Origin of the sequence: Cellulosimicrobium sp. SH8 (assembly GCF_025818875.1) — a bacterium.
Taxonomy (GTDB): Bacteria; Actinomycetota; Actinomycetes; order Actinomycetales; family Cellulomonadaceae; genus Cellulosimicrobium; species Cellulosimicrobium cellulans_D.
Window position 1 is genome coordinate 56,644 of record NZ_JAMXMH010000006.1, and the last position, 57,671, is coordinate 114,314.

The 57,671-nt window shown below is 74.4% G+C and carries 50 protein-coding genes (2 of these 50 only partly in view); 23 read left to right on the top strand and 27 right to left on the bottom strand.

The features are described 5' to 3' along the window. A protein-coding gene (locus tag NF338_RS09790) for a DUF3097 domain-containing protein (RefSeq protein ID WP_204542337.1) crosses the window boundary here: on the top strand, positions 1–232 show its final stretch. It extends 632 nt beyond the left edge of the window; only the last 232 of its 864 coding nucleotides appear in the window; the start codon falls outside the window, past its left edge; its stop codon occupies positions 230–232. 108 nt (positions 233–340) lie between these two features. Here NF338_RS09790 and NF338_RS09795 read toward each other — a convergent pair whose 3' ends face one another. The 5 genes from NF338_RS09795 to lepA all read right to left on the bottom strand — a co-directional run bounded on the left by NF338_RS09795 (position 341) and on the right by lepA (position 8,180). Next, positions 341–1,459 carry a hypothetical protein gene (locus NF338_RS09795; RefSeq protein ID WP_264030592.1) on the bottom strand — a complete coding sequence of 373 codons (1,119 nt, stop codon included), beginning with the start codon at positions 1,457–1,459 and terminating at the stop codon, positions 341–343. A 116-nt stretch (positions 1,460–1,575) separates the two neighbouring features. Next, positions 1,576–2,637 (bottom strand): hypothetical protein, encoded by a 1,062-nt coding sequence (locus NF338_RS09800; protein WP_264030593.1) that lies wholly within the window; start codon positions 2,635–2,637, stop codon positions 1,576–1,578. A 211-nt stretch (positions 2,638–2,848) separates the two neighbouring features. Continuing rightward, the gene (locus tag NF338_RS09805; protein WP_264030594.1) at positions 2,849–4,933 is read right to left on the bottom strand and encodes an acyltransferase family protein; all 2,085 of its coding nucleotides are present in this window, start codon (positions 4,931–4,933) and stop codon (positions 2,849–2,851) included. Further along, positions 4,930–6,291: a radical SAM family heme chaperone HemW gene (hemW, locus tag NF338_RS09810; RefSeq protein ID WP_264030595.1), complete on the bottom strand. Its 1,362-nt coding sequence runs from the start codon at positions 6,289–6,291 to the stop codon at positions 4,930–4,932. Before hemW ends, NF338_RS09805 begins: the two co-directional genes overlap by 4 nt. Next, positions 6,288–8,180 (bottom strand): translation elongation factor 4, encoded by a 1,893-nt coding sequence (lepA, locus tag NF338_RS09815; protein WP_318783023.1) that lies wholly within the window; start codon positions 8,178–8,180, stop codon positions 6,288–6,290. The genes hemW and lepA overlap by 4 nt, the downstream gene beginning before the upstream one ends. A 205-nt stretch (positions 8,181–8,385) precedes the next feature. Here lepA and NF338_RS09820 point away from each other — a divergent pair, with 205 nt between their 5' ends. Together NF338_RS09820 and NF338_RS09825 are read left to right on the top strand one after the other, a co-directional pair. Further along, complete coding sequence (locus tag NF338_RS09820; RefSeq protein WP_264030596.1) at positions 8,386–8,964, top strand: DJ-1/PfpI/YhbO family deglycase/protease; 579 nt, start codon at positions 8,386–8,388, stop codon at positions 8,962–8,964. Between the two features lie 51 nt (positions 8,965–9,015). Next, positions 9,016–9,720, top strand: a complete 705-nt coding sequence (locus NF338_RS09825; RefSeq protein WP_264030597.1) for a maleylpyruvate isomerase family mycothiol-dependent enzyme — start codon at positions 9,016–9,018, stop codon at positions 9,718–9,720. Positions 9,721–9,736: 16 nt separating this feature from the next. On the opposite strand, the gene NF338_RS09830 is transcribed toward NF338_RS09825, so the two are convergent. The 3 genes from NF338_RS09830 to NF338_RS09840 are packed head-to-tail and all read right to left on the bottom strand — an operon-like array spanning position 9,737 to position 13,166. Beyond that, positions 9,737–10,579: a transglutaminase family protein gene (locus NF338_RS09830; protein WP_264030598.1), complete on the bottom strand. Its 843-nt coding sequence runs from the start codon at positions 10,577–10,579 to the stop codon at positions 9,737–9,739. Next, positions 10,576–11,508, bottom strand: coding sequence for an alpha-E domain-containing protein (locus tag NF338_RS09835; protein ID WP_264030599.1), 933 nt, complete (start codon positions 11,506–11,508; stop codon positions 10,576–10,578). The genes NF338_RS09830 and NF338_RS09835 overlap by 4 nt, the downstream gene beginning before the upstream one ends. Continuing rightward, positions 11,502–13,166, bottom strand: a complete 1,665-nt coding sequence (locus NF338_RS09840; protein WP_264030600.1) for a circularly permuted type 2 ATP-grasp protein — start codon at positions 13,164–13,166, stop codon at positions 11,502–11,504. The genes NF338_RS09835 and NF338_RS09840 overlap by 7 nt, the downstream gene beginning before the upstream one ends. Before the next feature lie 141 nt (positions 13,167–13,307). Between NF338_RS09840 and NF338_RS09845 the strand changes: the two genes are divergently transcribed. Both NF338_RS09845 and rpsT read left to right on the top strand, forming a co-directional pair. Continuing rightward, entirely contained in the window at positions 13,308–13,934 is a 627-nt protein-coding gene (locus NF338_RS09845) for a type II toxin-antitoxin system PemK/MazF family toxin (RefSeq protein WP_264030601.1), read from the top strand. 241 nt (positions 13,935–14,175) lie between these two features. After that, a complete protein-coding gene (gene rpsT, locus NF338_RS09850; RefSeq protein WP_087469296.1) occupies positions 14,176–14,436 on the top strand; it encodes a 30S ribosomal protein S20 in 261 nt (86 codons plus the stop codon). A gap of 201 nt (positions 14,437–14,637) precedes the next feature. Here the strand turns inward: rpsT and holA are convergent, their stop codons facing one another. The 4 genes from holA to NF338_RS09870 all read right to left on the bottom strand — a co-directional run bounded on the left by holA (position 14,638) and on the right by NF338_RS09870 (position 20,718). Beyond that, entirely contained in the window at positions 14,638–15,648 is a 1,011-nt protein-coding gene (gene holA / locus NF338_RS09855) for a DNA polymerase III subunit delta (protein WP_264030602.1), read from the bottom strand. Between the two features lie 141 nt (positions 15,649–15,789). Beyond that, positions 15,790–18,435, bottom strand: coding sequence for a ComEC/Rec2 family competence protein (locus tag NF338_RS09860; protein ID WP_264030603.1), 2,646 nt, complete (start codon positions 18,433–18,435; stop codon positions 15,790–15,792). Beyond that, entirely contained in the window at positions 18,432–19,703 is a 1,272-nt protein-coding gene (locus NF338_RS09865) for a ComEA family DNA-binding protein (RefSeq protein ID WP_264030604.1), read from the bottom strand. Before NF338_RS09865 ends, NF338_RS09860 begins: the two co-directional genes overlap by 4 nt. Positions 19,704–19,836: 133 nt before the next feature. After that, positions 19,837–20,718, bottom strand: a complete 882-nt coding sequence (locus NF338_RS09870; RefSeq protein WP_264030605.1) for a DegV family protein — start codon at positions 20,716–20,718, stop codon at positions 19,837–19,839. An 84-nt stretch (positions 20,719–20,802) separates the two neighbouring features. On the opposite strand from NF338_RS09870, the gene NF338_RS09875 reads away from it, so the two are divergent. Beyond that, positions 20,803–22,665: a DUF853 domain-containing protein gene (locus tag NF338_RS09875; RefSeq protein WP_264030606.1), complete on the top strand. Its 1,863-nt coding sequence runs from the start codon at positions 20,803–20,805 to the stop codon at positions 22,663–22,665. Between the two features lie 57 nt (positions 22,666–22,722). On the opposite strand, the gene NF338_RS09880 is transcribed toward NF338_RS09875, so the two are convergent. Both NF338_RS09880 and leuS read right to left on the bottom strand, forming a co-directional pair. Continuing rightward, positions 22,723–23,550: an endonuclease domain-containing protein gene (locus NF338_RS09880; protein WP_264030607.1), complete on the bottom strand. Its 828-nt coding sequence runs from the start codon at positions 23,548–23,550 to the stop codon at positions 22,723–22,725. 223 nt (positions 23,551–23,773) lie between these two features. Next, the gene (gene leuS, locus NF338_RS09885) at positions 23,774–26,773 is read right to left on the bottom strand and encodes a leucine--tRNA ligase (protein ID WP_412846537.1); all 3,000 of its coding nucleotides are present in this window, start codon (positions 26,771–26,773) and stop codon (positions 23,774–23,776) included. 67 nt (positions 26,774–26,840) lie between these two features. Here leuS and NF338_RS09890 point away from each other — a divergent pair, with 67 nt between their 5' ends. Then, positions 26,841–27,287, top strand: coding sequence for a YbjQ family protein (locus NF338_RS09890; RefSeq protein ID WP_264030608.1), 447 nt, complete (start codon positions 26,841–26,843; stop codon positions 27,285–27,287). Positions 27,288–27,336: 49 nt separating this feature from the next. Here the strand turns inward: NF338_RS09890 and NF338_RS09895 are convergent, their stop codons facing one another. The 6 genes from NF338_RS09895 to NF338_RS09920 all read right to left on the bottom strand — a co-directional run bounded on the left by NF338_RS09895 (position 27,337) and on the right by NF338_RS09920 (position 34,583). Continuing rightward, complete coding sequence (locus NF338_RS09895; RefSeq protein WP_264030609.1) at positions 27,337–27,993, bottom strand: vitamin K epoxide reductase family protein; 657 nt, start codon at positions 27,991–27,993, stop codon at positions 27,337–27,339. Positions 27,994–28,127: 134 nt separating this feature from the next. After that, positions 28,128–29,408, bottom strand: coding sequence for an MFS transporter (locus NF338_RS09900; protein WP_264030610.1), 1,281 nt, complete (start codon positions 29,406–29,408; stop codon positions 28,128–28,130). Between the two features lie 123 nt (positions 29,409–29,531). After that, positions 29,532–30,266, bottom strand: a complete 735-nt coding sequence (locus NF338_RS09905) for a metal-dependent transcriptional regulator (protein ID WP_264030611.1) — start codon at positions 30,264–30,266, stop codon at positions 29,532–29,534. A gap of 35 nt (positions 30,267–30,301) precedes the next feature. Continuing rightward, positions 30,302–31,006: a YceI family protein gene (locus NF338_RS09910; RefSeq protein ID WP_264030612.1), complete on the bottom strand. Its 705-nt coding sequence runs from the start codon at positions 31,004–31,006 to the stop codon at positions 30,302–30,304. A 54-nt stretch (positions 31,007–31,060) separates the two neighbouring features. Continuing rightward, a complete protein-coding gene (locus tag NF338_RS09915; RefSeq protein WP_264030613.1) occupies positions 31,061–32,917 on the bottom strand; it encodes a metallophosphoesterase family protein in 1,857 nt (618 codons plus the stop codon). A gap of 97 nt (positions 32,918–33,014) precedes the next feature. Beyond that, positions 33,015–34,583, bottom strand: a complete 1,569-nt coding sequence (locus NF338_RS09920) for an MFS transporter (RefSeq protein ID WP_264030614.1) — start codon at positions 34,581–34,583, stop codon at positions 33,015–33,017. A gap of 212 nt (positions 34,584–34,795) precedes the next feature. On the opposite strand from NF338_RS09920, the gene NF338_RS09925 reads away from it, so the two are divergent. Continuing rightward, the gene (locus NF338_RS09925) at positions 34,796–35,425 is read left to right on the top strand and encodes a TetR/AcrR family transcriptional regulator (protein ID WP_264030615.1); all 630 of its coding nucleotides are present in this window, start codon (positions 34,796–34,798) and stop codon (positions 35,423–35,425) included. Positions 35,426–35,510: 85 nt separating this feature from the next. On the opposite strand, the gene NF338_RS09930 is transcribed toward NF338_RS09925, so the two are convergent. The 3 genes from NF338_RS09930 to NF338_RS09940 all read right to left on the bottom strand — a co-directional run bounded on the left by NF338_RS09930 (position 35,511) and on the right by NF338_RS09940 (position 38,729). Continuing rightward, complete coding sequence (locus tag NF338_RS09930) at positions 35,511–36,989, bottom strand: hypothetical protein (protein WP_264030616.1); 1,479 nt, start codon at positions 36,987–36,989, stop codon at positions 35,511–35,513. Positions 36,990–37,124: 135 nt separating this feature from the next. Next, positions 37,125–37,577 (bottom strand): VOC family protein, encoded by a 453-nt coding sequence (locus NF338_RS09935; protein WP_264030617.1) that lies wholly within the window; start codon positions 37,575–37,577, stop codon positions 37,125–37,127. A 144-nt stretch (positions 37,578–37,721) separates the two neighbouring features. Beyond that, a complete protein-coding gene (locus tag NF338_RS09940) occupies positions 37,722–38,729 on the bottom strand; it encodes a Ku protein (protein WP_264030618.1) in 1,008 nt (335 codons plus the stop codon). Between the two features lie 125 nt (positions 38,730–38,854). Between NF338_RS09940 and NF338_RS09945 the strand changes: the two genes are divergently transcribed. Beyond that, positions 38,855–39,157, top strand: a complete 303-nt coding sequence (locus NF338_RS09945) for a DUF1905 domain-containing protein (protein WP_253050372.1) — start codon at positions 38,855–38,857, stop codon at positions 39,155–39,157. A 44-nt stretch (positions 39,158–39,201) separates the two neighbouring features. Here NF338_RS09945 and NF338_RS09950 read toward each other — a convergent pair whose 3' ends face one another. Then, positions 39,202–39,900 (bottom strand): GTP pyrophosphokinase family protein, encoded by a 699-nt coding sequence (locus tag NF338_RS09950; RefSeq protein WP_264030782.1) that lies wholly within the window; start codon positions 39,898–39,900, stop codon positions 39,202–39,204. A gap of 254 nt (positions 39,901–40,154) precedes the next feature. Here NF338_RS09950 and NF338_RS09955 point away from each other — a divergent pair, with 254 nt between their 5' ends. From NF338_RS09955 to NF338_RS09980, 6 genes are all read left to right on the top strand, one after another. Further along, a complete protein-coding gene (locus tag NF338_RS09955) occupies positions 40,155–42,839 on the top strand; it encodes an ATP-dependent DNA ligase (protein ID WP_264030619.1) in 2,685 nt (894 codons plus the stop codon). Positions 42,840–42,933: 94 nt separating this feature from the next. Further along, positions 42,934–43,443, top strand: coding sequence for a nitroreductase family deazaflavin-dependent oxidoreductase (locus NF338_RS09960; RefSeq protein WP_264030620.1), 510 nt, complete (start codon positions 42,934–42,936; stop codon positions 43,441–43,443). Positions 43,444–43,564: 121 nt separating this feature from the next. Then, positions 43,565–44,821 carry a YncE family protein gene (locus tag NF338_RS09965; RefSeq protein ID WP_264030621.1) on the top strand — a complete coding sequence of 419 codons (1,257 nt, stop codon included), beginning with the start codon at positions 43,565–43,567 and terminating at the stop codon, positions 44,819–44,821. Continuing rightward, positions 44,818–46,065: an amidohydrolase gene (locus tag NF338_RS09970; protein WP_264030623.1), complete on the top strand. Its 1,248-nt coding sequence runs from the start codon at positions 44,818–44,820 to the stop codon at positions 46,063–46,065. The genes NF338_RS09965 and NF338_RS09970 overlap by 4 nt, the downstream gene beginning before the upstream one ends. 132 nt (positions 46,066–46,197) lie before the next feature. Further along, the gene (locus NF338_RS09975; protein ID WP_264030624.1) at positions 46,198–46,605 is read left to right on the top strand and encodes a VOC family protein; all 408 of its coding nucleotides are present in this window, start codon (positions 46,198–46,200) and stop codon (positions 46,603–46,605) included. 128 nt (positions 46,606–46,733) lie between these two features. Continuing rightward, positions 46,734–47,669 carry an NADP-dependent oxidoreductase gene (locus NF338_RS09980; protein WP_204542387.1) on the top strand — a complete coding sequence of 312 codons (936 nt, stop codon included), beginning with the start codon at positions 46,734–46,736 and terminating at the stop codon, positions 47,667–47,669. A 79-nt stretch (positions 47,670–47,748) separates the two neighbouring features. Here NF338_RS09980 and NF338_RS09985 read toward each other — a convergent pair whose 3' ends face one another. Further along, positions 47,749–48,129, bottom strand: coding sequence for a cupin domain-containing protein (locus tag NF338_RS09985; protein WP_264030625.1), 381 nt, complete (start codon positions 48,127–48,129; stop codon positions 47,749–47,751). A gap of 125 nt (positions 48,130–48,254) precedes the next feature. Between NF338_RS09985 and NF338_RS09990 the strand changes: the two genes are divergently transcribed. Both NF338_RS09990 and NF338_RS09995 read left to right on the top strand, forming a co-directional pair. Continuing rightward, a complete protein-coding gene (locus tag NF338_RS09990) occupies positions 48,255–49,433 on the top strand; it encodes an aminopeptidase P family protein (RefSeq protein ID WP_264030626.1) in 1,179 nt (392 codons plus the stop codon). Next, positions 49,430–50,035 (top strand): class I SAM-dependent methyltransferase, encoded by a 606-nt coding sequence (locus NF338_RS09995; RefSeq protein ID WP_264030627.1) that lies wholly within the window; start codon positions 49,430–49,432, stop codon positions 50,033–50,035. Before NF338_RS09990 ends, NF338_RS09995 begins: the two co-directional genes overlap by 4 nt. A gap of 11 nt (positions 50,036–50,046) precedes the next feature. On the opposite strand, the gene NF338_RS10000 is transcribed toward NF338_RS09995, so the two are convergent. Beyond that, complete coding sequence (locus NF338_RS10000; protein WP_412846547.1) at positions 50,047–51,465, bottom strand: MFS transporter; 1,419 nt, start codon at positions 51,463–51,465, stop codon at positions 50,047–50,049. Positions 51,466–51,560: 95 nt separating this feature from the next. On the opposite strand from NF338_RS10000, the gene NF338_RS10005 reads away from it, so the two are divergent. The 4 genes from NF338_RS10005 to mqo all read left to right on the top strand — a co-directional run bounded on the left by NF338_RS10005 (position 51,561) and on the right by mqo (position 55,450). Then, positions 51,561–52,133, top strand: a complete 573-nt coding sequence (locus tag NF338_RS10005) for a TetR/AcrR family transcriptional regulator (protein ID WP_264030630.1) — start codon at positions 51,561–51,563, stop codon at positions 52,131–52,133. After that, a complete protein-coding gene (locus tag NF338_RS10010; protein WP_264030631.1) occupies positions 52,130–52,819 on the top strand; it encodes a pyridoxal 5'-phosphate synthase in 690 nt (229 codons plus the stop codon). The genes NF338_RS10005 and NF338_RS10010 overlap by 4 nt, the downstream gene beginning before the upstream one ends. After that, complete coding sequence (locus NF338_RS10015; protein ID WP_264030632.1) at positions 52,810–53,643, top strand: maleylpyruvate isomerase family mycothiol-dependent enzyme; 834 nt, start codon at positions 52,810–52,812, stop codon at positions 53,641–53,643. The genes NF338_RS10010 and NF338_RS10015 overlap by 10 nt, the downstream gene beginning before the upstream one ends. Positions 53,644–53,929: 286 nt before the next feature. Next, positions 53,930–55,450, top strand: a complete 1,521-nt coding sequence (mqo, locus tag NF338_RS10020; protein WP_264030633.1) for a malate dehydrogenase (quinone) — start codon at positions 53,930–53,932, stop codon at positions 55,448–55,450. Positions 55,451–55,579: 129 nt separating this feature from the next. Here the strand turns inward: mqo and NF338_RS10025 are convergent, their stop codons facing one another. Next, positions 55,580–55,975 carry a hypothetical protein gene (locus NF338_RS10025; protein ID WP_264030634.1) on the bottom strand — a complete coding sequence of 132 codons (396 nt, stop codon included), beginning with the start codon at positions 55,973–55,975 and terminating at the stop codon, positions 55,580–55,582. A 90-nt stretch (positions 55,976–56,065) separates the two neighbouring features. Between NF338_RS10025 and NF338_RS10030 the strand changes: the two genes are divergently transcribed. Continuing rightward, entirely contained in the window at positions 56,066–57,019 is a 954-nt protein-coding gene (locus NF338_RS10030; protein WP_264030635.1) for a helix-turn-helix domain-containing protein, read from the top strand. Positions 57,020–57,173: 154 nt separating this feature from the next. After that, positions 57,174–57,671, top strand: partial view of a fatty acid desaturase family protein gene (locus NF338_RS10035; RefSeq protein ID WP_264030636.1) — the 5' end (the start) only. 612 nt of this gene lie beyond the right edge of the window; the window shows 498 of its 1,110 coding nt (coding positions 1–498); it begins with the start codon at positions 57,174–57,176; its stop codon lies beyond the right edge, outside the window.

Sequence of the window (57,671 nt, forward strand, 5' to 3'; positions counted from 1 at the left end):
GTGGCAGGCCGTGAAGCCCGCGCGCGTGGGCCTGGACCGCTGGCCCGTGATCGAGCGGGGCACGGAGTGGAAGCGCGGCATCCTGCGCGAGCTCGGCTGGCCCGCGGAGTCCGCCGAGGACGTCGGCCGCGCGTGGCAGCGCATCCTCGGCACGGTGCGCACGTACGCGGACCTCGAGCCGTCCCTGCTCGGTCGCGTCGAGGAGCTCATCGACTTCGTCACGGCGCCCTGAGCGCCGCCCTGCCACGGCCGTCGCGACGCGCGACGGGTCGGTGGACGCACCTCGCCCCGGCACCGACGGGCGGCACCGGGGCGAGGCGACGGACGAGACGATCTGCCGTCAGGCGGCCGGGACGCCCCCGGTGAGGCGGCGGTACGCGAAGCCCACGGCCACGTAGCTCAGCGGGAGCGTGACGAACAGGCCGAGGCCGCACGGGATCGCGCCCAGGATGTTGATGCCGAAGAGCGCGAGCATCAGCAGGAACACCTGGCCGAAGTTCTTGGCGACGAGCGAGAAGCTCGTCCGGATCGCCGTGATCGCGTCGACGCCCTGGTCGAGCGCGGCGTAGTACACGAACGTGGAGAAGAGCAGGACCGCGAGACCGGGCAGGATGCAGAGCACGAGCCCGATCCCGGTGAGGATGCCGACGATCAGCGCCGCGAGCAGCACGTTGACGACGTTGCCGATGCGGAAGAACGCCGCGACGTCGGGGCGCCGACCGTCTACCTCGTCGAGCGCGCCGCGCGTGAAGAACGCCGTGATGAGGTAGCCGATGACGGTGCCCACGATCCCGAGCAGGATGCTCGTGAAGGTGATCCCGCTGACGGCGGCGAAGTTCGTGTCGGTGAAGTCGTACTGGTCCTGGAACTGGTCGAACCCGCCCGTGATCCAGCTCCACGCCACGTTCACCGCGATGAAGATCAGCGCGACGAGGATCCAGGGTCCGAGGTTCGAGGTGACCTTGCGCCAGCCGTAGGAGATCGCCTCACCCACCGCGAACGCCGGCCCGGTGTACCCCGGCTGGGCGCCGTAGGCGCCCTGCGGGTACGTCCCCGGCGGCGGCGGGTAGGCGCCGGACGGGGGCGGGTAGGCGCCCGACGGCGGGGTGGACGGACCCGGGGCCGTGGGGTCGCCCGGTGCGCCCGCGGGAGCGCCGTAGGCACCGGGCGCGCCGTACGCGGGCGGGCCCGACGGAGGGACGGCCGGGTCCTGCGGCGCACCCCACGCGGGCGGGCCCGACGGCGGAGCGGCGGGGTCCTGCGGAGCGCCGCCGCCCGGGCCGTACGGCGAGGCCGGCGGGACGTCGGCGTCAGGGGCCGACGTCGGCGGGCCGGCGGGCTGGTCGGGGTCCGGACCGGTCGGCGGTTCGGCCGGCTGCTGCGGGGTGCCGGAACCGTCCGTCGGCGTCGGCTCGTCGTCGCGGGGCGGCTGACCGCCCGGGTTCGTGGGGTCCGTCATCGTGCACCTCGTTCCTCGTCGTCACGTGCTGCGGGCAGCACGCGTCATCGACGTGCTCGGTCCTATCCTGGCTGCTCAGAGGCCTGCGCGCGCGGCGAGCCGCGCCGTCGTCCGGCTCAGACGGGCTGCTCGGCGTTGAGGCGGCGGTACACGTACGCCGTCGCGATCTGGGCGACGGGCAGCGCGACGAGCAGCCCGACGTAGCACAGGAGCGTCCCCACGAGCTGGGCCAGGTACACGCCCAGGAACAGCAGGACGACCGTGCCGAGGTTCTTGCTCACGACCGAGAAGCTCGCCTTGAACGCGTCGAAGACGCCGAGCCTCTTGTCGATGACGTAGAACAGCGTGAACTGGGCGAAGAACACGAACACGATCGGTCCCACGATCGTGATGGCCAGCACGCCCGTCGCGAGACCGATGAGCAGCGCCACGAGGATGACGGTGCCGAGGTTCGGGTACCGGAAGAAGTCCGCGTACTCGAGCTTCTTGCCCCGCGTGACCAGGAGCGACACGTTGACCACCGCGGCCTGGACGAGGAAGCCGAGCACGACGAAGACCGCGACGAACAGGAACGTCCCGAACCCGAACGCGAACCCGCCCGCGGTGCTGACCTCGCCCGTCTCGGGGTCGATCGTGGTCGTCGCCGTCCCGACGAGGAGCGCCCAGAAGGCGACCGACAGGCCGGCGAGCACCGCGACGTAGGTGAGGACGCCGCCGATGATGACCCCGGCGTTCTGCGTGAACCGGTTCCAGCCGTAGGCGAACGCGTCCTGGACCTGGATCTGCTGGCCCGGGTACCCCGGCTGCCCGTACGGCGCGGCCGGCGGCGGGTAGCCGGGCTGCCCGCCGTAGGGCGGCTGCCCCGGGGGTTGCTGGCCGTACGGCTGTGCCGGCGGCGGACCGGCCGGAGGGTACGCGCCGGTCGGCGGGGCTCCGTACGGCTGCGCCGGCGGCGGACCGCCCGGAGGCGGGTACCCGCCCGCGGGCGGAGCGCCGTCGGGCGAGGCCGGGGGCGGGGACGCGGGCTGCGCCGGTGCGGGCGGCTCCTGCGCGACGGGCTCCTGGGGCGGGACCGGTGGCTCGGCCGCCGCGTACGGGTTCTCGGGCGCCGGCGCGTCCGACGGGAGCTGCGGTTCGTTCTCGTCGCGCGGCGGGCCGCCGGCGGTGCTCTCGCTCATGGGTCTCCTCGGTCGGTCGACGGGCCGCGGTGGAACCGCAGCCACGCACCCGGATGTGGACGTCGTGTGTCGGTCGCACATTTCGCGGACGCCACACAGCCTCTCGGGATTCCGACGCCGGCGCTAGAGGAAACGCCGGGCGGGCCGGACCGCACGGCAGAAGTCACCCGGCGCCCCCGGGCGGGACGCGGCACGACGGCCGCGTGCGGGGTCAGCTCGTCGCGGAGCCCAGCGCCGCCGCACGGACCAGGCCGTCGACGACGACCGTCGTGTACGTCGTCGCGCCGGCGGCCGTGGGGTGCACGCCGTCCGGGCCGAGCACGGACGGGTCCGCGGCCACCGCGGCCGACCAGTCCGCCACGACCACGCCAGGGTGTCGGCTCGCGGCGGCGACGATCTCGGCGTTGGTCCCCGGGACCCACGGCCGGTCGGCGTACCCGGTGACGAGCACGACGCGGTGGCCGGGGCCGACCGCCGCGAGCAGCTCGTCCATCGCCGCGGCGCTCGCGGTGCTGTTCGTCCCGAGGGAGACGACGACGTAGGGCCGCAGCGCACCCGCGTCGCGCGCGGCGGCGAGCGCCGCCGGTCCGTCCTTGACCTGGCGCGAGACCGCGCCGTCGACGTACGCGCCCGGGAGGGCCGCAGCGAGCGCGGGCGCGCTCGCGAGCGTCACCGAGTCCCCGACGACGGTCACCTGGTCGCCGGTCGGTGGCGCGACCGGCGCCGCCTCCTCGTCGGGCGCCGCCTCGGGGCTCGGGGCGGGCGGGACGACCGGGTCCTGCTCGGCGCCGTCGGCCGGAGCCGCCGCCTCCGGTGCGGCCTGCGTCGCCCGCGCGACCTGCTCCCCCGCCGCGATCTGCTGCTCGACGCTCGTCGTGGTGGGTGCGTTGACGACCCCGGCGGCCGAGAGGCCGACGACGAGCGCGCACGACGACGCCAGGGCCCAGCCCCGGCGGGTGAGGACGCGCGGACCTGCCTCGCCCGGCGTCGGCTGGAGGCGACGCGCGAGGTCGCGCGCCGCGCCGCGGAGCCCCCGGCGCAGGACGGGCCGCTCGACGTACCGGAAGGACAGCGCCGCCGCGACGGCCGTCACGGCGAGCGTCACGACGACGACGAGCGGGTGCACCGTGCCCGGGGTCACGGGGCCGACCACGGTCCCGAGCGCGGCCGCGGCGAGCACGAGCACGGGCCAGTGCCACAGGTAGAGCCCGTACGACCGCCGTCCGACCCAGCCGAGCGGGCCGCGGTCGAGCTGCGTGCCGATGCCGGGCAGGCACACGACGGCGTTGAGCACCGCGGTCGCGGCGACGGCGCACACGAGCAGCCCGCCCCGGTAGGCGAGCGCGCCGTCCCAGCGCATCGTCGCGACGGCGGCCCCGAGCACGACGGCGCCGACCGCCCCGGCGACGAGGACGGCGAGCCGGCCGCGCGCCGTGCGCACGCGCGGCCCGCCCGGCAGGAGGGCGTGCGCGTCGGCGCCGGCCCGCGCGTCGCCGTCGGTCCGCTGGGCCGGTCGCACGTGCCAGAGCGCGAGCGCCGCCCCGGCCATGAGCGCGAAGAGGTGGGTGTCCGTGCCGACGTAGACGCGCGTCGGGTCGGTGCCCGGCGTGTACAGCAGCGCCATGAGGGCCGCGGACGCCAGCCCCAGGCCGGCGACGATCCACGGCGCCCGGCGGCGCAGGGGCCGCACGACGCACAGGAGCACGACGACGAGCGGCCACAGGAGGTAGAACTGTTCCTCGACCGCGAGCGACCACAGGTTGCCGAAGAGGTGCGGGAGCAGGGCCCCCGAGTACGTGGCGCCGCTCGCGACGTCGACCCAGTTGCTCGTGAAGGTCGCGGCGCCGAGGAGCTGGGGGCCGATGCCGACCAGGACGTCGCCGCCCACGACCGCCGCGGCCGCCGTGCACACCGCGACGACCAGCCCGAGCGCGGGGAGCAGGCGGCGGGCACGGCGCGCCCAGAAGGAGCGCAGCCCCACGTGGTGCCGGTCGCGGTGCTCGCGCACGAGGAGGGTCGTGATGAGGAAGCCCGAGAGCACGAAGAAGACGTCGACCCCGACGTACCCGCCGGGGAACGTGGCCGGGGCGAGGTGGAACGCGACCACCACGACGACGGCCAGCGCCCGCAGCCCGTCCAGCCCGGGCATCCGGCGGTAGCGCACCGTCGGGCGGCCAGGCCGTCGGCCGGCGCCGGGCGCGCGCACGTGCCCGACGACGCGAGGCTCCTCGAGCGTCGGGCGACCGGCCCCCGCAGGGGTCGTCCCGGGTCGAGGTGCCTCGTAGGTCGTCGTCACTCGTCCGTGATCTCCCGTACCACCGTGTCCGCCAGCAACCGCCCCCGCAGGGTGAGCACCGCACGCCCGGCGACCGCCGCGCGGCCGTCGAGCAGCCCGTTCGCGACGAGCCCGGCGACGGCGCGCCGTCCGGCCGGGGACAGGACCGCGAGGTCGAGACCCTCGTGCAGCCGCACGCCGAGCATGGCCTGCTCGAGCCGTCCCTCGCCCCGCGTGAGGAGCTCGCGCCCCGCCGCGGGGCTCGTGCCCGCCTCGAGCAGCGCCGCGTAGCGGCGCGGGTGCTTCACGTTCCACCATCGCACGCCGACCCGCGGGTCCCGGACCGACGCGCCCGTGTCGTCGGTCACGGACGTCGGGGCCGGCGTCGGACCCGACGTCGCGTGCGCGGGGGCGGCCGACGGCGCCGCGACGTACGAGTGCGCGCCGGGACCGATCCCCCACCAGTCGTCGCCCCGCCAGTACGCGAGGTTGTGGCGGCAGCGGTCGTCGTCGGTGCGGGCCCAGTTGCTCACCTCGTACCAGGTGAGCCCGGCGGCGGCGAGGAGCTCGTCGGCGAGCTCGTACTTCGTCGCCTGGTCGTCCTCGCTCGGCAGCGCGACCTCGCCCCGGCGCACCTGGGCGGCCATCTTGGTGCCTTGCTCGACGACGAGGGCGTAGGCCGACACGTGGTCGACGCCGGTCGCGAGGGCCGCGTCGAGGCTCGCCCTCCAGTCGTCGAGGCTCTCCCCCGGCGTGCCGTAGATGAGGTCGAGGGAGACCTTGAGCCCGGCGTCGCGAGCCCAGCGCACGACGTCGGGGATGCGGCGCGGGTCGTGCGTGCGCTCGAGGGTGGCGAGGACGTGCGGGACGGCCGACTGCATGCCGAACGAGACGCGCGTGAACCCGGCGGCCGCGAGCTCCGCGAGGGACTCCGGCGTCACGGAGTCGGGGTTCGCCTCGGTCGTGACCTCGGCGCCCGGCGCGAGCCCCCACGCGTCGCGCACGCCGTGGAGCAGGCGGGCGAGGTCGCCGACGGGCAGCAGCGTGGGCGTCCCGCCTCCGACGAACACGGTCGACACCGGTCGCTCGGGCAGGCCGCCGTCGCGCAGGACCCGGGCCGCGAGGTCGATCTCGAGGAGCGCCGTGCTCGCGTACGACGCCTGGCTCGCGCCCCCGCCGAGCTCGGACGCCGTGTACGTGTTGAAGTCGCAGTACCCGCACCGCACCGAGCAGAACGGCACGTGCAGGTAGACGCCGAACCCGCGCGGCGCCGTCGGGCCTGGCGGGGAGCCCGGCGCGGTCGGCCCGCCCCCGCCGACCCACGCGGGGAGCGAGCCGTCGGTCGGGACCGGCTCGCCGTCGGGCAGGGCCGGGCTCACTTCTTGGACTTGTCCTTGGCGTCCTTGCCGCCCGCGGCGTCGGAGGAGAGCGCGGCGATGAAGGCGTCCTTGGGAACCTCGACGGACCCGATGTTCTTCATGCGCTTCTTGCCCTCCTTCTGCTTCTCCAGCAGCTTGCGCTTGCGGCTGATGTCGCCGCCGTAGCACTTGGCGAGGACGTCCTTGCGCATGGCGCGCACGGTCTCGCGCGCGATGACGCGCGCGCCGACGGCCGCCTGGATCGGCACCTCGAACTGCTGGCGCGGGATGATCTCCTTGAGCTTCGCGGTCATCATCACGCCGTAGTCGTACGCCTTGTCCTTGTGCACGATCGCGCTGAACGCGTCGACCTGCTCGCCCTGGAGCAGGATGTCGACCTTGACGAGGTCGGCGACCTGGTCGCCCGAGGGCTCGTAGTCGAGCGACGCGTAGCCGCGCGTGCGCGACTTGAGCTGGTCGAAGAAGTCGAACACGATCTCGGCGAGCGGCAGCGTGAAGCGCAGCTCGACGCGGTCCTCGGACAGGTAGTCCATGCCGAGCATCTGGCCGCGGCGGTCGTTGCACAGGCCCATCACGGTGCCCACGAACTCGCTCGGCGCGAGGATCGTCGCACGCACGACCGGCTCGCTGACCTGCTTGATCTTGCCGCCCGGGAACTCCGAGGGGTTGGTCACCTTGATGACCGTGCCGTCCTCGAGCGTCACGTCGTAGACGACGTTCGGCGCGGTCGAGATGAGGTCGAGGTCGAACTCGCGCTCGAGGCGCTCACGCACGATCTCGAGGTGCAGCAGGCCGAGGAACCCGACGCGGAACCCGAAGCCGAGCGCGACCGACGTCTCGGGCTCGTAGTTGAGCGCCGCGTCGTTGAGCTTGAGCTTGTCGAGCGCGTCGCGCAGCACCGGGTAGTCGGTGCCGTCGATCGGGTACAGCCCCGAGAAGACCATGGGCTTGGGGTCGGAGTACCCGCCGAGGGCGTCCGCCGCGGGCTTGGCGGCGTTCGTCACCGTGTCGCCGACCTTGGACTGGCGCACGTCCTTCACGCCCGTGATGAGGTAGCCGACCTCGCCGACGCCCAGGCCCTTCGTGACGATCGGCTCGGGCGAGATGACGCCGATCTCGAGGAGCTCGTGCGTCGCGCGCGTCGACATCATGACGATGCGCTCGCGCGGGTTGAGGTTCCCGTCGATGACGCGCACGTACGTCACGACGCCGCGGTAGGTGTCGTAGACCGAGTCGAAGATCATCGCGCGCGCCGGGGCGTCCGCGTCGCCGACCGGGGCGGGCACGCGCTCGACGATGCGGTCGAGCAGCACCTCGACGCCCGCGCCCGTCTTGCCGGAGACCTTGAGCACGTCGTCCGGGTCGCCGCCGACGAGGTTCGCGAGCTCCTCCGCGTACTTCTCGGGCTGCGCGGCCGGCAGGTCGATCTTGTTGAGCACCGGGATGATCGCGAGCTCGTTCTCCATCGCGAGGTACAGGTTCGCGAGGGTCTGCGCCTCGATCCCCTGCGCCGCGTCGACGAGCAGCACCGCGCCCTCGCACGCCGCGAGCGAGCGCGAGACCTCGTACGTGAAGTCGACGTGCCCCGGGGTGTCGATCATGTTCAGCGCGTGCGGGGTCTCGACGCCGTCCTCGACGACCGCCCACGGCATGCGGACGGCCTGCGACTTGATCGTGATGCCGCGCTCGCGCTCGATGTCCATGCGGTCGAGGTACTGGGCACGCATGGCGCGCGGCTCGACGACACCGGTGAGCTGCAGCATGCGGTCGGCCAGGGTCGACTTGCCGTGGTCGATGTGCGCGATGATGCAGAAGTTCCGGATCAGCTCGGGCGGCGTGGCCGCGGGCTGGATGCGGGTGCTCAGCTGGGCGCTGGGGATCGGGGACAACGCGGGTGCGCTCCTGGGAGTGGCGTGCGGGTCGGGCCGCGCGCTCGGGGGCGGGCGCGCCGACGGTCGCTCTCGGGCGGGCGGGAGCCTCCATTGTCCCACGTCCGGCGTCGGGCACCCGCCCGCCCTGCGGGGCGCCGCGAGCCGACCTAGCGTGGAGGACCGGCCGGTCGCACCAGGCCGCCCGGTGACGAGAGGAGCGCTCATGACCCAGGACACCGCGCACCGGACCCCCGGCCGCCCCCGCGGCCGTCGCGTGCTGGCGATCGTGACGAACTACGGGGTCGAGCAGGACGAGCTCGTCGTCCCCCTCGAGCACCTGCGCGGCGAGGGGGTGGAGGTCGACGTCGCGGCCACGTCCGCCGACGACGTGCAGACCCTCGTGGGCGACAAGGACCCCGGCCGCACCGTGACTCCGAACCTCACGCTCGGCGACGCCGACCCCACCGGGTACGACCTGCTGCTCGTGCCGGGCGGGACGATCAACGCCGACGCGCTGCGCCTCCAGGACGACGCCGTGAGCCTCGTGCGCGCGTTCACGACCGCGGGCAAGCCCGTCGCGGCGATCTGCCACGGCCCGTGGGCGCTCGTCGAGGCAGCCGCCGTCGAGGGCAAGACCCTCACGAGCTACGCGTCGCTCGAGACCGACGTGCTCAACGCGGGCGGTGCGTGGGTCGACCGGTCCGTCGTGCGCGACGACGAGGGGTACACGCTCGTCACGTCGCGCGACCCCGGGGACCTCGACGACTTCCTGCGCGAGGTGGACGCCGTCCTGGCGGCCTGAGCCGCTCCCGATGCCGGCGCCAGGGCCCGACATCCGCCCCATACTGGGCACGTGACGCTCGACCTGGACCACCTCGCGCTGCTGCCCGACCTCCAGGGGTCGTTCCTGGCCGGGGCTCATGACGCCGATCCGGACGCACCCGTGCCGACGTGCGGGTCGTGGCGGGTGCGCGACCTCGTGCAGCACCTCGGGTACGTGCACCACTGGGCCGCCGCGCAGGCGCGCCGCGAGGAGGACACCCCCGTCGACCCCGCGCCGTCGGACCTGCCCGCCTTCTACGCGCAGCACGCGGCGGAGCTGCGCACGACGCTCGGCGGGCTCGACCCGGACGCCCGGGCGTGGACGCTGCTCGAGCCCGACGACCCCGGCTCGACCGTGCGCTTCTGGCACCGGCGTCAGGTGCACGAGACGCTCGTCCACCTGCACGACCTGCGCGCCGCCGTCGGCTCCACGGTGGACGACGTCGCACCCGCCGTCTGGGCGGACACCGTGGACGAGGTCGTCACGGTCGTGCAGCCTCGCCAGGTCCGGCTCGGGCGGACGGCGCCGCTGGCCCGACCCGTCGCGCTCCGGGCGAGCGACATCGGGCGCACGTGGTTCCTCGGCGGCACCGACCCGGTCGCGACGGCGTCCGCTCCCGCGCGCGAGCTCGCGCTCGTCGTGTGGGGGCGGCTCGGACCCGACGAGGCAGGGGTCGTGGTCGACGGCGACACGGACGCGCTGCGCGCGGCGCTCGCCGAGCACATCACGCCCTGAACCGTCTCCGGCGGGGTCAACCCAGCCGCGTCACCTCGACGGTCACGTCGAGCTCGCTGCCGCCCGTGCCCGCGTACACGCCCTTCAGCGGCGCGACGTCGAGGTACTCGCGCCCCCGCCCGAGCGCGACGTGGTCGCGGCCCGCGGGCCGCCGGTTCGTCGGGTCGAACCCGTACCAGCCCCCGACCCACCACTCGACCCACGCGTGCGACTCGCCCGCCACCGTCTCGCCCGTCTCGGCGTCCGGGCGCGGGTGCAGGTACCCGGACACGTACCGCGTGGGGATGCCGAGGCTGCGCAGCGCGCCCGCGCACAGGTGCGCCAGGTCCTGGCACACGCCCTGGCGCGTCTCCCACGCCTCGCGCGCCGGCGTGTGGGCGGTCGTCACGCCCGGGACGTACTCCAGACGGTCGCGCACCGCGAGGCAGATCTCCTCGGCCGCGGCCTGCGGGTCGCGGCCGCCGGCGACGTCGAGCGCAAGGGCTGCGACGTCGTCGGGCACCGCGGTCGTGGGCGTGTCCCCGAGGAACGCGGCGTAGGCGTCGAGCACGCGGTCGCCCCCGAGCTCCGTCCACGAGACGGCGGCGACGGCCGGGCCCCGACGCTCCTCGATCTCGACCGTGCTCTCCGCCCGGACGACGAGGTCGCGGTGCGGCTCCAGCACCTCGAGCGCCGTCACGGTCGTGCCCCAGTAGTCGACGTACTCGTGCGACCACGTCTCGGCACGCACGTCGACCGCGGCTGAGAGCACGCGCTGCCCCCGACCGGAGGACGGCGTGAGCCGGGCCTCGTTGTACGACGCCGTGACGTCGTCCGCGTACGAGAACCCGGTCGTGTGGACCACGTGCAGCACGCTCACAGCGCCTCCCCCACCCAGGTCGTCACGGCACCGGACGGGAAGTACCGGGCCCGCACCGCGTCGGACGCGCGCGAGCACGCCCGCTGCACCTGCTCCATCGCGTCGGGGAGCGTCGCGAGCAGGTCCGGGAGCCGCGCGTACTCGAGACCCGTGCGGACGAGCCCGAGCTCGCGCCGCGCCTCGTCCGCCACGCCGTGCCGTCCCTCGAACGGCCCGAGCTCGCGCAGGCACGCCTCCGCCGAGTCGAGCGCGTGCACGACCGAGCGGGGGAACAGCCGGTCGAGCAGCAAGAACCCGGCCGCGCGCTCGTCCGAGGCGAGCCCGCGGTTCGCCCGCAGGTACGACTCGTAGGCGCCGCACGAGCGCAGGAGCGTCGTCCAGCCCGGTCCGGCGGCGCCGAGCCGCGCCTGCGTCGTGACGAGGCGCGCGGTCATGTCGGCGCGCTCGATCGAGCGGCCGAGGATCATGAAGTGCCACGTCGCGTCCCGGCTCGTCGCCGAGTCCATGAGCCCCGCGACGATCGCCGCCCGCTCGCGCACCCACGAGAAGTACTCGTGCGGCGGCGCGGTGCGGATCGACCCGAAGAGCTGGTTGCGCGTCGTGTTGAGGCACTCCCACAGCTCGGTCGAGACGATCTCGCGAGCCCGCCGCGCGTTCTCGCGCGCCGCGACGAGCGCACCCGCGATCGACGACGGGTCGAGCTGGTCGTGCGCGAGCAGGCGCAGGACGTGGTCACGGTCGACGAGCGCGCCGTCGTCGGGCACGGGGTGGTCCATGACGGCGAGGAGCGAGCGGCACGCGAGGTCCTCCTCCGCCCACGGGTCCTCCGAGAGCATCTGGACGTGGACGTCGAGGATGCGCGCGGTGTCGTCGGCGCGCTCCACGTAGCGACCGATCCAGAACAGGGACTCCGCGATCCGGCTCAGCATCCGTCCGCCTCCGTACCGCTCGCTCCCGCACGCACCCGCTGCTGCTGTTGCTGCTGTTGCTGCTGCTGGTGGGCGCTGCCCCCGCCCTCGTCCTCGGGGTTGGCCGCGATCGGGACACCGGGCGCGGCGGCGCCCGACGCTGCGACGCCGGGGACGCCCGAGCTCGCCCCGGTCCGCGAGGCACCCGCCGCGCCGGGGGACGCCCCGACGTCGGACGGGCGACGCTCGTCGCGCGCGAGGACCCACGTGTCCTTGGAGCCGCCGCCCTGCGAGCTGTTGACGACGAGCTGGCCCTCCGGCAGCGCGACGCGTGTGAGCCCGCCCGGCAGGACCCAGACGTCGCGGCCGTCGTTCACCGCGAAAGGGCGCAGGTCGACGTGGCGCGGGCGGAACGCGCCGTCGACGAAGGTCGGAGCGGTCGAGAGCTGCACGACGGGCTGCGCGATCCAGCCGCGCGGGTCCGCCTGCAACCGTGCGCGCAGGGCGTCGAGCTCGGCGCGCGAGGCCGCCGGTCCGACGACGATCCCCTTGCCGCCCGACCCGTCGACCGGCTTGACCACGAGCTCGTCCAGCCGGTCGAGCACCTCCGCGAGCGCCTCGGGCTCCTGCAGCCGCCACGTGTCGACGTTCGCGAGGACGGGCTCCTCGCCCAGGTAGTAGCGGACCAGGTCCGGGACGTAGGTGTAGACGAGCTTGTCGTCGGCAACTCCGTTGCCGACGGCGTTGGCGATCGTGACGTTCCCGAGCCGGGCGCACGTCATGAGCCCCGGCACCCCGAGCACGGAGTCAGGCCGGAACTGGACCGGGTCGAGGAACTCGTCGTCCACCCGCCGGTAGACCACGTCCACGCGGCGGCGGCCCTCGGTCGTGCGCATGTAGACGCGACCGCCCGCGCAGAACAGGTCGCGGCCCTCGACCAGCTCGACCCCCATGAGCCGCGCGAGCAGCGAGTGCTCGAAGTACGCGGAGTTGAACACGCCCGGGGTGAGAACGACCACGGTCGGGTCCGGGACGCCGTCGGGCGCGGACGCGAGCAGCGCGGACAGGAGACGTTGCGGGTAGTCGACCACCGGGCGCACGCGCAGGCTCGAGAAGAGCTCGGGGAACGTGCGCACCATCGCGCGGCGGTTCGTGACGACGTAGCTCACGCCGCTCGGCACGCGCACGTTGTCCTCGAGGACGCGGAAGCCCCCGGCCTCGTCGCGGATCAGGTCGATCCCCGCGACGTGCACCCGCACGCCGTTCGCGGGCTCGATCCCCCACGCCTCGCGGTGGAACTCCGACGACGACAGGACGAGCCGCTGCGGCACCACGCCGTCCGCGACGGCCCGCTGCGGCCCGTACACGTCGGCGAGGAACGCCTCCAGCGCCCGGACCCGCTGCGCGACGCCGGCCGTCACGACGTCCCACTCGTCGGGCGCCACGACGCGCGGCACGACGTCGAGCGGGAACGGACGCTCCTCTCCTGCGAAGTCGAACGTCACCCCCTGTGCGAGGTACGCCCGCGCGAGCGCGTCGGCGCGCGACGCGACCTCCCCCGCGGTGAGACGCGTCATCGTCGCGTGCACCCGTTCGTAGCGCGGGCGCAGCGAGCCGTCGCGGTCGAGCATCTCGTCCCAGGCCCGCGAGACCGGGTAGTCGTCGAACAGGTCCGCCATGCGCGCACGCTAGGACGCCCCCGATGCCGGGGAGTCACGGGCGTGTGTCCGCGGGGTAACGAGGTCCCGTCCCGCGTGACCGGGGCGGACCGGGGCGGACCGGGATCTGGGGCTGCGTCCGGCCTTGGGTAGATTGCGCGCGTGGCGAGAAATCGATGGCTGGGACTGCTCGGCGACGCGGCGCGCGCGGTGGTCAAGGAGCTCACGCGCGGCTCGGGGGGGCGCGGCGGGACCGCGGCGACCCGCGCGCCGGGACGCGACCGGACGACGTCGGGCAGCACCCCGAGGCCGAGCCCGGGGCCGAGGCCGAGCCCGGGGCCGAGGCCGAGCCCGGGCTCTCGCCCGCCGGCGCGGCCCGCGACGTCCGGGTACCCCGGTGACTACGAGGGCCGGGTTCGCGCGCAGTACGCGCCGCGGCTCGACGGCGACCCGGACCCCGGGGAGATCGTCTGGACCTGGGTGCCCTTCGAGGAGGACTTCTCGCAGGGCAAGGACCGGCCCGTGCTGCTCGTCGGGTCGGACGGCGACTGGCTGCTGGGCGTCATGCTCACGAGCAAGGACCACTCGCGCGACGCGCACGACGAGGCCCGGTGGGGTCGCTACTGGCTCGACATCGGCTCGGGCCCGTGGGACGCCCAGGGCCGCGACAGCGAGGTCCGGCTCGACCGCGTGATCCGCGTCGAGCCGGGCGCGGTGCGGCGCGAGGGCGCCGTCGTGGGGCGCGACGTCTTCGACCGCGTGGTGGCGGGCATCTCGCAGCACCGCTGACCCCGCGGACCGCGGTCCACCAGGGACGCGGCGCCGACCTCACGGCACGGTCCGGCCGGGACTGGGGGCGGATTGGAGTTCGGGCCACGACCGCTGGTAGTCTTGGTGGTCGCGTGTCCGCCCAGGTCGGCGGGCACAGCCCCAGCACCTCTCCACGGGTTCCCCACCCCAGTCCCGGAGCTGGAGCCGCCCTCTACGACCTATCCGCTCGCTCCGGCGAACAGAACCAGAGAGTCCACACGTGGCAAACATCAAGTCCCAGATCAAGCGCATCCGTACGAACGAGAAGGCTCGCCTGCGCAACAAGGCGGTCAAGTCCGAGCTCAAGACGTACGTGCGCCGCGTGCGCGAGGCCGTCGCCGCGGGCGACAAGGACGCGGCGAACACCGCGCTCCAGGCTGCGTCGCGCAAGCTCGACAAGGCCGTCTCGAAGGGCGTCATCCACGCGAACCAGGCCGCGAACCGCAAGTCGGCCATCGCGAAGGCCGTCAACGCTCTCTGAGCGCACGGTTCGCCCGCGTCGCCGTGACACGCTGAACGTCACGACGGCCGCACAGGCTTCCCACGGAGGGGCGCCGACCCGCACGGGTCGGCGCCCCTCCGTGCGTGCGGCGGGAGAACGTCCTCGTCCGTCGAGGTAGAGCCGTGGACCGGCGACGGAGAACCGTGGACCGCCGCTGAAGCCCGCAGACGTCAAGCGCGCTCAGCGACCGTGGGCTCGGGCGATCGTGAGGACCGCACGCTCGACGGCGAACACCGGGTCCCGCCCCGCGCCCTTGACCTCGGCGTCGGCCTGCGCGACGGCGCTGATCGCCGTGGCGAGCCCTTCCGGGGTCCAGCCCGCGAGCTCGCGGCGCGCCCGGTCGACCTGCCAGGGGGCGAGGCCGAGGTCCTTGGCCGCGACCCCGCCGCGGCCGCGCATGGCGCCGACCTTCGCGAGCGCACGGAGCTTCATCGCGAGCGCCGCGACGAGGGGCACCGGGTCCGCGCCGGTGGCGAGCGCGTGCCGCAGGAGCGCGACGGCCTCCCCCGCGTTCCCGGCGACGGCGGCGTCGGCGACGCGGAACCCGGTCGCCTCGACCCGGCCTCCGTAGTACCGGTCCACGACGGCCTCGCTCACGGTCCCGTCCGTGTCCGTGACGAGCTGGCTGCAGGCCGCCGCGAGCTCGCGGAGGTCGTTGCCGACCGCCTCGACGAGGGCGCGCACCCCCGACGCGTCGATGCGTCGGCGGGCGCGGCGGAACTCGGCGGTGACGAAAGCCGTCTTGTCCGAGTCCTTCTTGATCGCCTCGACGGCGACCACGGGGGCCCCGCTCGCCTTGATCGCGTCGAGCATGCGCTTGCCCCGCACCCCGCCCCCGTGCACGACGACGACGGTCGTCTCCGGGTCCGCGGTCGGGACGTAGTCCACGACGTCGGCGACGAGCGCGTCCGTCGCCGCCTCCGCGCCCTCGACCACGACGACCTTCGCCTCGCCGAACAACGACGGGCTCGCCGCGACGGTGAGCATCCCCGACTGGTACGTGGCGCCCTCCATCGTGACCTTCTCGACCTCGGGGTCCCGCTCGCGCGCGAGCCCGACGATCGCGTCCACGGCCCGCTCGGCCAGGAGCGACTCGGGGCCCTGCACCAGCACGACCGGCGCGATCCTGACGTCGTCCCACGCGAGCGACGGGCCGGCGGACGGGCGGGCGGTGCGGGTCGGCGCGGGCATGGCACCAGCCTCCCACGAGCCACCCACCGCGTGTGCACACCGACGCGGCCTGGCTCCTCGGACGGCCCTGGGGAGCGTCCACGGCAGCCCCGGCGGGAAGCTTCCGTCGCCGGGACGCGCGTGCCGCGTCAGGCGCCCGCGTCAGGCGCAGCCCGCGGCGGCGAGGACGCCGTCGCGCACGACGAGCGCGAACGTCCCGCAGGTGTCGGTCCGCAGCACCGTCGCGCCGACGCCCCGGTAGAGGTCGAGTGCCCGGTCGGTCGGGTGCCCGTAGGTGTTCTCCCCCGAGCTGACGAGCGCGACCGTCGGGGAGAGCAGCCCGGCGAGGCGGTCGGACTGCGTCGCCGAGCCGTGGTGCGCGACCTTGACGACGTCGACCGGCCCGGAGCCGCGCTGCGCGAGGGTCCGCGCGAGGGCTGACTGGCCGGCGTCCTCGAGGTCGCCGAGCGCGACGACGTCCATCCCCGCCACGTGCAGGAGGAGCGCCACGCTCGCGTCGTTCGCGCCGCCGTCGGACTCCGTGGCGGCCGCGTCCGGTGACGCGGCACCGGACGCGGCGGACGACGCGCCCGGTCCTGGCCCGGCGCCCGACGGTCCGCCGCCCACCCCGGCCTGGAGCACCTCCCACCCGACGCCGGCGGCGGTGCCGTCACCGCCCTCGCTGCCGACGGTGCCTGCCGTCGCCACCTGGACCGGGACGCCCGCCTCCGCGAGCGTGGCGAGCGCCCGCTCGGCCTGCTCCGGAGGATCCGTCGTGGCGGTCACGAGGGCGCGCTCGACCGTCCGGCCGCGGAGGACGGCGTCGAGACCGCCCACGTGGTCGGCGTGGAAGTGGCTGAGGACGAGCAGGTCGACCCGGTCGACGCCGAGCCGGTCGAGGCAGCCGCCCGCCGCGGTCCCCGGTGGCCCCACGTCGACGACGACCGCCGACCGGGGCCCGGAGCGCAGCACGAGGGCGTCACCCTGTCCGACGTCGCACGCGACCACGGCCCAGTCCTGCGGCACCGACCCGGCCGTCACGACGAGCGGGCGCACGAGCACGACGACGAGTACGGCGAGCACCACCACGGCGAGCCCGGCGCCGACGACCTGCCCTGGTGTCCGACGAGGGCGTCTCGGCGCCCCGCCCGGCCACGGCGGGCGTCCGCGCTCGCCCGACATCCGCCGCCGGGCGGCGCGGACCCTCCGGACGACGCGGTCGCGCAGGGGTGGCGACGTCGCGCGTCGGACGACGCGGCGCTCCCCGGCCTCGCGCAGCGCGCGCGATCGGAGCACGACGGTGAGCACCACCACGGTCGCGAGCGCCAGCAGGACCAGCCCGCCGACGCCCCCGGCCCAGGGCAGCCGCGCGCCCGGCAGGCCCGCGAACGCCTCCGCGACGCCCGCGATCCACCCCGTGAACATCCCCGCGGCCCACCCGAGCGCCGTCGCCGCGCCGGGCCACCACGGCGCGACGAGGGTCGCGAGGACCCCCAGGACGGTCGCGGGTCCGAGCGCCGGGGCCGCGAGCAGGTTGGCGGGGACGGACCACGCGCTCACGCTCGGGTCGAGCAGGACGAGCACCGGGGCGCACGCGGCCTGGGCGGCGACGGGCACCGCGACCACGTGCGCGACGGTGCGCCCGCACCACGGCGCCATCCGGCGGGCGAGAGGCGTCGTGAGGAGCGCGAGCCCGGCCGTCGCCGCGACGGAGAGCACGAACCCGTACGAGCGGGCGAGCCCGGGGTCGAGGACGAGCAGCACGACGACGCCCGCCGCGAGCGCGGCGACGGCGCGCGACGGCCTGCCGAGCGCGATGCCGACCACCCCGACGGCGCCCATCGCCGCCGCCCGCAGGACGCTGGGCTCGGGGTGGACGAGCACGACGAAGCCCGCCATGGCCGTCCCGGTGACGACCACGCGCGCCCAGCGGGGCGCACGGGCGAGGACGCACAGCCCGGCGACGCAGGTCACGACGATCGCGAAGTGCCCGCCGGACACGGCCGTGACGTGCGTGAGCGACGTCGTCCGCATCGCCTCGTCCAGCGCGGGGTCGAGCCGCGAGGTGTCGCCGACCGCCACACCCGGGACGAGCCCGCGCGCCTGCGGACTCAGACCGTCCGTCGCGTCGAGGAGCCCCCGCCGCATGGCGTGCACGCCGCGCAGGAACGGACCCGCCGGCTCGACGGTGCGCGGCGCCCCCTCCGTCCGGAGCATCGTCCGGTCACCCTGGACGACGAGCCGGCCCGTCGCCACGACGGCGGCCCCGTACGCGAGGTCGTCCCAGCCGTCGCCGCTCCCCGTGACGACGACCGTGCCCGCCGCCGCGGTCGTCACGCCGCGCGCGGTGAGCTCGCGCAGGGAGACGCGCACCTCGTGACGGTCGGCGGCGCCCGACCACGGGTTCGTCCGCGGCACGACGGCGGAGCGCACGGTCGCGGTGACCGTCGCCGTCGCGCCCTTGCCTGCCAGGTCGGCGAGCGTCGCCCGGTCGGCGAGCTGCGCACCCGCGGACAGGAGGACCGCCGCCGCGCAGGCCAGCACGAGGGCGGCCTGGCCCACCCCGCGTGCGACCAGACCACGACGGCTCGTCCCATCACTTGTCGAACGTCTTCGCGCCGCGGCGCCGCCGCGCCGTCCGCGCCCTCCGAGCAGCAGTGCCCCGAGCACGACGCCCAGCAGCACGACGCCGAGCAGCACGACGGCGAGCGACGCGCCGCGCAGGGCCGCCGTCGGCGTCGTGCCGAGCGCGAGGAACGCCGTCCCCCAGGCCGCGAGCGCCGCCGGGACGAGCCGCAGGTCGGTCACACGCGGACGAGGTCGCGCACGTCCGCGAGCACGGCGGGCCCGATCCCGCTCACCTCGCCGAGCTCGTCGACCGTCGTGAACGGACCGTTCTCCTCCCGCCACGCGACGATGCGCTCGGCGAGCACGGGCCCGATCCCCGGCAGCGCGTCGAGCGCCGCGGCGTCGGCCGTGTTGAGGTCGACCGTGCCGTCCGCAGCGGTCCCGGCCGCCGGCGGTGCCGGTCCCGTGGCCGGCACCGCCTCGCCGGGGCGCGGGACGACGATCTGCTCGCCGTCGGTCACCGTCCGGGCGAGGTTCAGCGCGGCGAGGTCGGCGTCGGCGGTCGCCCCGCCGGCGGCATCGAGGGCGTCCGCGACGCGTGCGTCGGCGGCGACGGTCACGAGACCCGGGGTGACCACCTGACCCACGACGTGCACGACCACCCCGTCCGACGGCACGCCGTCGGCCCCGGTGCTCGCACCCACGTCGTCGGCGCCGGCCGCCTCCCTCGCGGCACCACCCACCGCCTCGTCGGCGTCCGACGATCTCGCGGGTTCCGCGTCGGGTCCCGTCGCCGCGCCCGCCGTGGGCGCGGCGTCGAGGGACGCGACGGGGGTGACGCCACCGGCCGGGTTCCGGACCAGCACGACCGCGGCGGCGAGGAGGAGCACGACGACCAGCGCCGCCACGGCAACCCGGGGCCGCAGCGCCCACCGGCGCCGCCCCTCCTCGCCGAGCCCGGCGAACCCTGCGTGCGACGTGGGGTGCCCGTACGCCGCCGTGTACGCCGTCGACGCGGTCTGTGCGGCGCGGGACCGCAGGCGGTCGACCGACTCGGCGTCCGCGCCCTCGAACGCGGTGGGCTCGTCGTCCCCCGTCCCGGGTTCTCCCGCGAGGTCGACACCCCGGCCCTCGTCCACGTCGGGACGCGGCGGGAGCCAACCGGCCGCCCGGTCGACCGAGCCCCGCGCCCGACCGCGTCCGTGTCGCTCAGCGCCGTCCGGCGCGACCGGCACTCCCGGGAGAGCGGGAGCCTCTCCGCCGGGCGCGGGTCCCGCGCCGTCGCCGGGGCCGAGCGCCGACGGCCTGAGACCGCCCGGCCACGGACCGACGTCGGGGTCGTCGGGCGGCCCTCCCTGCGGGAGGGCCGCGGTCGCCGGGTGCCACGCGAGCGCGGGCCGGCCGGTCCCGGTCACGGCGCGCAGACGCTGCCGGACGACCGCTCCCTCCCGGGCGGGGTCGCGACCGGGACGGGCGTGCTGACGCGGCTCGGGTCGTGGGGTGCTCACGCCGCGACCGTACGGAGTTCGGGCGGGGCGGGACCCGACGGCGAGCGTTCCTGTGGACGGGACCGTCCGCGGACGGTCCTGTGCACGGCCACGACCCGCAGGGCTCCGCCGGGAGACGGGGCCGGTGGGTCTCTCAGCGCGTGGTCGAACGGTCCTCGACGCCCGAGCCGCGGTCCGCGAGCTCCGCGACGACGACCGCCAGCACGCCCGGCCCGACGTGGGCACCCAGCACGGCGCTCACCGGGGTCACCACGACGTCGAGGCCCGTGCGGGTGGTCAGCTCGGACGCGAGCCGGTGCGCCCCGGCGTCGTCCCCGACGTGGTGGACCGCGAGTGCCGGCCGCGCGCGGCGCGCGACGGACTCCACGGCGACCGTCGTCAGGCGCTCGACCGCGGCGGCCTTGGTCCGGACCTTCTGCACGACCTCGATCTTCCCGTCCCGGACGGCCAGCAGCGGCCGCACGCCGAGCACCGTCCCCAGCGCCGCCGACGCGGCACTGAGGCGTCCGCCACGACGGAGGTGGTCGAGCGAGTCGACGAGGAACACGGCGCGGCTCGCGTCGGCGACCTCGATGGCGCGCCGGGCGACGACGTCCGTGCTCTCCCCCGCCGCCGCGGCCCGGGCGGCGGCCTGCGCCGCGAACCCCAGCCCCATCGCGACGGTCCGAGAGTCCACGACCCGCACCGGGACCGGCGCGTCCGCCGCCGCGAGCGCGGCCGCGTGCACCGTGCCCGACAGCGCGCCCGAGAGGTGGACGGAGACGATCTCCCTCGCGCCCGCGGCGGCGGCCGCGGCGTACGCCTCGGCGAACGCGCGCGGCGTCGGCTGCGAGGTCGTGACCCGGCGACCGGCCTGGAGGTGCGCCGCCACGTCCTCGGCGGTGAGGCCCACCCCCTCGAGCGAGGACTCGTCGTCAACGATCACGTGCAACGGGACGGAGCGGAGCCGCTCGTCGCGGACGGGCGGAAGGGAGGCCGTCGAGTCGGTGACGACGTGCACGTGGTGGTCGGTCATGGCCGCGCCACCTTACGGCGCGCGCGGGACGTGCCGCATCCCGGCCCGGCTGCGCCTGCGCGGTACCGCCCCTACGATCCGAGCATGGCCGACGACGCCGCACAGTCCCCGACCGAGCTCGCCGCCCTGCGCGCGGCGGCCGCACAGGCGGCCGCGGAGGCCGCCGAGGCCAAGGCCCGCGCCGCGCAAGCAGCCCTCGAGGCAGCCGAGGCCGCCGCTCGGGAGGACGCGGCGCCGTCGGGCACCGCACCGAGCGCGGAAGCGGACGCACCCGCCGAGGAGGCTGCGCCGTCGGGCACCGGGCCGGTCGAGGGCTACGCCGCCGAGGTGGCCGCAGGCTACGCCTACCGAGGCGGGACGCTCGCGCTCGGCGCGCTGCTCGAGGGCGAGCCGGGCGCCGAGCCGACGCCGCGCGCCGAGGTGCAGGTGGGGTTCGCGCTGAGCATGCTCAACCGGCACGGGCTCGTCGCGGGCGCGACCGGGACCGGCAAGACGAAGACGCTGCAGGGCATGGCGGAGGGGCTGTCGGCCGCGGGCGTGCCCGTGTTCCTCGCGGACGTCAAGGGGGACCTGTCCGGGCTCGCCGTGCCCGGCGAGTCGAACGAGAAGATCGTGGAGCGCTCCGCGTCGATCGGGCAGGACTGGAGCCCGACGACCTTCCCCGTCGAGTTCTACTCGCTCGGTGGTCTCGGGGCCGGCGTGCCGATCCGCACGACCGTCACGGACTTCGGCCCGTTGCTGCTCTCGAAGGTGCTCGGGCTCAACGAGACGCAGGAGTCGAGCCTCGGGCTGATCTTCCACTGGGCCGACTCCCAGGGGCTCGCGCTGCTCGACCTCAAGGACCTGCAGGCGACGATCGCCTACCTCACGTCGGACGAGGGCAAGGCGGAGCTCAAGGGCATCGGCGGGGTGTCGAGCGCGACCGCGGGCGTGATCCTGCGCGAGATCGTCGCGCTCCAGGCGCAGGGTGCGGACGTGTTCTTCGGCGAGCCCGCGTTCGCGACGTCGGACCTGCTGCGCACCGCCCCCGACGGCCGCGGCGTGATCTCCGCGCTCGAGCTGCCCGCCGTGCAGGACCGCCCCGCGCTGTTCTCGACGTTCCTCATGTGGCTGCTCGCCGACCTGTTCCAGGAGCTGCCCGAGGTCGGGGACGCCGAGAAGCCGCGGCTCGTGTTCTTCTTCGACGAGGCGCACCTGCTGTTCACGGGCGCGTCGAAGGAGTTCCTCCAGCAGGTCGTGCAGACGGTGCGGCTCGTGCGGTCGAAGGGCGTCGGCGTGTTCTTCGTGACGCAGAGCCCCAAGGACGTCCCCGCCGACGTGCTCGCCCAGCTCGGCAACCGCGTCCAGCACGCGTTGCGCGCGTTCACCCCCGACGACGCCGCTGCCCTCCGCGCGGCCGTACGCACCTACCCGACGTCCCCCTATGACCTGGAGCGGCTCCTGCAGTCGCTCGGGACCGGTGAGGCCGTCGTCACGGTGCTCACGGAGAAGGGCGCGCCGACCCCCGTCGCCTGGACCCGCGTGCGCGCACCGCAGTCGTCGATGGAGCCGGCACCCGCGACCGTGCTCGACGGGGTCGTGGCCGCGTCGCCCGGGTTCGCGCGCTACGGCACGGCGGTCGACAACGAGTCCGCCTTCGAGCTCCTGCAGGTCAGGGTGCAGGAGCAGGCCGCGGCCCGCGCCGCCGCCGAGGCGGCGGAGGTCGAGGCCGCAGCGCAGGAGAAAGCGGCGAAGGAGGCCGCCCAGGAGGCCGAGCGCGCGGCCAAGAAGGAGCAGGCAGAGCTGGAGAAGATGCGCGCGAAGCTCGAGCGCGACGCGGCCAAGCCCCGCTCGGGGTCGAGCGGGTCGTCGCGGTCGTCGAGCCCGCTCGACTCGTTCCTCCGCTCCGCCGGCACCCAGCTCGGCCGCGAGCTCACCCGCACCATCTTCGGCACCCGCCGCCGCTGACCCCAGCCGTTGTGGGCGTGAAATGGGCCCGATGTGGACCCCGAAACCCGGCCCATCTCATGCCCGCAACCGTCCCCGGGCGGTCAGGGCCTGGCGGCGGGCCTCCGCCACCCGGGCGACGAGGTCGTCCGGGAAGCGCAGGACGTCGTCCGCCGTCACGACGAGCACACGCCAGCCGAGAGCCTCCAACGCCTGCTTGCGTCGGATGTCGCGGCGCCAGGTGGCCGGGTCGGTGCGGTGGACGTCGCCGTCGTACTCGATGGCGATGCGGAGCCGTGGGTAGGACAGGTCGGGCAGCGCGACGAACCGCCCGACGTCGTCGTGGACCGGGCGGTTCACCTCCGGGCACGGAAGCCCCGACTGGACCAGGAGGAGCCGGGTCCGGCTCTCCATCGTGGAGTCCGTCCTCGGCCTGATGAGGTCGAGCGCCTCCCGGCACGCGACGATCCCCTTCGCCTTGCGCGTCGTGCGGGCGATCTCGCGCAGGGAGCCGACGTCGGTCACGGGCGCCTGGCGCCGCGTCATCGCGTCAGCGAGGACCACGAGCTCGTCGCGGCGCAGGACGCGGGCGAGGTGGACCCAGGTCTGCGGGGCCGTCGTCGTGAGGAGCCCGTCGACGTTCGTCGTGCGCAGACCGTTCCCCGCGGCATGGTGCGCGACGACGTCCCCGCGCTGCGGACGGGCGTCTCGTCCGGGGGACACGACGTGCACGCGGTCGTCGTCCGCGAGCCGCCACGGAACCTCCACGCCGAGCAGCCGGAGCGCCGTGACGTGCCCGAACGCGACGTCCGGGCCGAGGACCAGCGCCGCAGCTCGACACCGCTCGACGATGTCGTCCCGACCGGCCGGGGCCCGTACGCCGTGGTGAGGCGAGACCAGCTTCACGGATCGAAATCGGCGGCGGGAGGGCGTGTCCTGCCGATCCCGGACGCGAAAGGGCACAGCGGCGGGCGATCTGTTCGTCATGTGCGCCAGGCTCGCGGGGCCGGCGCAACCCCACCAGCCCTCGCTGACGATCTGTGGACAACCCCACGGTTGTGGGCATGAAATGGGCCCGGTTTCGGAGTCGAAACCGAGCCCCTTTCATGCCCACAACCGCGTCGGGGAATCAGACGACGATGTTGACCAGCTTCGGGGCGCGGACGACGACCTTGCGGACCTCGGCGCCGTCGATCGCTCGCACGACGTTCGGCTCCGAGAGCGCGGCGGCGGTGAGGTCCTCCTCCATGATCGACGGCGGCACCTCCAGGCGCGCGCGCACCTTGCCCTTCACCTGGACGACGCACGTCACGGTGTCCTCGACGAGGTAGCGCTCCTCGGCCGTCGGGAAGGGCTCGTGCGCGAGCGAGCGCTCGTGGCCCAGGCGCTGCCACAGCTCCTCGGCGATGTGCGGCGCGACGGGCGCCGTCATGAGCACGAGCGGCTCGACGGCCTCGCGCGGCACGCGGTCGAGCGACGTGAGGTGGTTGTTGAGCGTGATGAGCTTCGCGATCGCCGTGTTGGGGCGCATGTGCTCCATCTCGACGCGCACGTCGGCGATGGCGCGGTGCACGGCGCGCAGGGTCGCGGCGTCGGCGGGCTCGTCGACGACCGTCAGCTCGCCGGTCTCCTCCGAGACGACGTTGCGCCACAGCCGCTGCAGGAACCGCTGCGACCCGACGACGGCGCGCGTCTCCCACGGGCGCGACAGGTCGAGCGGACCCATCGACATCTCGTAGACGCGGAACGTGTCGGCGCCGTACTCGGCGTACATCTCGTCGGGCGTCACGACGTTCTTGAGCGACTTGCCCATCTTGCCGTACTCGCGCTGCACGACCTCGCCGTTCCAGCGGTACAGGACCTCGCCCGAGCCGTCGGACGCGGGCTCCTCGGTGACCTCGGCGGCGGGGACGTACTGGCCGCGCGCGTCGGTGAACGCGTACGCCTGGACGTAGCCCTGGTTGAAGAGCTTGTGGAACGGCTCGACGCTCGTCACGTGGCCCAGGTCGTAGAGGACCTTGTGCCAGAAGCGCGCGTAGAGCAGGTGCAGGACGGCGTGCTCGACGCCGCCGACGTACAGGTCCACTCCCCCGGCGCGGCCCGCGCTCGGGTTGTGCTCCGGGCCCATCCAGTAGCGCTCGAGGCCCCCGTCGACGACGACGTCGTCCGCGCCGCCGTCCCACCGCGGGTCGAGGTAGCGCAGGTAGTACCAGCACGACCCGGCCCAGTTGGGCATGGTGTTGGTGTCGCGGCGGTACTGCTTGGGCCCGTCGCCGAGGTCGAGGGTGACGTTGACCCACTCGTCGTTGCGGCCGAGGGGAGCCTCCGGCGACGAGTCCGCGTCGTCGGCGTCGAACGTGCGCGGAGCGTAGTCCGGGACGTCCGGCAGGTCGACGGGCAGCAGCGCGTCGGGGATCGCGACGGGCTGGTCGTTCTCGTCCCAGACGATCGGGAACGGCTCGCCCCAGTAGCGCTGGCGGCTGAACAGCCAGTCGCGCAGACGGTACGTCGTGGTCCCCTCGCCGAGGCCCTTGCCGACGAGCCACTCCGTGATGCGCCGCTTGGCCTCCGTCACGTCGAGACCGTCGAGCGACACCTCGTCGTTCGACGACCCGATCGCGACGCCGTCGCCCGTGTACGGGCCCGTGAAGTCCTCGGGGAGCCCGCCCTCGGGCTCCACCGTGCGCACGACCGGCAGCCCGAACGCCTCGGCGAACGCGAAGTCGCGCTCGTCTCCGCCAGGGACCGCCATGATCGCGCCCGTGCCGTAGCCCATGAGCACGTAGTCGGCGGTGAAGACCGGGATCGTCTGCCCGTTCACCGGGTTCACCGCGAGGTGCCCGGTGAACACGCCCGTCTTCTTGCCCGCGTCGGCCTGGCGCTCGACCGCCGTCTTCGCCGCGGCCTCGCGACGGTAGGCGGCGACCGCCTCGACCGGCGAACGGTGCCCGCCGGTCCACGCGCTCGACGTGCCGTCCGGCCAGTGCGCCGGGACCTCGTCGAGCAGCGGGTGCTCGGGCGAGACGACCATGAACGTCGCGCCGAACAGCGTGTCGGGGCGCGTCGTGAAGACCTCGATCTCGCCGCCGGACTCCGCCGCGGCGTCGTTCGCGCCGTCGGGCGTGCCGAGCACGGCGAACCGCACCAGCGCGCCCTCGCTGCGCCCGATCCAGTTGCGCTGCATCGCCGTGACCTTCTCGGGCCAGTCGATGAGGTCGAGGTCGTCGGCGAGGCGGTCGGCGTACGCCGTGATGCGCATCTTCCACTGGCGCAGGCTGCGCTGGAACACCGGGAAGTTGCCGCGCTCGGAGCGGCCGTCGGCCGTGACCTCCTCGTTCGCGAGGACGGTGCCCAGGCCCGGGGCCCAGTTCACCGGCGACTCGTCCACGTACGCGAGGCGCTGGGAGTCGACGACGGCGCGGCGCTGCTCCGGCGTGAGCGTCGCCCAGTCCGTGTCCTCCTCGACGCCCTCGACACCGGCCGGCACCGGGCGCGCGCCCGACGCGAGCTCCGCCTCGAGCTCCGCGATGCGACGAGCGCGGCCGCGCCCGCCGTCGGGGCGCAGCGCGTCCGCGTCGTACCAGGAGTCGAAGATCTGGAGGAAGATCCACTGCGTCCAGCGCACGTAGTCGGGGTCGATCGTCGCGAAGGTGCGGCGAGAGTCGTGCGCCAGGCCGAGGCGGCGCAGCTGCCGACGCATGTTCGCGATGTTCGCCTCGGTCGTCACGCGGGGGTGCTGGCCCGTCTGGACCGCGTACTGCTCGGCGGGCAGGCCGAACGCGTCGTAGCCGAGCGCGTGCAGCACGTTCTCCCCGCGCATGCGCCGGAAGCGCCCGACGACGTCCGTCGCGATGTACCCGAGGGGGTGCCCCACGTGCAGGCCCGCGCCCGACGGGTACGGGAACATGTCCATGATGAAGTACGGGCTCGCACCCTCGGGGCCCTGACCGTCGCCGTCCGTGAGCTCCCCCGTGGGGTTCGCGGCGAAGAACGTGCCGCGCTGCTCCCAGAGCTCCTGCCACTTGAGCTCGATCTGCTCCGCGAGCGCCGGCGTGTAGCGGTGGGCGGGGCCGCCCGCGGCGGGGGCGTCCGGGGCGTGCGGGATCGAGGTCGTGTCAGGCGTGGTCACCCGGCCGAGTTTACCGGCCGACGGGAGGCCCGACGGCGGCCCGTCCACCCGTGCGAGGATGTGCGCCGTGATCATCGTGACGACCAACGAGGTGCCCGGCTACCGCATCGACGCGGTGCTCGGCGAGGTGATGGGCATGACCGTGCGCAGCGCGAACATCGGCGCGAACTTCGTCGCGTCGTTCCGCTCGATCGGCGGCGGCGAGGTGACGGAGTACACGAAGCTCGTCTACGAGTCCCGCCAGGAGGTCATGCACCGCATGGTGCAGGAGGCGCAGCGCCGCGGCGGGAACGCCGTCGTCGGCATGCGCTTCGACACGGGCGAGATCGCGGCGTCGTTCTCGGAGGTGTGCGCGTACGGCACCGCCGTCGTCGTCACGCCGATCCCGGCGGGCCAGCCCGGCGCGACGGCACAGTCCGCCCACCAGGCCCAGGGTGCGCCGTCCGCTCCCCCGCAGGCGGGCGGACACGGCTACCCGCAGGACGCCGCGCCGGACCAGCCGGCCTGGCGCTGACGCCCGCGGCGGCGCGTGCCGCCGGACCCTCGCGGGACCGCGGCGCGCGTCAGAACAGCGTCATGATGATCGGGCCCTTGACCAGCAGGATCCACGCGACGAGCGCGACGTAGCCGATCGCCAGGAACAGGTGCCGGTTGCCCACGAGGGCGCGACGCACGCCGTCGCCCGCCGGCAGGTACCCCTCCTGGACCGCGTGCACGACCTGGTACCAGAACAGCGGGAGCATGGCGAACCACACGACCATGCAGTAGGGGCACATCGCCGAGATCGCGTACATCGTCGTCCAGATGAGGAAGACGATCAGGCCCATGCCGAGCGTCGTCCCGCCGAGCAGCGCGAGCCAGTACCAGCGCGGCAGCCGCGCGCCCGCGAGCAGCACGACGCCGGTCGTGATGACGACGGGGAACGCCGCGATGCCCAGCAGCGGGTTCGGGAACCCGAGGAGCGAGCCCTGCCAGGAGTCCATCGCGTCGCCGCAGTCCAGCAGCGCGTTCAGGCTGCACGACGGCACGTGGTTCGGGTCCGCGAGCTTGAGGAACTTCTCGATGGCCAGCGCCGCCGAGCCCGCCAGACCGATCGCGCCGGCCACGACGAGCAACCAGCCCATCGCGCGCACGCTGATCGGGCGGGGACCGGACGACGGCAGCGGCTCGTCGTCGTGGTCGGCGGACACGCTCGCACCGGCGGTGGCGCTCTTGCTCACGGGGACGCTCCTCGTGGGTCACCGGCTCGCGCCGGACGTGACGGGGCGCACGGCGGTGCGCGCAGGGCACAACCTACCGCGCGTCGCTGGGTCCCTGCTGGGAGTCTGCCGAGGTAGAGCCCCGGTCCAGGTCCCTACCTCGGCGGGCTGACCGCTTCCCTGGCAGGCGAGCGCGCGTCGTCGGGCAGGGTGGCGACGACGACGCCGGCGGGGCGGCGACCGACGAGGAGGATGATCCCCAGGCCGGCGACGGTGAGCACGACGCCGGTCCAGGCCGGGGCGAGGTAGCCCCAGCCGGCGGCGATGACGAGGCCGCCCAGGAACGCGCCGTTCGCGTTGCCGACGTTGAGCGCGGAGTGGCACAGCGCCGCGCCGAGCGAGGGCGCGGCGGGCGACAGGTCCATGAGGCGCGTCTGCAGCGCGAGGCCGAGGACCTGGGAGGTGACGCCGAGCAGGAAGAGCGACAGCACGGCGGGCACGGGGTGCTCGCCCGTGAGGGCGAACAGCGCGAGCGTCACGCCGGTGGAGACGAACCCGAGGTAGACGGTGCGCATGACGGAACGGTCGGCGAGCCGGCCGCCGAGGACGGTGCCGACGGTCATGCCGACGCCGAAGATCGCGAGCACGAGCGGTACCGCGGCGGACGAGAGGCCGGTGACGCGTGTGATGGTCGGCTCGACGTAGGAGTAGACGGCGAACATGCCGCCGAACCCGACCGCGGCGCCGACGAACCCGAGCCAGAGCGGTCCGTTGCGCAGGGCGCCGAGCTCGCGGCGCACGCTCGAGTCCTCGTTCCCCGCGCCGGCCGGGATCAGCCACCAGAGGGCGGCGAGCGTGACGAGACCGAGCGCGCCGACCACGACGAACGCGGCGCGCCAGCCGAGCTGCTGCCCCGCGAACGTCGAGAGCGGGACGCCGACGACGTTCGCGATGGTCAGCCCGGCCATCATGGTCGCGACGGCGCGTCCCCGGCGCCCGGGGCCCGCGACGGCGGCGCCGACCGCGGCCCCGACGCCGAAGAACGCGCCGTGCGGAAGTCCGGCGAGGAACCGGCCGGCGACGAGCGTCTCGATGCTTCCCGCGGTCGCGGAGAACAGGTTGCCGAGCGTGTAGAACGCCATGAGGGCGACGAGCAGCGTCTTGCGCGGCAGGCGCGCCGCGACGACGGTGAGCAGCGGGGCCCCGACGACGACGCCGACGGCGTAGGCCGTGATGGCGTGGCCCGCCGTGGGGATGGAGACGTCGAGGTCGGTCGCGATGTCGGAGAGCAGGCCCATCGTCGCGAACTCGGTCGTGCCGATGGTGAAGCCGCCCATGGCGAGCGCGAGGAGCGCGGGACCGGCCCCGCGCAGGCGTCCGGTGCTCGCGGGGGGTGCGTCCACCGGGGGCGCGGGCGTGGCGGTGCTGTCGGTCATCGTGTCCTCGGGCGTCGTGGGCAGGGCGGCGGTGGCGGCCTCGGACCGAGTCAGCGATCGAATCGATTCGAGGGGTGTCGACGACGTCGGCGACGAGAACAGAACAGGGGGCAGGCGGCCAGTCTAGGCGGAGACGGGTTCCGCGCGCACGACCCACACGTGGTCCGCGGCGCGCAGGCCGAGCTGCGCCGGCGGCGTCGGGCGCGCGGCGTCGGCACCGGAGCCCGACCCGACCGGATCGGGCGGCGACCAGACGACCGAGAGGATGCCGGCATACTCGCGGCGCTCGCGCACCTCCACGCCCGTGTCGAGGCCGACGCCGATCTCCGCGAGGTAGCGCAGGACGTCCGGGTCGGCGTCCGAGATGCGCGCCACGGTCCCCCGGTCTCCCACGACGAGGTCCGCGAGCGGGACGGCGGGCGGGCGGACGACGGTCCCGTCGGCACCGGGGATCGGGTCGCCGTGCGGGTCGCGCGTCGGGTGCCCGAGGCGCGCGTCGATCCGCTCCACGAGCAGGTCGGAGACCGCGTGCTCGAGCACCTCGGCCTCGTCGTGCACCTCGTCCCAGCCGTAGCCGAGCTCGGACACGAGATAGGTCTCGAGGAGGCGGTGGCGTCGCACCATGGCGAGCGCGAGGCTGCGGCCGCGCTCGGTGAGCGTGATCGCCCCGTAGGGCGCGTGCTCGAGGAGGCCCTGGGCGCTGAGGCGGCGCACGGTCTCCGACACCGTCGAGGCGCCGACGCCGATGCGCTCGGCGAGGAGCTTGGTCGTCACCCTCTCGTCCGACCACTCCTGGGCAGCCCAGACGACCTTCAGGTAGTCCTGGGCGACGGGCGTCAGGTCGGTCGGGTGGTCCACGCGTCCACCCTAGGTCACGGGCTCGTCCGCGGTCCTCAGGGGGTCGCGGGCCGGACGAGCTGGAGCCGCACCTCGACCGTGCCCTCGTCGCGCACCTGGACCGGCGCGACGGGCGGCACGGCGATGCCGAAGTCGGAGAAGCGGACGCCGATCGCGCCGGTCGCGAGGACGCCGTCGCCGGACCGCTGCGCCTCGAGCGCCACCGTCACGGCCTCGGTCTCGTCGCGGATCGTCAGCGCACCCGACGCCTCGAGGCGCACCGGCGCCGTCGTGGACGCCAACTCGCTCACGTCGAGCGGCGAGGTGAGCGAGAAGAGCGTGGTCGGGTAGAGGTCGGTCTCGAGGGCCTGCTGGAGCTGGCGGTCCGCGACGGAGGACCCGGTCCGGAGCGTCGTCGTCTCGACCGTCACCGTCGCGGTCTGCAGCGATCCCGACCGCACCCGGAACGTCCCCGTGACGTCCGGGGTGACGCCCAGGAGCACGGCCTCGTCCGCCGGGACGTCCAGGACGTCGGCGCGGAAGCCCGCCTCGGAGCCGGGACCGACGACCCACTCGCCGTCGACGTCGAACGGGCCGGGCACGGCGGGCGCGGCCGACGCCGTCGACTCCCCCGGCGACTGCAGGCCCAGCGGCGGCGGGGTGCGGCCCTCGCGCACCTCCGAGTACACGAAGGGCGCGAGAAGCACCACGACGAGCGCGAGGACCACCGACACGACGATCCAGCGCGTGGACCTGCTCATACGTCACATCCTGCCGTGTCCGGCCGTGCGCGGCGAGCACCGACGCGCGCCGTCTCAGCCCTCGGTGGCAGGCACGTCGTCGGTCGGCTCGTCGGCGGGGACGTCCCCGCCCTCGACACCCTCCTCGCCGCCGTCGTCACCGTCCGGCTCCTCGACCACCGGCACGCCCGACGGCGTGGGCCAGGCGATGCGCGGCCAGACCTTCGCGGACTCGTCGGTCCCGATCTGCACGAGCTGCCAGTCGACGATGCGACGCCGCTCGGGGTCGAAGCGCAGCACCGTCATCTCGGCCGTGCCCTTGAGCGGGCCGATGCGGAGCTGGTCCTTGACCGCCCCGGCGGTGCTGCCGCTCACGTAGCGGACGCCGCCGCCCGTCCGCTCCGGCCCGGACCGGGTGTGCATGTGGCCGGAGATCTGGTTCGGCACGCAGCCGGAGTCGAGCGCCTCGTTCCCCATGCGCGGCGTGTGGATGAGGAGGACGTCGATCCCGTCGCCGTCCTCCTGCTCGGCGCACGCGACCTCGGTGAGGCGGGCGGCGTACTCCTCGGGCGTCTCCTCGCGCGGCGGCTGGCTGCCCAGGCCGAGGCGCGTCTCGAGCGGGTCGCGGTCGCCGAGGATGCGGATCCCGTCGACCTCGACGACCTTCCCGTCCAGCACGGTCTGGCCGTTGGCCCGCTCCTGCGCCGAGGTCTCGACGCTGTCGTGGTTGCCGTCGGAGACGACCATGGTCGCGCCCTTCGGCACCGCGGACGCGAACGAGTCGACGCAGAACGACTCGACGGCGGTGCCGTTCATCGTCGTGTCCCCGGCGTTGAGCACGATCGACGCGCCGGAGCGCTCGGCCGCGGTCCGGATGAGAGGAGTCATGCCCGTGTTGCAGTGCAGGTCGCTCACGACCAGGAGCGTGACGAGGTCCTCCTCGGCCGCGGGCTGCGGAGCGGGCTCGTCGGTCGCCTCGGCGTCGGCCGAGCCCTCGGCGCCGGAGACCTCGTCTCCCCCGGCCTCGTCACCGGTGCCCGACGACGGGGCGTCGGTCGCCCCGTCCTCGTCCCCCGGGGCGCCGGTCCCCTCGGGCGACGTCGCGTCGTCGGGCGACGGCTCGTCGGACGTCGCGGTGGCCGCGGGGCGGGGCGCGGTGAGGCGCTGGATGCGGTCGCGCCGGTCCCACGCCTCGACGAGGTTGGCGTCCGCCCGCGCGTAGAAGTCCTCGTTCTCGCGGTAGAGGTCGATGAGCATCGCGCCGTAGGTGTCGACGACGCCCGCGAGCCGACCGGTGATGCGCGCACCCTCGAGCGGAGTCCCGTCGAACACGGCGGACGCGCGCTGGGACGGGCCCGTCGTCGTGCCGGGGTCGCTCGCGACGAGGGAGACGCCGACGAGGGAGACGAGGACGACCCCGGCCGTGATCTCGTACGTGCGCGGCGCGACGCGCGCGGTGAGCTCGCGGCGGCGCGGCGGGCCGAGCAGCAGGTAGAGCCCGGCGCCGACGGCCGCGACGACGAGGATCGCGAAGCCCGTCCGGCGCAGCGCGTCGACGACGAGGGCCCGCGCGACGGAGCCGATCGTCTCCTGCGGGCCGCCGAAGAAGCGCAGGTAGTCCTCGAGGTCCTGCGACAGGCCTTCGAGCGTGTCCGCCTGCCCGACCGCGGTGAGGTCGGCGGGGATCTCCTCCACCGTGACGTCGGCGCCGAGGCCGAGCGGCAGGGGGGAGTCGATCTGGATGGTGCCGAGCGGGCCGAGGTCGACGGTGACGAGTCCGTTGGTCGTGACCTCGTAGAGGGCCTCGTGCGGGCCGAGGGAGCGCTCGGCCGTCGCGGTCGTGACCCCCCACACGACGCAGGGCACGAACGCGAGCAGGACGGCGAGGGTCCAGCGGACCCAGCGGGGCGGGGTGCGGTGCGGACGGCTCATCACCGCCCAGCCTCCCGGATCCGGGCTCCCGTCGCCAACCGCGAGCGCCGCGCGCCCCGCCGCGAGGGTGCGGCGGGACGCGCGGTGCGTGGCGTCGTCAGGACTTCGCGCCCCGCAGCGTGACGAGCGCCACGCCCGCGGCGACGAGCATGAGCACGACCCCGATGAGCGACGTCGTGCCCACGCCGCTGCCGAACGCGGCGTGCGCGGAGTCGAGCAGCGCCTGCGCCTGCCCGGCGGGCAGGGTGGACGCGACCTGGGTGGCGCCGCCGAGCGTCTCGGCCGCGGCGACGGCGTCGGCCGCGGGGACGCCCGCCGGGACGACGACGTTCGCGTGGTACGACGCCGTGAGGATGCTCCCGAGGACGGCCGTGCCGAGCACGGCACCGACCTCGTACGCGGTCTCGGAGATCGCGGACGCCGCGCCCGCCTTGGCGGCGGGGACGGACGACACGATGAGGTCGTTCGACACGGTCTCGGCCGCGCCGACGCCGAGGGACAGGACGACGAACGCCACGACCAGCAGCAGGAGGGTGCTCTCCCCCGCCCCCGCGGCGACGACCGCGTACCCGGCCGCGGAGAACAGCAGCGCGACGGCGACGACGTGCGCCGGGCGCACGCGGCGCACGACCCGCACGACGCCCAGGCCCGCCACGATCATGACCAGCAGACCGGGCAGGAGCGCGACACCCGCCTGCATGGGGGTGAGCCCGAGCACGAGCTGCACGTCCTGGGAGACGAAGAACAGGAACCCGACGAGCGAGAACACGGACAGCAGGTTGACGAGCACGGCACCGCTGAACGCCCCGTGGGTGAACAGCCGCACGTCGATCATCGGGTCCGGCCGGCGGAGCTGGCGGCGCACGAACAGCGCCCCGGCAACCAGCCCGACGACGACGCTGCCGACCGCGAGGGTGCTCGCCCCGGACTTGGCGAGCATCTTGATGCCGTAGACGACGGGGGTCATGGTCGCCATGACGAGCACGATCGACAGGACGTCGATCCGGCCCGGGGCGGGGTCGCGCGACTCGGGCACGAAGAACGGCGCGAGCGCGAGCAGCAGCACGAGCACCGGGACAGCGAGGAGGAAGACCGAGCCCCACCAGAAGTGCTCGAGCAGGAACCCGCCGACGATCGGGCCGAGGGCCGACCCGGCGGCGAACCCGGCCGCCCAGATCGCGATGGCCAGGCGGCGCTCCTCGCGGTCGACGAAGACGTTGCGCAGGAGCGAGAGCGTCGACGGCATGAGCATCGCGCCGAAGAAGCCGAGCGCGGCGCGGGACGCGACGAGCGCCCCGGCCGTGGGCGCGTAGGCGGCGACGACCGACACGGCCGCGAAGCCCACGGCGCCGACGAGCAGAAGCCGGCGGCGGCCGACGCGGTCGGCGAACGAACCCATCGGCACGAGCAGGCCGGCGAGCACGAGCGGGTAGATGTCGATGATCCACAGGAGCTGCGTGCCGCTCGGGCGCAGCGACTCGGAGATCTGGGGCAGCGCGAAGCTCAGCACGGTGTTGTCGATCGACACGAGCAGCACCGGGAGCATCAGCACGGCGAGCGCGAACCAGCGGCCGGCGGCGCCGCGCGCGGGTCCGCGCGTCGCGGTCGCGTGCGGGGCGGGTGCGGTCCTGCCGGCCGTCGAGGTCGTCGTCACGGGGGTCGTCACGGCGAGGGGTCCTTCCACGTCTTCCGGGCGGTCGGGGCGACGCGGTAGCGTCGAACTTCCAAACCGTCCAGACGGTACAGTAACGATCTCGGGGCTCGTCGTCATCCCGAGTCCGGTGTGACGCTGCGCACCGACCACTCCCCTGTCAGTCAGGGTGCGTTTGCCCGGGTCGGGCGACTGGCGCACCCGGCCCTCCCACTACCCTCGGAACCATGCCGCCGCCCCCCGCCGCCCGCGCCAAGGTCCTGCGCGCGTTCGCGTCCCTCCTCGTCGAGCAGGGCGAGCGCGCCGCCACGCTCGAGGCCGTCGCCGAGCGCGCCGGGGTGTCCAAGGGCGGACTGCTCTACCACTTCGGCTCCAAGGACGCGCTCGCCGACGGCCTCACCGAGCACCTGCGCGAGCTCACCGCCGCCGACGTCGAGGCGATGCGCGCCGCGCCCGCGGGCGCCGTCGACTACCTCATCCGCACCTCGACGCTCGTGGACACCGAGTTCGAGCTCGTCTACCTCGCCGTCTCGCGCCTCGCCCAGGGGTCGTACCCGCGCGCCCGCGCCGCGCTCGACGGCGCGCACGACGCCTGGACCCGCGCCGTCCTCGACGAGGTGGGCGACCCCGTCGTCGCGCGCGCGATCGTCCTGCTCAGCGACGGGCTCTACGCGCACGCCGCGCTGAGCAGCGACGTGCTCGGTCGTGTCACGGGCGGCACGGCCGAGACGGACGACGGCGACGTCGTCCCCGAGGAGGACCTCGCCTTCCGCGGACCCCGTCCCGGCGACGACGTCGACGACCTCCTCCGGCTCCTCGACGAGCTCGTCGCGCTGCGCCGCGCGTCGACCGCCTGACGGGGACGTCCCGCAAACGCCGGAGGCCCGGTGGCACGCCTCTCGACGCGCCACCGGGCCTCCGGTCCTCAGGTGCGGCTCGCGACTACCCGCCGAGCCAGAACGGGACAGCACGCTCCCGCGTGACCTGCTCGCCGTCGACGTCGGCCGTGAAGGAGACGTCCACCTGGCCCTCGACGGGCTCCGTCGTGCGCACGGCGAACGCCTGGTACGCGCTCGCCCCCGCCGCGACGCGCGGGAAGTGCTTGCGCCCGAACGGCGTCACGACGCTCACGTCCGCCGTGCCGTCGCCCTCGTTGAGCACGCGCACGCTGAGGTAGAGCTTGCCTGCGAGCCACCGCTGGCTCACGTCGACGGAGAAGTGCGGGCCGGGGTCGTCGGCGCACGGGTCGGAGGTGGGCGCGTCCTCCCAGACGGCCCGGTAGGAGCGTGAGTACGTCCATCCGTCGACCCATTCCGACGCCCCGAGGACCAGGTCGATGTCGTCGAGCCTCCACGTCTCGTCGTACGCCGGCGAGACCGAACCGTCGCCGTGGGTGACGAATCCCGGCCAGGGCTCGCGGGTGACCCACGGGTGGCCGAAACCGGCGTCTCCGTACACGACGTCGTACCCGGAGTTCGGCCCCTCCCACGAGATGAGGAAGGAGCTCTCGTCCACCCCTGCCGGGGGGTTGACGACGATGTCGACGAACGGCGCTCCGGCCGCGCACACCGGGGTCACCGAGACGACCTCGAGCTCGCACCGTGGCCGCACGACGGAGCTCCACTCGAGGAGGAGCCGTCCGTCCCCGAGCGCTCGCCACTCCCCTGTCGTACCGGCACCGCCGGGGAACTCGTACCCGGACGCCGCGGTCGCGACGATGCCGTTGTCGCCACGGCTGTACGACACCGCCGCGCTGTCGGACGGGAGTCGCGTGTCCTCCGGCGTCGCCGCGCAGTCCGTGAGCGCCGGGGGCGTCTCAGGCACGACGATCTCGCCGCCCGAACCGCAGGACGAGACGCCCGACTCGCTCCGGTCGAAGGCGTCGTCCTCTGCGTCGACGACGACCTGCCACGTCTGGCCCGACCACTCGTCGAGCCGGGTGCCGAACCAGTAGGAGCCGTACTCGTCGACGACGCCCTCGGTGAGGGCCTCGGCATCCACCGCGACGGTGACGGTCGAGCCGGCGGGGAAGCCACCGAGCGAGACGTTGAGGTTCCCGCAGTACGCGTCGGCGTAGAACCAGTCGCTCGGCGGGTCTCCGCACGGCACCGTCGTGCCGCCGTCCGAGAAGTCGTCGACGTCGCCCGGTGCGTCGACGACGACGCTCCAGGCGTGCGCGACCGAGCCGTCGACGTCGTACCAGAAAGTGTGGTAGCCGTCGAACAGGACGTCTTCGACCGTCTCGCCGTCGACGGTCGCGACGAAAGACGTACCCTCCGGATACCCGTCGAGCGTGACGTAGAGGGACGAGCAGCCGGCTTGGACGTCAGGGGTGGCGGCGGCTGCGGGGGTCGCGGTGGCGACGCCCAGCCCGCCGAGGGCCAGCACCGTCCCCATGGTGCCGGCAAGGAGCTTCTTCACTCGGTTTCGTGGTCCTTCACAAGAGGACGGCGCACGCCGTCGGCGGAGATGTCGAGCGCATTCAACCAGACCTGGGCACGACCTGGACATCCCCGACGAACCACCTGTGCGGCGAGACGGACGCCGGACCGGGGGTCAGCCCTCGTAGGCCGCCCGCAGCGGTCCCAGGTCGAGCTTGACCTGCGTCATCATCACGTCGACGACGCGCTGGACGCGGGCGGGGTCCGGGTCCTGCAGCATCGCGAGGAACTCGACGGGGACGACCTGCCACGACAGCCCGAACCGGTCCTTGAGCCAGCCGCACTGCGACTCCTGGCCGCCGTCGGTGAGCGCCGCCCAGTACTCGTCGACCTCAGCCTGCGACTCGCACTCGACGACGAACGACACAGCCTCGGTGAACGGGAACTGCGGGCCGCCGTTGATGGCGGCGAACCGGTGCCCCGCGAGCTCGAAGTCGGCCGACACCGCCGTGCCGTCGGGCTGGCGGAACACGTCGCCGACCTCCGCGTCGGGGAAGACGCTCGCGTAGAAGGTGATGGCCTCCTCGAGGTTGCCGTCGAACCACAGGCTGGGCACGATCGCGCGCATCGTCGTCTCCGTTCGTCACAGGCGTCACAGGTCTCACGGGCGGCCGGACCACCGCCCACCGGTTCCGACGGGTGCCGGAGCCCGAACTCATCGCGCGCCCCGGGTACCCGTCGGTCGAGCCGGGGGCGGGCAGGAACCGTCGCCCTACGCGGACGCCTTCTTGCGGGTCGTCTTGGCCGCCGTCGACTTCTCCTTCGACGTCGAGCGGCCCGTGCTCTTCTTCGCGGGCTTCGAGCCCTCGTCCTTCGTGCTGCCGCCCGTGGCCCGGGACCCGGAGGAGCCCTTGCCCGACGACGAGGTGGTCTTGCGGCTCGAGCCGCCCTTCGCCGTCGACCCGCCGGACGACCCCGATCCGCTCGCGCGGCCGCTCTTCGACGACGCGACGGACTTGCGCAGCGCCTCCATGAGGTCGATGACCTCGGCGCCCTCGCCCTCCTCGGGCTGCTCGCCAAAGGTCTCGGCGGTGTCGAGCGCGTCGCCCTGCTCGAGCTTGGCCTCGATGAGCTGGCGGAGCTGCACCTGGTAGTCGTCCTCGTACTCCTCGGGCGTGAAGTCCGCCTCGAAGCTCGCGACGAGCTGCGCGGACATGGCGAGCTCCTTGTCGGTCACCTTCGCCTCGTCGTCGAGCGAGGGGAACGCTGCCTCGCGCACCTCGTCGGCCCACAGCAGCGTCTGGAGGACGAGCACGTCGTCGCGCACGCGCATCGCGGCGAGCCGCGTGCGCTGGCGCAGCGCGAACTTCACGATCGCCGTCCGGTCGGTCTCCTCGAGCGTGCGCCGCATGAGCACGTACGCCTTGTTGGACGTCGAGTCGGGCTCGAGGTAGTAGCTGCGGTCGAGCAGGAGCGGGTCGATCTGCTCGCTCGGCACGAACTCGACGACCTCGATCTCGCGGCTGCGCTCCGCGGGGAGCGCCGAGAAGTCCTCGCCCGTGAGCACGACGGTGCGCTCGCCGTCGTCGTACGCCTTGTCGATGTGCTCGTAGGGCACGACCTCGCCGTCGATCTCGCACACGCGCCGGTAGCGGATGCGCCCGCCGTCCTTGTCGTGCACCTGGTGCAACGGCACGTCGTGGTCCTCCGTCGCGGAGTACACCTTGACGGGGACGTTGACGAGACCGAACGTGATGGCGCCCTTCCAGATGGCCCTCATCCGTCCATGGTGGCGCTCCGCGCGCCCGCCCGCGAGGGGGCGGCGGCTCTGGGTCGCGCGCAGGCGGCGCCCGCAGCCTGCCCGACGACGCCCGCCGTGTGGGTGGCCCGCGGCACCATGGTCTCGTGGCGGGGACGAGGTTCGAGTTCGAGGCAGAGCTGTGGCGGTGGGAGGCGCGCACCGACAGCTGGGTGTTCGCCGCGCTGCCGGAGGACGTGAGCGACGAGATCGCGGAGCTGCCGCTGCCACCGGCGGGGTTCGGCTCCGTCAAGGTCGAGGTGACGCTCGGGGCGCAGCGCTGGTCGACGTCGGTGTTCCCCGACGCGGGGCGCAAGACGTTCGTCGTGCCTATCAAAGCCGCGGTGCGCCGCGCCGAGGGCGTCGACGTCGGCGACCGGGTGACGATCGGCGTCGAGACCCTGCTCTGAGCGCCACGCCCGACAGCGCTGCGGCCCCCGGGCGGAGCGCCGAGTCAGCCGTCGTGCCGACGCTCGTGGAACGCCTCGTCGGCGACCTGCACCGTGCGCATGAAGTTCTCGACCATCTCGCGCGGCGACACGAGCGCGTCCGCGGTCTCGGTGGGCTCGGCCTCCCCGTCCAGCTCGCGGACCTCGTCGTGGATGCGCTCCATCGTCGTGTCGAGGGTCGCCGCGACGTCGGCCGCGAGCTTGAGGGCGTCGGTGAGGTGCTGGGGCACGTCCCGCTCGTACTTGTAGTAGATCTTGTGCTCGAGGCTCGCCCAGAAGTCCATGGCGATGGTGCGGAGCTGGATCTCCACCACGACGTCCTCGACCCGGTCCGACAGGAAGACCGGCACCTGGACGATGAGGTGCAGGCTCTTGTAACCGTTGCCCTTGGGGTGCGCGATGTAGTCGCGCTCCTCGAGCACGGTGAGGTCGCGCTGGCCGACGAGCATGTCGCGCACCCGGTAGATGTCGGAGACGAAGCTGCACGTCACGCGCACGCCCGCGACGTCGAACATGTTCTCCCGCACGCCCTCCGGGGTGAGCGGGATCCCCTTGCGCTGCGCCTTGGCGAAGATCGAGTCGATCGACTTCAGGCGCGAGCCCAGGTGCTCGATCGGGTTGTAGTCATGGATGTGCCGGAACTCGTCGCGCAGGACGGTGATCTTGGTCATCACCTCGTCGATGCCGAACTTGTACGTCATCATCAGCCGGCGGAACTCACGCACCCGCGGACGGATCTCCCCGGTGGGCGGGACGTCGTCGGTCGTCAGGTGGGTCACGGTGGTCCTCTCGGTGCAGCGTCGTCCCGGCGGTCCCCCAGGTGGTCCGACCGCCTCCTCCAGTGTGCACGGTCGGGGGCGCCGGGAAGTTCCCGCGGCGGCCTACGGGCAGGGTCCTTGGTCCCTCGTCGGGTCCCGTCCGGCGGGCGGCGCCGTCCCGCGCGCGCCACCATGGGCCCATGGCCACCTCATCGAGCCGCGGCGCGGGCGAGACGGTGAGCGTCGGGGGCCACCGCCTGCGGCTCACGAACCTCGACAAGGTCCTCTACCCCGCCACCGGCACGACGAAGGCGGACGTCCTCGCGTACCTCGCGGCCGTCGCCGACGTCATGCTCCCCCACTGCGCCCACCGGCCCGCGACGCGCAAGCGCTGGCCCGACGGCGTCGAGGGCCAGGTCTTCTTCCAGAAGAACGCGGGGCAGGGCGTGCCGTCGTGGGTCCGCACGCGCCGGATCCAGCACAAGAGCAGCGCGAACGACTACGTGCTCGTCGACGACCTGGCCACGCTCACGTGGCTCGGCCAGACGGCGTCGCTCGAGCTGCACGTGCCGCAGTGGCAGTTCGGCCGCACCGGCGTCCACCTGAACCCCGACCGGCTCGTGCTCGACCTGGACCCCGGGCCGGGGGCCGGGCTGGCCGAGTGTGCGGAGGTCGCGCGCCTGGCCCGGCAGATCCTGCAGGGCATGGGGCTCGAGCCCCTGCCCGTGACGAGCGGCTCCAAGGGCATCCACCTGTACGCCGCGCTCGACGGCAAGCAGGACGCCGCGGCCGTCTCCGACGTCGCGCACGAGCTCGCGCGCTACCTCGAGGCCGAGAACCCCGACCTCGTCGTGAGCGACATGAAGAAGTCGCTCCGCGGCGGCAAGGTGCTCGTCGACTGGAGCCAGAACAACGGCAACAAGACGACCATCGCGCCGTACTCGCTGCGCGGGCGCGAGCACCCGACCGTCGCCGCGCCGCGCACGTGGGAGGAGCTGGACGACCCGGACCTGCGGCACCTCGACTCCGGCGAGGTGGTCGAGCGCGTGCGCACGATCGGCGACCCGTTGGCCGCGCTCACGCTGGGCCACCTCTCCGCGCTCGAGCCCACGCCCGAGCGCATGGCGACGTTCGAGCGCAAGGGCGCCGCGACGTCGGGCAGCGACGACGACCCCGGGACGAGCGACGTCGAGCGGCCCGACCGCCTGCACCGCTACCGCTCGATGCGCGACGCCGCGCGGACGCCCGAGCCCGTCCCCGACGAGGCACCACCGGCGAGCGAGGGCAACGGCTTCGTCATCCAGGAGCACCACGCCCGGCGCCTGCACTGGGACTTCCGGCTCGAGCACGACGGCGTCCTCGTGAGCTGGGCGCTGCCCCGCGGCGAGCCGACGGACCCGAAGAAGAACCACCTCGCCGTCCAGACCGAGGACCACCCGCTCGCGTACGGGGCGTTCGAGGGCACGATCCCGAAGGGCGAGTACGGGGCGGGCGAGGTGACCATCTGGGACGCCGGCACGTACGAGCTGGAGAAGTGGCGGGACGGCAAGGAGGTCATCGTCACGCTCCACGGCGAGCAGCACGGCACGCGCCGCCTCGCACTCATCCACACGGGCGGCCGCGACGGCCGAGAGACAGCCAACTGGCTCATCCACCTCATGGCCCCGCGCGGCGGAACCCCGCGGGCGGCGTCCGCGGGAGGCCGCGACCAGGGTGAGACGAGGAAGGCGGGTGGGGCGCTCGCGCCGGGTCGTGGCGGGTCTGGCGGGAGCGCCGAGGAACGAGGCGCGGATGGTAGACCCGGCGCGAGCGCCCCACCCGCCACCCAACCCGACCACGACCACGACCACGACCACGCCGAGCCAACGCCGGCCCGGACGGACTGGCGACCCATGCTCGCGTCGCCCGCGTCGTCGGGCGACCTGCACGACGGCGACGACTGGGCGTTCGAGATGAAGTGGGACGGGTTCCGGGCGCTCGCGCACGTGTCGCACGGCCGGGTGCGGCTCGTGAGCCGCTCGGGCAAGGACATGACGGTGACGTACCCGGAGCTCCAGGCGCTCGCCGAGCAGGTCCCGGCCGAGGCGCTGCCGGTCGTGCTGGACGGCGAGATCGTCGCGCTCGACGCGCGAGGACGGCCGAGCTTCCGGCGCCTCCAGCAGCGCGCGAACATCGCCAAGCCGGGCGACGTCGCGGCGGCCCGGCGCAAGGTCACGGTCGACCTCATGGTGTTCGACGTCCTGGAGACCGCGGGGCGGTCGCTCGCCAAGCGCCCGTACGACGAGCGGCGCGAGATCCTCGAGGACGTGCTGGGCGACGCGCGCGCCCCGGTCCACGTGCCGCCCGCGTTCGACGGCGACCTCGACGCGGCGATGGAGACGTCGCGGCGGCTCGGCCTGGAGGGGGTCGTCGCCAAGCGGCGCGACGGCACGTACTCGTCGGGCCGCCGCTCGGCGCTGTGGCTCAAGCTCAAGCACGCGCAGTCGCAGGAGGTCGTCGTCGTCGGGTGGCGCCCGGGTCACGGCGACCGAGCGCACCTGATGGGCTCGCTCCTCCTCGCGGTGCCCGACGGCGACCGGCTGGTCTACGTGGGGCGCGTCGGGTCGGGCTTCACGGACGCGGAGCGGCACGACCTCGTCACGGAGCTCGGCCGGCTGGAGCGCACGACGCCGCCCGCGACGGGCGTCCCCCGCGAGGACGCGCGCGACGCGCGGTGGGTGTCGCCGCGCCGGGTCGCCGAGGTCGTCTACGCCGAGTGGACGGGCCCGGGCGAGGACGACGACGTCCCGTTCGGCAAGCTGCGGCACCCCGTGTGGAAGGGGTGGCGGCGTGACAAGGCGCCGGGCGACGTCGTGCGCGAGGAGCCCGCGACGCTCGACCGCTGACGGGCCGACGGCGGACCGTTGACGCCGGCCCTCGCCCGCGGGACCGTTGCTGCGTCGAGGTTCCTCGGCTCCCCTCCGACGCAGGACGGTGACCATGACCGACACCTCCTCCGCACCTCCCGCCCCCGAGCGCCCGCCCCGGCTCCCGCCGCGCTGGTTCGTCCGCACGGCCTGGGTCGTGCACCGCGCGTACTACCGGGTCACCGGGCACCGGCGCGGCCTGTGGCGCCCGCAGCGCGAGAAGTGGGGCACGCTCCTGCTCCGCACGGTCGGGCGGCGTACCGGCCGCGAGCACGACGTGATCGTCGGGTACTTCGAGGACGGCCCCAACCTCGTCACGCTCGCGATGAACGGCTGGGCCGCGCCCGAGCCGGCGTGGTGGCTCAACCTCCAGGCGCACCCGGACACGACCGTCGAGCTGCACGGCGAGACGCGCGCCGTCCACGGTCGCGCGGCCGAGGGGTCGGAGCGCGCCCGGCTCTGGGAGCGGTGGCGCACGTTCGACCACGCGCTGGACGGGTTCGCCGCGCGGCGCCCGACGGAGACCGCGGTCGTCGTGCTGGAGCCCCGGGGGGCAGCGGTGCCGGCCGACGACGGCGCGTAGGGGCCGCGCTTCCGACGAGTCCTGCCGGGTCGCCACCCGGTGCTCGGCGCGATTCTCGGCCGGTCCGGGATCCGGTGCGGGGTCGAGAGGGCGTCCGGGGCGATTGGTATACCATTTTGCGATGGCTCCCCTCACACCTCCCGGTGGTGCCGCACCTCCGAGCCGTCGCACGCGCCGCACCCGGCATGCCGTCACGGCGTGGGCGACCGCCGCGGCCGTCGCGGTGCTCGCGGCCTGCTCGCCGGGCAGCGCGGGCGGCGCCGACTCGCCCGCTCCCGCGCCGACCCCCGACGTCTCGTCCCCCACCCCGACCCCTGCGCCCGACCCGACGGACGGTCAGGCGGCTCCCGAGGAGCCCGTCGAGGCGCCCGCGCGCTACCTGCTCGCGACCGAGGCGGAGTCCGACGGGCTCGCCGTCGTCGACCCGACGATCCGCGAGGGCAGCGCCGTCGTCGACCGCGTCGAGGTCGGGGCGGCGCCGTGGGGCGTCGCCGTGCACGCCCCGACGATGCGCGCGTACGTCTCGACGGCGCAGGGCGTGGCGGTCGTCGACCTCGCCGCGCGCGAGCGCGTCGACCTGATCCCCTACCGGGACACGCCCGCCAGGGTCGGGTTCGGCGAGTACCGTCGCGGCGGCATGGGCATCGCGGTGTCGCCCGACGGCACCCGCGTCTACGTGGCCGTCCACCGGGGCGACTCGTCGACGCTCGAGACGATCGACGTCGCGTCGCGCGAGGTGCTCGCGAGCACGCCCGTGGGCCTGCGGCCGTTCGACGTGCTCGTCGCGGTCGACGGCCGCGAGGTCTACACCGTCGACCACGACGAGTTCTCCGTGCACGTCGTCGACACCACGACGTTCGAGGCGCGGCGCATCGAGGTCGCACCGTTCGGCACCGAGGGCGGGCTCGCGTCGTTCGAGAAGCCGCACTACGCCGTGCTCGACGACGACGGGTCGCTCCTGCTCCCCTACCAGGGCCGGGTGCTGGTCCGTCTCGATCCCGCCACCGGCACGACGACGAGCGTGCCGTCCGCGGCGGACAGCCACCAGCACGGCGTCGCGCGCGCTCCCGACGGCCGCGTGGTCGTCGTGGGCAACGGCCCGTTCGGCAACGCCGCGGGCGGACCGAACGTGACGGTGCTCGACCCCGCGACCGGGGCCGAGCAGGTCGCGCCGCTCACGCGCCGGCACGAGACCGCGACCACGTGGACCGACCCCGCGACCGGAGGTCTGACCGCCGTGCTCGCCGGCGGCTACACGCAGGCCGAGGCGTGGGACGGCGCGACCGTCGTCGACCTCGACGCCCTCGCCACGTACGAGATCCAGATCCCCGGACGACCCCAGGTCGTCGTCCCGCTCCCGGAAGGACCCTCCGCATGACCAGCCCGAACGCCCCCGAGACCGTCACCGTCCTGCGCGACGTCCGCCCCTGGGGCGGCGAGCGCGTCGACCTGCACGTCGCCGACGGGCGCATCGCCGCGGTGACGCCGCACGACCCCGCCGTCGCGGCGCCGTCAGGCACGCCCGCCGGCTCGCTGACGGGTGACGCGGCCGGCGCCGTCGACGGACGGGGCCTGCTCGCGCTGCCCGGCCTCGTCAACGCCCACGCGCACGTGGACAAGAGCTGGTGGGGCAAGCCGTGGGTCAGCTACGGCGGCGAGGCGACGACGCAGGGCCGCATCGCGCACGAGCGCGCGCACCGCGACGAGCTCGGGATCCCCGGCGTCGACGTGACGCTCGCCGTGCTGCGCGAGTTCGTGCGCCACGGCACGACGGCGATCCGCACCCACGTGGACGTCGACCTCGGCCTGGGGCTGCGCGGCATCGAGGTCGTGCGCGAGGCGCTCGCCGCGCTCGGCGGCGCCGTGCACGCCGAGATCGTCGCGTTCCCCCAGGACGGCGTGCTGCGCCGGCCCGGCGTCCTCGACCTGCTCGACGCGGCCGCCGCCGCGGGCGCCGAGCACATCGGTGGGCTCGACCCCGCGTCGATCGACCGCGACCCGGTCGGCCAGCTCGACGGGCTCTTCGCGATCGCGGAGCGCCGCGGTGTCGGCATCGACGTGCACCTGCACGACGGCGGCGACCTCGGCGCGTTCCAGGTCGAGCTCATGATCGAGCGCACGCTGCGCGCCGGGCTCCAGGGCAAGGTCAACGTCGCGCACGGTTTCGCGGTCGGCGACGTCCCGGCGTCGCGCCAGGCGGACCTCGTCGCCGCGATGGGCGAGGCGGGCATCACCATGACGACCGTCGCGCCGATCGGCGCCGCACCCCTGCCGGTGCACGCGCTGCGCGCCGCGGGCGTCGCCGTCGGGCTCGGCACGGACGGGATCCGCGACCTGTGGTCGCCGTACGGGACCGGGGACCTCCTCGCCCTCACGACGCAGCTCGCGCGCCTGTCGCGGTTCCGGTACGACGAGGAGCTCGTCACCGCGGCGCGCATCGCGACGTCCGACGCCGCCCGGTTCGTCGGCCGCCACGTGCACGACCTCGTCGTCGGTGCGCCCGCGGACGTCGTGCTCGTCGACGCCGAGAACGTGCCCGACGCGGTCGTACGCGCCCCGCGCCGCGCGCTCGTCGTCGCCGGCGGCCGGGTCGTCGCGCGCGATGGCGACGTGCTCGTCTGAGCCCTCCCCGGGGCGGTTCGTCGCCCGGCCACGACGCGCGCGCGGCCGGGCGATGAGTTCGTGGGGCACCGGACGTCTACCCCCACGACACCACGTACCGGGCGAACCGCCCACGACGCCGGAGGCACACTCATGAGCACGCAGATCTTCGTCAACCTGCCCGTCAAGGACCTCGACGCCGCCAAGGCGTTCTACACGGCGCTCGGGTACAGCGTGAACGAGCAGTTCACGGACGAGAACGCGTCCTCGATCGTCATCAGCGACACGATCTACGTCATGCTCCTCACCGCGGACTTCGCGAAGCAGTTCACGAACAAGTCCGTCGCCGACGCCACCGCGACGACCGAGGTCATCAACGCGCTGAGCGTCGACACGCGCGAGGAGGTCGACCGCCTCGCCGACGCGGCGTTCGCCGCCGGCGCCACCGCGGTCAAGGACCCGCAGGAGGAGGGCGGGTTCATGTACTCGCGGAGCTTCGCCGACCTCGACGGCCACCAGTGGGAGGTCCTCTTCATGGACCCGACGGCGTTCGAGGGCTGACGCACCGCACGAGGTAGAGCCTCCCGGCTCGAGGGAGAACCCCGCGTGCCCTACCTCGAGACCGGACGCTCTACCTCGTGACGGTCGGTCTCGGGAATCGGGCGGGCGCGCGCGCCGTTGCCGCCATCATGCGAGCCATCACCTACTCCCGCTACGGCGGCCCCGACGTCCTCGAGACGACCGACCTCCCGACCCCCAAGGTCGGGCCCGACTCGGTGCTCGTGCGCGTGCGCGCCGCGAGCGTCAACCCCGTGGACTGGAAGGTCCGCGAGGGATACCTCGACCAGATCATGGACGTCGCGTTCCCGGTCGTCCCCGGCTGGGACGTCGCGGGCGTCGTCGAGCGCGTCGGGCTCGACACCCCCGAGCTCCAGGTGGGCGACGAGGTGTACGGGTACGTGCGCAAGGACGTCGTCGGCGGCGAGGTGTCGGGCGGGACGTTCGCGGAGCTCGTCGCGGCGCCGGTCCGCACGCTCGCGCGCAAGCCGGCGGCCTGGTCGTTCGAGGAGGCCGCCGCGGTCCCGCTCGCGGGTCTGACGGCGTACCAGACGATCCGGCGCGCGGGCGTCGCCGCCGGGCAGACGGTCCTCGTGCACGCCGCGGCCGGCGGTGTCGGGTCGTTCGCCGTCCAGATCGCGCGGGCGCTCGGCGCGCGCGTGATCGGCACGGCGTCGGAGCGCAACCACGACTTCCTGCGCTCGCTCGGCGCGGAGCCGGTGACCTACGGTGACGGGCTCGCGGACCGGGTCCGGGCGCTCGCGCCGGAGGGCGTCGACGTCGTCCTCGACTACGTGGGCGGCGACGCGCTGGACTCGGTGCCCCAGGTCCTGCGCGACGGCGGCACGGTCGCCTCGATCACGGACGCCCGCGCCCGCGACGAGCTCGGCGGGCACTACGTGTGGGTCCGCCCCGACGCGGCGGACCTCGCGGAGCTCGCGCGCCTCGGCGACGAGGGCCTGCTGCGTCCGGAGGTCGCGGAGGTGTTCGACCTCGCCGACGCCGCCGACGCGCACCGCGCGAGCCAGTCCGGCCACGTGCGCGGCAAGGTCGTCGTCCGAGTCTGACCCCGCGAGATCGACCCGAGCGTCCCCGGACCGACTCACGGAAGGTCGATCTCGGCCGCTCGGGTCGATCTCGTCGTCGTCAGGCGTCCGGCAGCTCGCGCAGCGGCGACGTGAGGTCGCCCCCCGCGTCGCCCGTGTTCACGGTCCCCCGGCGTTCGACGAGCACCGCGGAGGTCTCGACGGCGGCCCGGGGCCGGTGCTCGACGCCGCGTGGCACGACGAACAGGTCGTGCGGCCCCAGCACGACCGCGCGCTCGACGCCGTCCTCGCGCAGGTCGATCGTCAGCTCGCCCGCGAGCACGAGGAACAGCTCGTCCGTCTCGGGGTGGTCGTGCCAGACGAACTCGCCCAGCACCTTGACGACCTTGACGTCCTCGTCGTTGAGGCTCGCGACCCGGTGCGGCTGCCAGTGCCCGTCGAACGCGTCGAAGGCGGAGAGGATGTTGCGAACGCCGGTCATGTGACCACCCTGCCACTCCCCCCGCACACCGCGAGATCGACCCGCACGTCCGAGATCGACCTTCAGAGGGTCGACGTCGGGCCGTTCGGGTCGATCTCGCCGGTGAGCGGTGCCAGGCTGACACCATGAGCAGCACCGATGCCGCACGTCCGGGGGCCGCGTTCGGCCCCGAGGTCTACGCCGCCCGCCGCGCGCGCGCCGCCGCGCACGCCCGTGAGACCGGCCTCGCGGGGCTCCTCGTCTCGCCCGGCCCGGACCTCGCCTACTTCACCGGCTACGCGCCGCCGGACACCGAGCGCCTCACCCTGCTCGCGATCCCCGCGGGCGAGCCCGGCGCAGGGGGCGGCGCGTCCGTCGTCGTGCCGCTGCTCGAGCGGGGCGACCTGGTCTCGGCCCCGGGCGCGGACGGGCTCGACGTCGTGACCTGGCGCGACGGCGACGACGAGCACGCCGCTGCCGCGCGCCTCCTCGACGGGACCGGCACCTACGCCGTCTCGGACTCGACGTGGGCGCTGCACGTGCTCGGGCTCCAGCGGGCGCTCCCGGACGCGCGCTTCACCGCGTTCACCGACGCCGTCCCGACGCTGCGCGCCGTCAAGGACGCGCAGGAGGTCGCGCGGCTCGCCGCGGCGGGCGCCGCCGCCGACGCGGCGTTCGCCCAGATCCGCGAGGTCGCGTTCGCGGGCCGGCGCGAGCGGGACGTCGCCGCCGACCTCGACCGGTTCCTGCGCGAGCACGGGCACGAGCAGGTCGACTTCACGCTCGTGTGCGCGGGACCGAACGGCGCCGACCCGCACCACGACGCGAGCGACCGGGTCATCGAGCCGGGCGACCTCGTCGTGCTCGACTTCGGCGGGCTCCGCGACGGCTACGGCTCCGACACGACGCGCACGGTCCTCGTCGAGGGCGGCACCGACGACGCGCTCGCCACGCAGCAGCGCGAGGTCTACGACGTCGTCCGCCGCGCCCAGCAGGCCGGGGTCGACGCCGTCCGCCCGGGCGCGACGTGCCAGGACGTCGACCGCGCCGCGCGTGCCGTCATCGCCGACGCGGGCTACGGCGAGTTCTTCGTGCACCGCACGGGGCACGGCATCGGCACCACGACCCACGAGCCGCCGTACATGGTCGAGGGCGAGGACCGGCCGATCGAGCCCGGCATGTGCTTCTCCGTCGAGCCGGGCGTCTACCTGCCCGGACGGTTCGGCGTGCGGATCGAGGACATCGTCGTCGCGTTCCCGCCCGACGTGCCCGACGGCGCACGCCGCCTCAACACCTCGACGCACGACCTTCAGACCGTCCGGTGAGAGACCCTGCGCGCTGGCCCGCCTACAACGCGGCCCAGCGTGGGCGGCCCGTGCGCGACCTGTGCCGCCGGGTCCTCGACCTCGCAGGCCCGGGCGACGGGCGCCTCGCGCTCGACCTGGGCTGCGGGGCGGGCGTCGAGACGGCCGCGATGCTCGACGCCGGGTGGCGCGTCGTCGCGCTCGACCCGGCCCCGGGGACCGGCGACCTGGTGCGTGAGGTCGCCGGGCCGGGCGACCGCGGTCGGCTCACCGTGCACGAGGCCGGCGCCGCGGACGTCTCCACCCTGGTCCGCCCCGCGGCCGTGCAGCTCGTCCACGCGAGCTACGCGCTCCCGCACGTGCCGCGCCTGGCGTTCGACGACGCGTGGCGGCAGGTCCGCGCCGCGCTCTCCCCGGGCGGGTGGCTCGCCGTCGACCTGTTCGGCGACCGCGACTCGTGGGTCGGCGCGCAGGACGAGACCTTCCTGTCGCGCGCCGAGGTGGACGACCTCCTCGCCGGGCTGGACGTCGTCGTGCTCGACGAGGTCGAGGAGGACGGCGAAGCGTTCAGCGGGCCCAAGCACTGGCACACGTACGCCGTGGTCGCCCGAGCACCCGGCTGACCGCACGTCGCTCAGGCGGAGGCGTCCGCGGGCGCGCGCACGTTCTCGTTGCGGATGCCGACCCAGCTCAGCACGCCGCCGAGGACGAGCAGTGCCGCGGTGACGAGGAGCGAGCGGTGGAAGCCGTCGAGGTCGAGCACGCCGCCGACGATCACGCCCGCGAACGCGATGACGACGAGCCCCGCGACGCGGGACACCGCGTTGTTGACCGCCGACCCGATGCCGGCGTCGGCCGCGGGGATGGAGCCGAGGATGGCGGACGTGAGCGGCGCGACGGTCATCGCGAGGCCGAGGCCGAAGAGCACCAGGCCGGGCAGGACCTGGGTGACGTAGACGGCGTCGTCGGTCGTCGTGAGGAGGAGCAGGTACCCGGCCCCGCCGACGATCGGCCCGACCGTCATGAACAGGCGCGGGCCGTACCGGCCCGCGAGCGCCCCGAACCGCGTGGACAGCGCGAGGAGCACGAGGGTCACGGGGAGCTGCGCGAGCCCGGCGGCGGTCGCGCTGTACCCGCCGACCTGCTGGAGGAACAGCGTGACGACGAACCCGCCGAAGTACAGCGCGCCGTAGATGGCGGCGGTCGCGAGGTTGCCCCACGCGAAGTTGCGCACGCGGAAGAGGCGCGGCGGGAGCATGGGGTCGGGCGCGCGCCGCTCCCACCACACGAACACGGCGAGGCACGCGACGCCGACGACGAACGGCCCCCAGACGACGGGGCTCGCCCACCCGAACCGGCCCTGCTCGATGAGCGCGAACACGGTGCCCGCGAGCCCGACGGCGGCGAGCGTCGCCCCGGCGACGTCGATGCGGCGGGCCACGCCCGCCCCCGGCTCCTCCGCTGCGGACCGCGGCACCCCGCGCAGCAGCCACAGCGTCACCGCGACGGGGAGCACGTTGATCCAGAACACCCAGCGCCACGAGATGGTGTCGATGAGGATCCCGCCGAGCAGCGGCCCCACGAGCGACGCGGTGCTGGTCCACGCGGTCCAGGAGCCGATCGCGCGGGACTGTCGTTCGCCGTCGAAGGTCGAGATGATCATGGCGAGCGAGCTCGGCACGAGCAGCGCGCCCGCGACGCCCTGGAGCCCGCGCGCGACGACGAGGAAGAGCCCGTCGGGGGCGAGCGCGCACGCGACCGACGTGACCGCGAAGCCGACGAGCCCGATCGCCATGATGCGGCGCCGGCCGTGGACGTCGGACAGCGAGCCCGCCAGGAGGATGAGAGCGCCGAGCGTGATCATGTAGGCGTCGACGACCCACTGCTGCAGCGCGAGGCCCGTGACCGGCCCGGTCGTCAGCTCGGCGGAGATCGCGGGCAGCGCGACGTTGACCACCGAGCCGTCCAGGAACGACACGAACGACGCGAGGACCGCGACCACCAGCACCCGCTGCTGCACCGTCACCGACCCACCGTACGACTCCGCTCTCATGCCGTCCCGACCGAGCGGGGCTGCGAGGTGTGACGCGCGGTGGTCCGCGGGGCGGCGGCTCGACACCATACCTAGAGGTAGGTACGGTGGATCGCATGACGACGACCGACGCTCGCGAGCGGCTCGTCGCGGCCGCGCAGGACCTGTTCTGGGCCCAGGGCGTCGGCGCGACCAGCCCGCGCCAGGTCCTCGCCGCGAGCGGCGTGGGCCAGGGCAGCCTCTACCACCACTTCCCCACCAAGCACGACCTCGCCACCGCCGCCGTGCACGCCACGACGACGGCCGGCCTCGACGCCGCGCACCGCGACCTCGACGCGGGCGGGTCCGCCGTCGAGCGCCTGGTCCGCTACCTCGAGCGGCCGCGCCCCGCGCTCGCCGGGTGCAAGGTCGGGCGCCTCGTGAGCGACCAGGCCGTCATGGACGACGACGCGCTGGCCGCGGAGGTCCGCGCCTACTTCCGTGGGCTCGTCGACCTGGCCTCCGCCGTCCTCACGAAGGACGGGCTGCCCGACGACGCCGCCCACGACCGCGCGCTCGCCGCCGTCGCGATCGTGCAGGGCGGGTACGTCCTCGCTCGCGCCCTCGACGACCCCGACGCGATGACCGCCGCCGCGCGCGGGTTCGTCGCGCTGCTCGACCCCGGCCCGACCACCGAGGAGGACGCATGACCGACGCCCCCGACCGCCCGTCGCTGCGCGAGCGCCTGCGCGCGCTGCCGGTGTTCGGCGCCGACCTGCCCGGCCTCGACGTCGACGCGGCGCCCGACGAGCCCAGCGCGCTCTTCGTCGACTGGCTCGAGGAGGCGATCGACGCCGGCCTGCCCGCACCGCACGCCGCGACCCTCTCGACCGCCGACGCGAGCGGCCGGGTCGACGCCCGGACGCTGATCCTCAAGGACGTCGACGGCGACGGCTGGGTCTTCGCGACGCGCGCCGACTCGCCCAAGGGCGTCGAGCTCGCGCAGAACCCGAACGCCGCGCTGACGTTCCTCTGGCGCGAGCACGGCCGCCAGGTCCGGGTGCGCGGGCCTGTCGTCCCGCTCGGAGCCGAGGCGTCCGCCGCCGACTTCCTCGCCCGCTCCGACTTCTCCCGTGCGACCGCGCTGGCCGGGCCGCAGAGCTCCCCGCTCGCGTCGCGGGACGCCTACCGGGCCGCGTGGGACGCCGCGCTCGCGCGGGTCCGCGCCGAGCCCGGGCTCGTCCTCGACGCCTGGACCGCGTACGCGCTGGCGCCCACGAGCATCGAGTTCTGGGCGTCCTCGCCCGAGGGCCAGACGCGCCTCCGTTACACCGCACGACCCGACGCCGGAACTGACGAACACCTCCCCTGGACGAAGGAGCTCCTGTGGCCCTGACCGGAACCAGCCCGCTCGCCCTGCCCGACGTCGAGGAGGTCCGCCGCGACGCACGGTCCGCGCTCGACGCCGCCACCGCCGCGACGCGGGCCCTCGACGACGCCGGCCTCGTCGGCCCGTCCGCCCTGCCCGGCTGGTCGCGCAGCCACGTGCTCGCGCACGTCACGGCGATCGGCGAGGCGATGGCCCGCCAGGCGGAGCTCGCCGCGCGCGGCGAGCTCGTCGAGGTGCACGACGGCGGTGCGGTCGGCCGCGAGGCTGGCATCCAGACAGGTGCGCGCCGGACCGTCGCGGAGCACGTCGCCGCGCTCGAGTCGCTCGCCGAGCGCCTCGACGCCGCGTGGCCCGCTCCCGGGTCGTCCGGGTGGGACGCCCCTGTGACCTACCGCGACGGGACCGTCGCCGACGCGCTCGTCGCGTGGTGGCGCGAGGCCCGGATCCACGCCGTCGACCTCGACGCCGGGATCGGCCTCGACACCTGGCCGCGCCCGCTCGGCCTCCACCTCCTCGACTTCCTCGGGGTCCGGCTCACGGACGACGTCGTCGTCGAGGTCGCCGAGGAGCCCGCCCGGCTCAGGGTCGGTCCGGGCGGCCTCCGCCTCGCTGCCGAACCCGGGGCTTCTCCCCACGCAGAGACTCCCGTGGGGAGCGACCCCGGGTTCGACGCGCACGACGGTGTCGTCGTCCGAGGTCGCCTCACCGACGTCGCCGCTTGGCTCGCAGGCCGCACCCCCGACGCCGAGCCCGACACCTTCCGCGCCGGCGAACCCGCGCCCCTGCCCGAGATCGGCCCCTGGCCCTCGCCCTACTCCCCGCCGAGGTAGAACCCAGGTCACGCGAGCGGCGGGCCTGCCGCGAGGAACGAGCGGCGGATGGTGGACGCGGCACCGCCACCCACCCCGACCACCCCGGGCGACCACACGCCGTCGGGCACGGTGACCACGGCTCTACCTCGCGTGACCACGGCTCTACCTCGGCCGACGAGGGCGCCACGGTGTGGGTGAGACGTCCGTCCTGTGCCGGTCGGGACGTTCGTCCCGCGAAAGTGTGACGCACGCCCGTGACGGAACCCACACTTAGTGCACTCTTTCACAAGCGTAGAATCGGAGCGTGTCGAGTCGAGCGAGCAACCCCGCAAGCAGCGCAGACCAGATCGACGTAGCACTCATCGGCGGTGGCATCATGAGCGCCACGCTGGGAGCCCTCCTCAAGGTCCTGGAGCCTTCCTGGACCGTGCGCATCTACGAGCGTCTGGACGCCGTGGCGCAGGAGTCGTCGAACCCGTGGAACAACGCCGGGACGGGTCATGCCGCCCTGTGCGAGCTGAACTACACGCCGGAGAAGGCGGACTGCTCGATCGACATCACCAAGGCGGTGAAGATCAACGAGCAGTTCGAGGTGTCGCGCGAGTTCTGGCACCACCTGCTGACGACGGGCGCGCTGCCGCAGCCCGCGAGCTTCATCTCCCGCACGCCGCACATGACGTTCGTGCGCGGCGCGGAGAACGTCGACTACCTGCGCCGCCGGTTCGAGACGCTGCGCCAGCACCCGCTGTTCAGCGAGCTCGAGTTCAGCGACGACCCCGCCGTGATCGCCGAGTGGGCACCGCTCCTCGTCGCCGAGCGCGACGGCGACGAGCCGGTCGCGGCGACGCGCGCGACGAGCGGCACGGACGTCGACTTCGGCGCCCTCACGCAGCAGCTCGTCGACCACCTCGTCTCGCAGGGCACGCAGCTCTACCTCGAGCACGAGGTCAAGAACCTCAAGAAGACGAAGGACGGCCGCTGGCGCCTGACGGTCAAGGACCGCTCGTGGAACGCCCCGAAGCGGCGCTCGACCGTCGAGGCCCGGTTCGTGTTCGTCGGTGCGGGCGGTGGCGCGCTGCCGCTGCTCCAGGCCGCAGGCATCCCCGAGGCCAAGGGCTACGGCGGCTTCCCGATCAGCGGTGAGTTCCTGCGCACCGACAGCCCCGAGCTCGTCGCGCAGCACCAGGCCAAGGTCTACGGCAAGGCCGACGTCGGCTCGCCGCCCATGTCCGTCCCGCACCTGGACACGCGCGTCGTCGACGGCAAGACGTACCTGATGTTCGGCCCGTACGCCGGGTTCAGCCCCAAGTTCCTCAAGAAGGGCAAGTACCTGGGTCTGCTCACGTCGCTGCGGCTGCACAACATCGGCTCGATGCTCGGCGCCGGGCTCAAGAACATGGACCTCACCCAGTACCTGGTGGGGCAGCTCGTCGCGAGCCCGGAGACCAAGTTCACCGCCCTCCAGGCCTTCATGCCGACGGCGCACCCGAAGGACTGGGAGACCATCACCGCGGGCCAGCGCGTCCAGGTGATCAAGAAGGACGAGGACGGCAAGGGCGTCCTCGAGTTCGGCACCGAGGTCATCGCCGCGGGCGACGGCTCCATCGCGGGCCTGCTCGGCGCCTCGCCGGGCGCGTCGACCGCGGTCCCCGCGATGATCGACCTGCTCGAGCGCTGCTTCCCGGCCCGCTTCACCAAGTGGCGCCCCGAGCTCGCGACGATGATCCCGAGCCTGGGCCAGGCCCCGTGGGAGGCCGAGGAGCTCGAGGGCCTCGACCAGCTCACGGGTGGCGCGGACGTCGACGCCGTCGGCTCGCGGGCCTGACCACCGGCTGACGCCCCCACCCCCGACGACGGCCCGGACCTCCACGAGGTCCGGGCCGTCGCGCGTCTGCCGTCGCGTCACCGCCTCCGTGCGTCGGACGCGGCGCGTCCACCGCAGGTACCGACCGCGTCAGCGCGGGAGCGGCACGCGCCGGGACACGCTCGGCGACCGCCGGGTCGACGCCGGAGCCTCGGCGCGCGTCGCCGGTGCCGGGAGGGCGCCCCGGACGCCGTCGCGCACGGCGGGGTTCGGGACGACGCGCCGCAGCACGAGCTCGGCCGCGACCTCGTGCGGGTCGACGTGCCCGCCCTGCGCGTCCGAGCGCGAAGCCGCGGCCCGCAGGTCGGCGTCGAGGCGCTGCGCGTCCCGGTCCGACGGGTCGCCCCACGCACCGGCACCCGGCCACGCGCCGTCGGACCCCGCGGGGAACCACGGCCGCGCGGGGTCCTCGCGCCGCACCGCGAGCGCCGCCACGACCGGGCCGACGACGAGGAGAAGAACCACCACACCCCAGAAGATGTCCATGCCCCCACCCTTCCGCCGGAGGGCTCCGCCGACGAGTGGCAGGACTGACACCTCTCGACAAGATCCCGCCACGGGCGTAGCGTGCCGTGCATGGTGCACTCCGTCGCGGCCGTCGTGTGCGACGGCCTGGCCCCGTTCGAGTTCGGCGTCGTGTGCGAGGTGTTCGGCCTCGACCGGAGCGAGGACGGTGTCCCACGGTTCGACTTCCGCGTGTGCGGACCGGTCGCCGGGCGACCCGTGCGCACGTCGGTCGGCGCGCAGGTCGTCCCCGACCACGGGCTCGACGCGACGGACGACGTCGACCTCCTCATCGTCCCGGCGATCCGCATCGGCTCGCACTACCCGCCCGAGGTGCTCGACGCCGTCCGGCGCGCGTCCGAGCGCGGCGCGCTGCTGCTCAGCGTGTGCTCCGGCGTCTTCGTGCTCGCCGCGGCCGGAGTGATCGAAGGTCGGCGGGTCACGACCCACTGGATGCACGCCGAGGAGCTGCGCCGCCAGTACCCGAGCCTGGACATCGACCCGGACGTGCTGTTCGTCGACGACGGCAACCTCGTCACGAGCGCCGGGACCGCTGCGGGGATCGACGCGTGCCTCCACCTCGTGCGGCGCGAGCTCGGGGCCAAGGTCGCGAACACGATCGCGCGGCGCATGGTCGTGCCGCCCCAGCGCGACGGCGGGCAGCGCCAGTTCATCGAGCGCCCGGTCCCGGCGTGCGAGGAGGACTCGTTCGCCGAGCTGCTGGAGTGGATGACCGAGCACCTCGACGAGCCGCTGACGGTGCGGGACCTGGCGCGCCGCGCCCACACGTCGGAGCGCACGTTCGCGCGCGCGTTCGTCGCCCAGACGGGCACGACGCCGCTCGCGTGGCTCACGTCGCAGCGCGTGGGGCACGCGCAGTCCCTGCTCGAGGAGTCGACGCTGGACCTCGAGGAGGTCGCGCGGCGCAGCGGGTTCGGGTCGGCGGCGCTCCTGCGCCACCACTTCCGGCGCGCGGTCGGCATCACGCCGACGGAGTACCGCCAGACGTTCCGCTTCGCCGCCTGACGACGCCACGCCTCCGCCGGCTCCTGCGCGACTTCTTCACGACCCGCGCTCGCGTGCGCAACCTACGGTCCCGTAGGGTGGGGCCATCTGCAGCACGAGCACCCGCTCACCTCCGCGGCTGGGAAGTCGACACCGACACCCTGCGAGGCCGCACATGACCTCTGCCGCAGTGCGCCCGGGCTTCCGGGCCACCCGTCCCCGCACCGACGAGCCGGGCGCCGTCACCAGCACGTACAGCGCACTGTCGCGCACCGTGCGCGACGCCGGCCTGCTCCACCGCACGCACGGCTACTACCTGTGGACCCTCGCCGTGCTGACGCTCGCGCTCGGCGGTGCCGTCGCCGGCTTCGTCCTCCTCGGCGACTCGTGGTTCCAGCTCCTGATCGCCGGGGCGCTCGGCCTGATCTTCACCCAGTTCGCGTTCGTCGCCCACGAGGCGTCGCACCGGCAGGTCTTCACGTCGGGCCCGGCGAACGACCGTCTGGGACGCATCCTCGCGAACGGCGTCGTGGGGATCAGCCACTCGTGGTGGATGAACAAGCACACCCGCCACCACGCGAACCCCAACCAGCGCGGCAAGGACCCGGACATCGCCCCGGACGTCGTCGTCTTCCTCGACGAGGACGCCGCCGCCGCGAAGGGCTTCCGCTCC

Bases quoted from the DNA above. Each gene is read 5' to 3' on its own strand.
- NF338_RS09795 (WP_264030592.1), bottom strand. From the start codon at position 1,459: ATGACGGACCCCACGAACCCGGGCGGTCAGCCGCCCCGCGACGACGAG.
- NF338_RS09800 (WP_264030593.1), bottom strand. From the start codon at position 2,637: ATGAGCGAGAGCACCGCCGGCGGCCCGCCGCGCGACGAGAACGAACCG.
- NF338_RS09820 (WP_264030596.1), top strand. From the start codon at position 8,386: ATGACCCAGGACACCGCGCACCGGACCCCCGGCCGCCCCCGCGGCCGT.
- NF338_RS09835 (WP_264030599.1), bottom strand. From the start codon at position 11,508: ATGCTGAGCCGGATCGCGGAGTCCCTGTTCTGGATCGGTCGCTACGTG.
- NF338_RS09840 (WP_264030600.1), bottom strand. From the start codon at position 13,166: ATGGCGGACCTGTTCGACGACTACCCGGTCTCGCGGGCCTGGGACGAG.
- holA (WP_264030602.1), bottom strand. From the start codon at position 15,648: ATGCCCGCGCCGACCCGCACCGCCCGCCCGTCCGCCGGCCCGTCGCTC.
- NF338_RS09870 (WP_264030605.1), bottom strand. From the start codon at position 20,718: ATGACCGACCACCACGTGCACGTCGTCACCGACTCGACGGCCTCCCTT.
- NF338_RS09875 (WP_264030606.1), top strand. From the start codon at position 20,803: ATGGCCGACGACGCCGCACAGTCCCCGACCGAGCTCGCCGCCCTGCGC.
- NF338_RS09900 (WP_264030610.1), bottom strand. From the start codon at position 29,408: ATGACCGACAGCACCGCCACGCCCGCGCCCCCGGTGGACGCACCCCCC.
- NF338_RS09910 (WP_264030612.1), bottom strand. From the start codon at position 31,006: ATGAGCAGGTCCACGCGCTGGATCGTCGTGTCGGTGGTCCTCGCGCTC.
- NF338_RS09915 (WP_264030613.1), bottom strand. From the start codon at position 32,917: ATGAGCCGTCCGCACCGCACCCCGCCCCGCTGGGTCCGCTGGACCCTC.
- NF338_RS09925 (WP_264030615.1), top strand. From the start codon at position 34,796: ATGCCGCCGCCCCCCGCCGCCCGCGCCAAGGTCCTGCGCGCGTTCGCG.
- NF338_RS09935 (WP_264030617.1), bottom strand. From the start codon at position 37,577: ATGCGCGCGATCGTGCCCAGCCTGTGGTTCGACGGCAACCTCGAGGAG.
- NF338_RS09940 (WP_264030618.1), bottom strand. From the start codon at position 38,729: ATGAGGGCCATCTGGAAGGGCGCCATCACGTTCGGTCTCGTCAACGTC.
- NF338_RS09950 (WP_264030782.1), bottom strand. From the start codon at position 39,900: ATGATGACGTACAAGTTCGGCATCGACGAGGTGATGACCAAGATCACC.
- NF338_RS09955 (WP_264030619.1), top strand. From the start codon at position 40,155: ATGGCCACCTCATCGAGCCGCGGCGCGGGCGAGACGGTGAGCGTCGGG.
- NF338_RS09960 (WP_264030620.1), top strand. From the start codon at position 42,934: ATGACCGACACCTCCTCCGCACCTCCCGCCCCCGAGCGCCCGCCCCGG.
- NF338_RS09965 (WP_264030621.1), top strand. From the start codon at position 43,565: ATGGCTCCCCTCACACCTCCCGGTGGTGCCGCACCTCCGAGCCGTCGC.
- NF338_RS09970 (WP_264030623.1), top strand. From the start codon at position 44,818: ATGACCAGCCCGAACGCCCCCGAGACCGTCACCGTCCTGCGCGACGTC.
- NF338_RS09975 (WP_264030624.1), top strand. From the start codon at position 46,198: ATGAGCACGCAGATCTTCGTCAACCTGCCCGTCAAGGACCTCGACGCC.
- NF338_RS09980 (WP_204542387.1), top strand. From the start codon at position 46,734: ATGCGAGCCATCACCTACTCCCGCTACGGCGGCCCCGACGTCCTCGAG.
- NF338_RS09985 (WP_264030625.1), bottom strand. From the start codon at position 48,129: ATGACCGGCGTTCGCAACATCCTCTCCGCCTTCGACGCGTTCGACGGG.
- NF338_RS09990 (WP_264030626.1), top strand. From the start codon at position 48,255: ATGAGCAGCACCGATGCCGCACGTCCGGGGGCCGCGTTCGGCCCCGAG.
- NF338_RS10000 (WP_412846547.1), bottom strand. From the start codon at position 51,465: ATGAGAGCGGAGTCGTACGGTGGGTCGGTGACGGTGCAGCAGCGGGTG.
- NF338_RS10005 (WP_264030630.1), top strand. From the start codon at position 51,561: ATGACGACGACCGACGCTCGCGAGCGGCTCGTCGCGGCCGCGCAGGAC.
- NF338_RS10010 (WP_264030631.1), top strand. From the start codon at position 52,130: ATGACCGACGCCCCCGACCGCCCGTCGCTGCGCGAGCGCCTGCGCGCG.
- NF338_RS10025 (WP_264030634.1), bottom strand. From the start codon at position 55,975: ATGGACATCTTCTGGGGTGTGGTGGTTCTTCTCCTCGTCGTCGGCCCG.
- NF338_RS10030 (WP_264030635.1), top strand. From the start codon at position 56,066: ATGGTGCACTCCGTCGCGGCCGTCGTGTGCGACGGCCTGGCCCCGTTC.